General features: G+C 66.5%; 58 protein-coding genes and 1 pseudogene (1 of these 59 only partly in view). 45 read left to right on the top strand and 14 right to left on the bottom strand.

All coding sequences use genetic code 11. The annotated features are described in order from the left end of the window. Window positions 1-983, bottom strand: partial view of a glutamine--fructose-6-phosphate transaminase (isomerizing) gene (glmS, locus tag DU478_RS16415; protein ID WP_114512059.1) — the 5' portion only. 835 nt of this gene lie to the left of the window's left edge; the window shows 983 of its 1818 coding nt (coding positions 1-983); the start codon lies at window positions 981-983; the stop codon falls past the left edge of the window. Continuing rightward, the gene (gene glmU, locus DU478_RS16410) at window positions 983-2338 is read right to left on the bottom strand and encodes a bifunctional UDP-N-acetylglucosamine diphosphorylase/glucosamine-1-phosphate N-acetyltransferase GlmU (protein ID WP_114512058.1); all 1356 of its coding nucleotides are present in this window, start codon (window positions 2336-2338) and stop codon (window positions 983-985) included. Before glmU ends, glmS begins: the two co-directional genes overlap by 1 nt. Window positions 2339-2444: 106 nt before the next feature. Between glmU and DU478_RS16405 the strand changes: the two genes are divergently transcribed. Both DU478_RS16405 and DU478_RS16400 read left to right on the top strand, forming a co-directional pair. After that, window positions 2445-3107, top strand: coding sequence for an HAD-IA family hydrolase (locus DU478_RS16405; protein ID WP_114512057.1), 663 nt, complete (start codon window positions 2445-2447; stop codon window positions 3105-3107). A 77-nt stretch (window positions 3108-3184) separates the two neighbouring features. Next, window positions 3185-4384 carry a DegT/DnrJ/EryC1/StrS family aminotransferase gene (locus DU478_RS16400; RefSeq protein WP_114512056.1) on the top strand — a complete coding sequence of 400 codons (1200 nt, stop codon included), beginning with the start codon at window positions 3185-3187 and terminating at the stop codon, window positions 4382-4384. On the opposite strand, the gene DU478_RS16395 is transcribed toward DU478_RS16400, so the two are convergent. Together DU478_RS16395 and DU478_RS16390 are read right to left on the bottom strand one after the other, a co-directional pair. Then, window positions 4366-4830, bottom strand: coding sequence for a CreA family protein (locus tag DU478_RS16395; protein ID WP_114512055.1), 465 nt, complete (start codon window positions 4828-4830; stop codon window positions 4366-4368). The two genes, DU478_RS16400 and DU478_RS16395, sit on opposite strands and share 19 nt — an antisense overlap. A 66-nt stretch (window positions 4831-4896) precedes the next feature. Then, a complete protein-coding gene (locus tag DU478_RS16390; protein ID WP_114512054.1) occupies window positions 4897-5370 on the bottom strand; it encodes a pyridoxamine 5'-phosphate oxidase family protein in 474 nt (157 codons plus the stop codon). A gap of 146 nt (window positions 5371-5516) precedes the next feature. On the opposite strand from DU478_RS16390, the gene DU478_RS16385 reads away from it, so the two are divergent. From DU478_RS16385 to DU478_RS16195, 39 genes are all read left to right on the top strand, one after another. Further along, window positions 5517-6680 (top strand): isovaleryl-CoA dehydrogenase, encoded by a 1164-nt coding sequence (locus tag DU478_RS16385; RefSeq protein ID WP_114512053.1) that lies wholly within the window; start codon window positions 5517-5519, stop codon window positions 6678-6680. A gap of 19 nt (window positions 6681-6699) precedes the next feature. Then, entirely contained in the window at window positions 6700-7032 is a 333-nt protein-coding gene (locus tag DU478_RS16380) for a hypothetical protein (protein WP_114512052.1), read from the top strand. Between the two features lie 22 nt (window positions 7033-7054). Beyond that, window positions 7055-7531, top strand: a complete 477-nt coding sequence (locus tag DU478_RS16375; protein ID WP_233501365.1) for a lysozyme inhibitor LprI family protein — start codon at window positions 7055-7057, stop codon at window positions 7529-7531. A gap of 3 nt (window positions 7532-7534) precedes the next feature. After that, a complete protein-coding gene (locus tag DU478_RS16370) occupies window positions 7535-9088 on the top strand; it encodes an AMP-binding protein (protein WP_114512050.1) in 1554 nt (517 codons plus the stop codon). Beyond that, entirely contained in the window at window positions 9085-9678 is a 594-nt protein-coding gene (locus DU478_RS16365; RefSeq protein ID WP_114512049.1) for a hypothetical protein, read from the top strand. The genes DU478_RS16370 and DU478_RS16365 overlap by 4 nt, the downstream gene beginning before the upstream one ends. A 23-nt stretch (window positions 9679-9701) precedes the next feature. Next, on the top strand, window positions 9702-11309 hold the full coding sequence (locus DU478_RS16360) for a carboxyl transferase domain-containing protein (protein ID WP_114512048.1): 1608 nt from the start codon (window positions 9702-9704) through the stop codon (window positions 11307-11309). A gap of 10 nt (window positions 11310-11319) precedes the next feature. After that, a complete protein-coding gene (locus DU478_RS16355) occupies window positions 11320-11730 on the top strand; it encodes an ASCH domain-containing protein (protein WP_114512047.1) in 411 nt (136 codons plus the stop codon). A gap of 84 nt (window positions 11731-11814) precedes the next feature. Continuing rightward, window positions 11815-12369 (top strand): thermonuclease family protein, encoded by a 555-nt coding sequence (locus DU478_RS16350; protein ID WP_114512046.1) that lies wholly within the window; start codon window positions 11815-11817, stop codon window positions 12367-12369. A 57-nt stretch (window positions 12370-12426) separates the two neighbouring features. Continuing rightward, window positions 12427-14376 carry an acetyl/propionyl/methylcrotonyl-CoA carboxylase subunit alpha gene (locus tag DU478_RS16345; protein ID WP_114512045.1) on the top strand — a complete coding sequence of 650 codons (1950 nt, stop codon included), beginning with the start codon at window positions 12427-12429 and terminating at the stop codon, window positions 14374-14376. After that, window positions 14373-15056 (top strand): glutathione S-transferase family protein, encoded by a 684-nt coding sequence (locus DU478_RS16340; protein ID WP_114512044.1) that lies wholly within the window; start codon window positions 14373-14375, stop codon window positions 15054-15056. Before DU478_RS16345 ends, DU478_RS16340 begins: the two co-directional genes overlap by 4 nt. Then, the gene (locus tag DU478_RS16335) at window positions 15053-15910 is read left to right on the top strand and encodes a hydroxymethylglutaryl-CoA lyase (RefSeq protein ID WP_114512043.1); all 858 of its coding nucleotides are present in this window, start codon (window positions 15053-15055) and stop codon (window positions 15908-15910) included. The genes DU478_RS16340 and DU478_RS16335 overlap by 4 nt, the downstream gene beginning before the upstream one ends. A 65-nt stretch (window positions 15911-15975) precedes the next feature. Further along, window positions 15976-16758, top strand: coding sequence for a crotonase/enoyl-CoA hydratase family protein (locus tag DU478_RS16330; protein WP_114512042.1), 783 nt, complete (start codon window positions 15976-15978; stop codon window positions 16756-16758). Window positions 16759-17022: 264 nt separating this feature from the next. After that, the gene (locus DU478_RS16325) at window positions 17023-17388 is read left to right on the top strand and encodes an NADH-quinone oxidoreductase subunit A (protein WP_114512041.1); all 366 of its coding nucleotides are present in this window, start codon (window positions 17023-17025) and stop codon (window positions 17386-17388) included. Further along, entirely contained in the window at window positions 17379-17996 is a 618-nt protein-coding gene (locus DU478_RS16320) for a NuoB/complex I 20 kDa subunit family protein (protein WP_233501362.1), read from the top strand. The genes DU478_RS16325 and DU478_RS16320 overlap by 10 nt, the downstream gene beginning before the upstream one ends. Continuing rightward, a complete protein-coding gene (locus DU478_RS16315) occupies window positions 17993-18601 on the top strand; it encodes an NADH-quinone oxidoreductase subunit C (RefSeq protein ID WP_114512040.1) in 609 nt (202 codons plus the stop codon). The genes DU478_RS16320 and DU478_RS16315 overlap by 4 nt, the downstream gene beginning before the upstream one ends. Continuing rightward, on the top strand, window positions 18601-18774 hold the full coding sequence (locus DU478_RS23165; protein WP_199488360.1) for a hypothetical protein: 174 nt from the start codon (window positions 18601-18603) through the stop codon (window positions 18772-18774). The genes DU478_RS16315 and DU478_RS23165 overlap by 1 nt, the downstream gene beginning before the upstream one ends. Before the next feature lie 183 nt (window positions 18775-18957). Continuing rightward, complete coding sequence (locus DU478_RS16305) at window positions 18958-20190, top strand: NADH-quinone oxidoreductase subunit D (protein ID WP_114512038.1); 1233 nt, start codon at window positions 18958-18960, stop codon at window positions 20188-20190. Further along, window positions 20187-20516, top strand: a complete 330-nt coding sequence (locus DU478_RS16300) for a hypothetical protein (RefSeq protein ID WP_114512037.1) — start codon at window positions 20187-20189, stop codon at window positions 20514-20516. Before DU478_RS16305 ends, DU478_RS16300 begins: the two co-directional genes overlap by 4 nt. Window positions 20517-20567: 51 nt before the next feature. Beyond that, complete coding sequence (locus DU478_RS16295) at window positions 20568-21740, top strand: NADH-quinone oxidoreductase subunit E (protein WP_114512036.1); 1173 nt, start codon at window positions 20568-20570, stop codon at window positions 21738-21740. A 32-nt stretch (window positions 21741-21772) separates the two neighbouring features. Next, entirely contained in the window at window positions 21773-22558 is a 786-nt protein-coding gene (locus DU478_RS16290; protein WP_114512035.1) for an endonuclease, read from the top strand. 10 nt (window positions 22559-22568) lie between these two features. Continuing rightward, the gene (locus tag DU478_RS16285) at window positions 22569-22790 is read left to right on the top strand and encodes a DUF5337 domain-containing protein (protein ID WP_114512034.1); all 222 of its coding nucleotides are present in this window, start codon (window positions 22569-22571) and stop codon (window positions 22788-22790) included. 3 nt (window positions 22791-22793) lie between these two features. After that, window positions 22794-24092 carry an NADH-quinone oxidoreductase subunit NuoF gene (gene nuoF, locus DU478_RS16280; RefSeq protein ID WP_114512033.1) on the top strand — a complete coding sequence of 433 codons (1299 nt, stop codon included), beginning with the start codon at window positions 22794-22796 and terminating at the stop codon, window positions 24090-24092. A gap of 5 nt (window positions 24093-24097) precedes the next feature. Beyond that, window positions 24098-24403, top strand: coding sequence for a hypothetical protein (locus DU478_RS16275; protein ID WP_114512032.1), 306 nt, complete (start codon window positions 24098-24100; stop codon window positions 24401-24403). 51 nt (window positions 24404-24454) lie between these two features. Then, window positions 24455-24691, top strand: coding sequence for a hypothetical protein (locus tag DU478_RS16270; RefSeq protein ID WP_114512031.1), 237 nt, complete (start codon window positions 24455-24457; stop codon window positions 24689-24691). A 16-nt stretch (window positions 24692-24707) separates the two neighbouring features. Further along, window positions 24708-25034, top strand: coding sequence for a hypothetical protein (locus tag DU478_RS16265; protein ID WP_114512030.1), 327 nt, complete (start codon window positions 24708-24710; stop codon window positions 25032-25034). A 121-nt stretch (window positions 25035-25155) separates the two neighbouring features. Next, window positions 25156-25557 (top strand): DUF5333 domain-containing protein, encoded by a 402-nt coding sequence (locus DU478_RS16260; protein WP_114512029.1) that lies wholly within the window; start codon window positions 25156-25158, stop codon window positions 25555-25557. Between the two features lie 4 nt (window positions 25558-25561). Continuing rightward, window positions 25562-27580 (top strand): NADH-quinone oxidoreductase subunit NuoG, encoded by a 2019-nt coding sequence (nuoG, locus tag DU478_RS16255; protein WP_114512028.1) that lies wholly within the window; start codon window positions 25562-25564, stop codon window positions 27578-27580. A gap of 4 nt (window positions 27581-27584) precedes the next feature. Continuing rightward, a complete protein-coding gene (locus tag DU478_RS16250) occupies window positions 27585-27989 on the top strand; it encodes a hypothetical protein (RefSeq protein ID WP_114512027.1) in 405 nt (134 codons plus the stop codon). Window positions 27990-27996: 7 nt separating this feature from the next. Next, the gene (gene nuoH, locus DU478_RS16245; protein ID WP_114512026.1) at window positions 27997-29034 is read left to right on the top strand and encodes an NADH-quinone oxidoreductase subunit NuoH; all 1038 of its coding nucleotides are present in this window, start codon (window positions 27997-27999) and stop codon (window positions 29032-29034) included. Window position 29035: 1 nt separating this feature from the next. Next, complete coding sequence (gene nuoI / locus DU478_RS16240; RefSeq protein ID WP_114512025.1) at window positions 29036-29530, top strand: NADH-quinone oxidoreductase subunit NuoI; 495 nt, start codon at window positions 29036-29038, stop codon at window positions 29528-29530. A 66-nt stretch (window positions 29531-29596) separates the two neighbouring features. Next, window positions 29597-30004, top strand: a complete 408-nt coding sequence (locus DU478_RS16235) for a carboxymuconolactone decarboxylase family protein (protein WP_114512024.1) — start codon at window positions 29597-29599, stop codon at window positions 30002-30004. Then, on the top strand, window positions 30001-30603 hold the full coding sequence (locus DU478_RS16230) for an NADH-quinone oxidoreductase subunit J (RefSeq protein ID WP_114512023.1): 603 nt from the start codon (window positions 30001-30003) through the stop codon (window positions 30601-30603). Before DU478_RS16235 ends, DU478_RS16230 begins: the two co-directional genes overlap by 4 nt. Before the next feature lie 162 nt (window positions 30604-30765). After that, on the top strand, window positions 30766-31071 hold the full coding sequence (gene nuoK / locus DU478_RS16225; protein ID WP_114512022.1) for an NADH-quinone oxidoreductase subunit NuoK: 306 nt from the start codon (window positions 30766-30768) through the stop codon (window positions 31069-31071). A gap of 4 nt (window positions 31072-31075) precedes the next feature. Continuing rightward, complete coding sequence (gene nuoL / locus DU478_RS16220; protein WP_114512021.1) at window positions 31076-33235, top strand: NADH-quinone oxidoreductase subunit L; 2160 nt, start codon at window positions 31076-31078, stop codon at window positions 33233-33235. Continuing rightward, window positions 33235-34785 (top strand): NADH-quinone oxidoreductase subunit M, encoded by a 1551-nt coding sequence (locus tag DU478_RS16215; protein WP_114512020.1) that lies wholly within the window; start codon window positions 33235-33237, stop codon window positions 34783-34785. Before nuoL ends, DU478_RS16215 begins: the two co-directional genes overlap by 1 nt. 12 nt (window positions 34786-34797) lie before the next feature. Beyond that, entirely contained in the window at window positions 34798-36240 is a 1443-nt protein-coding gene (gene nuoN / locus DU478_RS16210) for an NADH-quinone oxidoreductase subunit NuoN (protein ID WP_114512019.1), read from the top strand. A gap of 123 nt (window positions 36241-36363) precedes the next feature. After that, window positions 36364-37110, top strand: coding sequence for a biotin--[acetyl-CoA-carboxylase] ligase (locus tag DU478_RS16205; RefSeq protein WP_114512018.1), 747 nt, complete (start codon window positions 36364-36366; stop codon window positions 37108-37110). 15 nt (window positions 37111-37125) lie between these two features. After that, window positions 37126-37899, top strand: coding sequence for a type III pantothenate kinase (locus DU478_RS16200; protein WP_114512017.1), 774 nt, complete (start codon window positions 37126-37128; stop codon window positions 37897-37899). Between the two features lie 3 nt (window positions 37900-37902). Continuing rightward, complete coding sequence (locus DU478_RS16195; protein ID WP_114512016.1) at window positions 37903-39570, top strand: ribonuclease J; 1668 nt, start codon at window positions 37903-37905, stop codon at window positions 39568-39570. Between the two features lie 155 nt (window positions 39571-39725). On the opposite strand, the gene DU478_RS16190 is transcribed toward DU478_RS16195, so the two are convergent. The 6 genes from DU478_RS16190 to DU478_RS16165 all read right to left on the bottom strand — a co-directional run bounded on the left by DU478_RS16190 (window position 39726) and on the right by DU478_RS16165 (window position 47843). Further along, window positions 39726-39944 carry a tautomerase family protein gene (locus tag DU478_RS16190; protein WP_114512015.1) on the bottom strand — a complete coding sequence of 73 codons (219 nt, stop codon included), beginning with the start codon at window positions 39942-39944 and terminating at the stop codon, window positions 39726-39728. A gap of 123 nt (window positions 39945-40067) precedes the next feature. Continuing rightward, on the bottom strand, window positions 40068-41522 hold the full coding sequence (locus tag DU478_RS16185; protein ID WP_114512014.1) for a DEAD/DEAH box helicase: 1455 nt from the start codon (window positions 41520-41522) through the stop codon (window positions 40068-40070). A gap of 223 nt (window positions 41523-41745) precedes the next feature. Beyond that, window positions 41746-42699 (bottom strand): glycosyltransferase family 2 protein, encoded by a 954-nt coding sequence (locus tag DU478_RS16180; RefSeq protein WP_114512013.1) that lies wholly within the window; start codon window positions 42697-42699, stop codon window positions 41746-41748. Next, entirely contained in the window at window positions 42696-44435 is a 1740-nt protein-coding gene (locus DU478_RS16175) for a glycosyltransferase family 2 protein (protein WP_114512012.1), read from the bottom strand. The genes DU478_RS16180 and DU478_RS16175 overlap by 4 nt, the downstream gene beginning before the upstream one ends. 271 nt (window positions 44436-44706) lie before the next feature. After that, a complete protein-coding gene (locus tag DU478_RS16170) occupies window positions 44707-46314 on the bottom strand; it encodes a peptide chain release factor 3 (RefSeq protein WP_114512011.1) in 1608 nt (535 codons plus the stop codon). A 44-nt stretch (window positions 46315-46358) separates the two neighbouring features. After that, window positions 46359-47843, bottom strand: coding sequence for a cytochrome c (locus DU478_RS16165; RefSeq protein ID WP_158545800.1), 1485 nt, complete (start codon window positions 47841-47843; stop codon window positions 46359-46361). Window positions 47844-48097: 254 nt separating this feature from the next. Here DU478_RS16165 and DU478_RS16160 point away from each other — a divergent pair. Together DU478_RS16160 and DU478_RS16155 are read left to right on the top strand one after the other, a co-directional pair. Next, a pseudogene (locus DU478_RS16160) lies at window positions 48098-48352 on the top strand (DUF7218 family protein). A 40-nt stretch (window positions 48353-48392) separates the two neighbouring features. Continuing rightward, window positions 48393-49178, top strand: a complete 786-nt coding sequence (locus DU478_RS16155; RefSeq protein ID WP_114512009.1) for an aspartate dehydrogenase — start codon at window positions 48393-48395, stop codon at window positions 49176-49178. Window positions 49179-49290: 112 nt separating this feature from the next. Here DU478_RS16155 and DU478_RS16150 read toward each other — a convergent pair whose 3' ends face one another. Then, the gene (locus DU478_RS16150; protein WP_114512008.1) at window positions 49291-50307 is read right to left on the bottom strand and encodes a Hint domain-containing protein; all 1017 of its coding nucleotides are present in this window, start codon (window positions 50305-50307) and stop codon (window positions 49291-49293) included. A gap of 129 nt (window positions 50308-50436) precedes the next feature. Here DU478_RS16150 and DU478_RS16145 point away from each other — a divergent pair, with 129 nt between their 5' ends. Beyond that, a complete protein-coding gene (locus tag DU478_RS16145; RefSeq protein WP_114512007.1) occupies window positions 50437-51216 on the top strand; it encodes an SDR family oxidoreductase in 780 nt (259 codons plus the stop codon). 83 nt (window positions 51217-51299) lie between these two features. Then, window positions 51300-52448, top strand: coding sequence for a hypothetical protein (locus DU478_RS16140; RefSeq protein WP_114512006.1), 1149 nt, complete (start codon window positions 51300-51302; stop codon window positions 52446-52448). 49 nt (window positions 52449-52497) lie between these two features. Here DU478_RS16140 and DU478_RS16135 read toward each other — a convergent pair whose 3' ends face one another. The 3 genes from DU478_RS16135 to DU478_RS16125 all read right to left on the bottom strand — a co-directional run bounded on the left by DU478_RS16135 (window position 52498) and on the right by DU478_RS16125 (window position 55277). After that, complete coding sequence (locus DU478_RS16135; protein ID WP_114512005.1) at window positions 52498-53187, bottom strand: M48 family metalloprotease; 690 nt, start codon at window positions 53185-53187, stop codon at window positions 52498-52500. Between the two features lie 90 nt (window positions 53188-53277). Then, window positions 53278-53715 (bottom strand): OsmC family protein, encoded by a 438-nt coding sequence (locus tag DU478_RS16130; protein ID WP_114512004.1) that lies wholly within the window; start codon window positions 53713-53715, stop codon window positions 53278-53280. Between the two features lie 377 nt (window positions 53716-54092). Continuing rightward, on the bottom strand, window positions 54093-55277 hold the full coding sequence (locus DU478_RS16125; RefSeq protein ID WP_114512003.1) for a vWA domain-containing protein: 1185 nt from the start codon (window positions 55275-55277) through the stop codon (window positions 54093-54095). Window positions 55278-55571: the final 294 nt, after the last annotated feature.

Here is a 55571-nt window from a genome sequence, read left to right as displayed (position 1 = left end):
TAGCGGAATTCCGAGGCGATATCGACCTCGACCGGTAGGCGCGCGAGTTGTTCGAACCAGTATTTCGCGGTCAGGCAGGCATAGAACGCGGTGCCGCAGGCCACCAGCGTCAGACGCTGCATCTTCGAGAAATCGACGCCCTCTCCGGGCAGATGGATCGTGCCGTCCTTGACATAGCTGGCCAGGGCGCCGGCCAGAACGGTGGGCTGTTCGGCGATCTCCTTCGCCATGAAATGCTTGTATCCGGCCTTGTCGATGCGGGTGGCGTCGATCTGGATCGTCTTGATGGGACGCGACACGGCAGCGCCGCCTTCGTCCATGATATCCAGCGTCTTGCGCGTGATCACGGCGCGGTCGCCTTCGGCCAGATAGGTGATCCGGTCGGTCAGCGGCGCCAGCGCGATGGCGTCGGATCCCACGTACATCTCGCCGTCGCCGTGGCCGATGGCCAGCGGGCTGCCCTTGCGCGCGGCGATCATCAGGTCGTCCTCGCCCTCGAACAGGAACACCAGCGCAAAGGCGCCTTGCAGCCGGTCCAGCGTGGCAAAGGCCGCGGCCACGTGATCGAGGCCTTGCGCCAAGTGATGCTGGGTCAGCAGCGCCACGGTTTCGGTGTCGGTCTCCGTGGTGCAGGACAGGCCGTGTTCGCGCAATTCGGTCCGCAACTCGCGGAAATTCTCGATGATGCCGTTGTGCACGACCGCGACGGGACCGGCCTGGTGGGGATGGGCATTGCCTGTCGTGGGCGCGCCGTGGGTGGCCCACCGCGTATGGCCGATGCCGGATTTGCCGGGCAGCGGGTCGTGCACCAGAAGATCGCTCAGGTTGACCAGCTTGCCCACGGCGCGGCGGCGGTCCAGCGTGCCCTTGTTGACCGTGGCGATCCCGGCGCTGTCATAGCCTCGGTATTCCAGCCGTCGCAGCGCTTCGACCAGTGTCGGAGAAACTTCGTGGTCACCAAGGACCCCTACAATACCGCACATTATCCCACCTCTTTTTGTTGTCTTGCTTTTCTTGCCTTCAACATTTCGAACAATTTCCGCGCAAAGCCCGGTTTTGTCGCCTGGCGGGCGCGACCGATGGCCAACGCCCCGTCCGGCACGTCCTCGGTGATCACCGATCCGCTGCCTGTCAGGGCCTCGGACCCCACGGTGACTGGCGCCACGAGCATCGTGTTCGAGCCGATGAAGGCACGTTCGCCGATAGTGGTCCGGTGCTTGAAGACGCCGTCGTAATTGCAGGTGATCGTGCCCGCGCCGATGTTGGTGCCGGCGCCGATATCGGCGTCGCCGAGATAGCTCAGGTGGTTGGCCTTGACGCCCTCGGCCAGCTGCGCGTTCTTCACTTCGACGAAATTGCCGACGTGCACGTCTTCGGCCAGTTCCGCGCCGGGGCGCAGGCGGGCGAAGGGGCCGACGACCGATCCGCGGCTGACGTGGCAGCCTTCAAGATGCGAAAAGGCGCGGATGCGCGCCCCTGATTCGACCGTCACACCGGGGGCGAAGATCACGTTGGGTTCGACCTCTGTATCGCGGCCGATGGCGGTGTCCCAGCTCAGGAACACCGTGTCGGGCGCCTGCATCGTCACGCCGTCCGACAGCAACGCGGCGCGGGCACGCGCCTGGAACGCGGCTTCGGCCGCCGCGAGTTCAGGGCGCGAATTGATGCCCAGCGTCTCGGCCTCGTCGCAGGTGACGGCGGTGGCGGACAGACCGCGTTCCGCGGCGATCGCCACCACGTCAGGCAGGTAGTATTCGCCCGCGGCATTGTCGTTGCCCACGGCGTCGAGCAGGTCGAACAGCGTGGCGCTGTCGGCCGCCAGAAGGCCGGAATTGCACAGGGTGATGGCGCGCTCCTCGGCGCTCGCGTCCTTGAATTCGACGATCCGCGCCAGACGGTCGCCCGCCATCACCAACCGTCCGTAGCGCGCCGGGTCGGCGGCGTCGAACCCCAGCACGACGATGTCGTGCTGGCGCCGCGCCGCGACCATCCTTTGCAGCGTTTCGGCCGAGACGAAAGGCGTGTCGCCATAAAGCACGATGACGTCGCCATCGAACTCCGCGAGCGCCGCGCGGGCCTGCGCCACCGCGTGGCCGGTGCCCAGCTGTTGGTCCTGCACCACGACCTGCACCTCGGGGTCGAAGTCGCGCGCGGCATCGGCGACCCGTTCGGCCTGGTGGCCCGCCACGACGATCACGCGCTCCGGTTCCAGGCTCTGTCCCGAGACCAGAGCATGGACCAGCATCGGCGCGCCGCCGATCGGGTGCAGGACCTTGGGCAGGTCCGACTCCATGCGTGTGCCTTTGCCTGCCGCGAGGATGACCAGTGCGATGCTCATGCCGTTTCTCTTTGTGATTTGCCTCGGCCCGTTTTATCGGTCCTGTGGCGCAGGGCAAGGTGGCGCCTTTCACGTTGGATTGCGGGTTGTGACAAAGGAGAGTGCCATGCGCACGGTGATTTTCGACCTCGACGGCACTCTCGCGGACACCTCCGGCGATCTCATCGCCGCGGCCAACCATTGCTTCATCGGCATGGGGGCAGGCGCTCAGCTGGATCCGCAGCGCGATGCGGCAACGGCGCTGCGCGGCGGGCGGGCGATGCTGACGCTGGGGCTGGACCGGATGGGCACCCGCAGCGAGGCCGAGATCGACCGCTGGTATCCGGAGCTTCTGCGCGCCTATGGCGATGCGATCGACCATCACACGGTGGTCTATCCTGGCGCCATCGCCGCGGTCGAGGCGCTGCGCAGCGCCGGCTACGGTGTCGGCATCTGCACCAACAAGCCCGAGGGGCTGGCCGAACAGTTGCTGCAAAGCCTTGGTATCCGGTCGCTCTTCGGCTCGATGATCGGCGCCGACACGCTGCCGGTGCGCAAACCCGATCCGGAACCGCTGTTCGAGGCGATCCGCCGGGCGGGTGGAGCCCCGGACCGGGGCTGCCTCGTGGGCGACACGGTCACCGACCGCGAAACCGCCCGGGCCGCGGGCCTGCCGAGCGTTCTGGTAACCTTCGGTCCCGCGGGCGGCGACATGGCCACGCTGGAACCCGAGGCGCTGATTGGGCATTTCGACGAATTGCCCGAGGTCGTGGCGCGGCTGATCGGCTGAGAGAGCGGTCGGCCGCACAGGCGCCGGCGCGTGCGCTGCCGATTGACCTGACGCGCGCCGCACCGCAAACATACCGCATGGCCGAGATCTTTCAGGGCAGTTTCACGCAGCAGGAGCCGATTCCCGAGGACGGGATCGCCGCCGCCGTCGAGGTCATGCGCAGCGGTCGTCTGCACCGCTACAACACCGCGCCCGGAGAGCTGAGCGAAGCGTCGCTGCTCGAGCAGGAATTCGCCGCGCTGACCGGGGCGCGCTATTGCCTCGCCGTCGCCTCGGGCGGCTACGCCATGGGCGCGGCCCTGCGTGCCGTCGGCGTCGCACCGGGAGACAAGGTGTTGTCCAACGCCTTCACGCTCGCGCCCGTGCCCGGGGCCATCGCCAGCCTTGGCGCGGTGCCCGTGCTGGTCGAGGTGACCGAGGACCTGACGCTCGACCTCGACGACCTGGCGGCGAAGGTCGGGCAGGCGAAGGTCCTGCTGCTGAGCCACATGCGCGGACATATCTGCGACATGGACCGGCTGATGGCGATCTGCGACGCGGCCAAGGTCACGGTGATCGAGGACTGCGCGCATACCATGGGCGCGGCCTGGAACGGGGTGCCGTCCGGCTTGCACGGGCGCGTCGGCTGCTATTCCTGCCAGACCTACAAGCATGTGAATTCGGGCGAGGGCGGGTTCCTGGTCACCGATGATGCCGAGGTCGCGGCGCGTGCGGTGCTGCTGTCGGGCTCCTACATGCTCTATGAACGGCATTTCGCCGCGCCGCCGCCCGAGGTTTTCGAGAAGGTGAAATACGTGACCCCCAACGTGTCGGGCCGGATGGACAACCTGCGCGCCGCGATCCTGCGCCCGCAGCTGCGCACCCTGTCGGCGCAGGTCCGCAACTGGAACGACCGCTACCGCGTCGTCGAAGAGGGGCTGGCCGGCACGCCGGGGCTGCGCCTGACCCATCGCCCCGAGGCCGAAGCTTTTGTCGGGTCGTCCTTCCAGTTCCTGCTGCCCGGCTGGGACGCAGCGCGCATTCGCGACGTTCTGGCCCGCTGCGCCGCGCGCGGGGTCGATTTGAAATGGTTCGGCGCGCCCGAGCCGCTGGCCTTCACCTCGCGCTACGATTCCTGGCGCTATGCCGATCTGCCGCCGATGCCGCGGACCGACCGCATTCTGGCGGGCCTCGTCGACATGCGCCTGCCGCTGACCTTTTCGCTGGACGACTGCGCTCAGATCGCCCGGATCATCCGCGCCGAGGTCAGCACCGTCTATCAGTCGACGCCCGGCTGATAGAGCGGCACGGTCGAGATCGCGACCTTGGCCGACCCGTTCGTGAGTTCGGCGGCATGGGCCACGTAGATCAGCGTCTGGTTGTTCTCGTCGAAAATACGCTTTACCCGCAGGGACTTGAGGATGATCGAGCGGGAGGTGCGGAACACATCCTCGCCCTCCGCGTCCCGGTCGATGTCGCCGATGGTGATCGGGCCGGTCTGGCGGCAGGCGATGGAGGCGTTGGACGGATCCTCGAACCAGTTGCCGTTGGACAGCCGGTCGATCACGGACCGGTCGAAATAGGCGACATGACAGGTCACGCCCTCGACCTCAGGGTCGGCGATGGCCTCGATAATGATGTCGTTGCCGATCCAGTCGACGCCGATTTCGCCAACCTCTTCGGCAGGGGCTGCGGCGGGCAGGGCGAGGCAGAAGGCAAGGGGGGCAAGGCGGGACAGGATCATGGGAAATCTCCGGTTCGAAAAACGTCGGGCCGGACGCCGTGCGCCCGACCCGCAATGGAGCTTACATCAGATAAAGCTGACCGTCCCGTGTTCGCCCGCATCGGGCGTGTCGTCCGTCACATTCGCCTTGGCGATCTCGTACAGGAACCCGGCGGCGCCCGTGGTCGCCCAAACCTCGGCTTTCGACAGGGTCATGCGGACCAGGCGGATGTCGTCGTCCTTGCGCCCGTCCTCGAACCAGGCGGCGGCCACGGCGCTCCAGAGCTCGTCGAGCTTGGCGCTGTCGTTCACCTGGGTCACCTGGCCGTCGATGCTGGCATAGAGGTTGGCCTTGGGATCGGCGACGACGAAATTCGCCTCGGCGCTGGTTTCGGCGGCCTGGGCGATGTCGGTGTCTTTGGCGGTGATGAACCACAGCGCGGTGTTGTCCTTGTCGGCATAGGGCGACATCGGAACGTGGCGGGCGCCGCCGGCCCCCAGCATCCCGGCCTGCACGTCGCCGATCCGGTTCCAGAAAGCTGTCTTGAGGTCGTCTGTCATGGTCGCATTCCTTTGAATTTCGGTGTCGGTCATGCAACGCTCGAACGAATGGCGCAGTTCCTCTGCGCCTGCGGACGGGGCGGCATGCTTGACCGGGGCAGGGCCCGCCTCTATTAAATGAACAAGTGTTCAATAAGGGGGCGAGGATGTTCAACGCGGTGATGCGCTTCGATCTGGGCGAGGACGTGAACGCGCTGCGGGACATGGTGCATCGCTGGGCGCAGGAGCGGGTGAAGCCGTTGGCGGCTGAGGTGGACAGCTCCAACGCCTTTCCCAACGCACTCTGGCCCGAGATGGGCGAGCTGGGCCTTCTGGGCATCACCGTCCCCGAAGAATTCGGCGGCGCGGGCATGGGCTATCTCGCCCATGTCATCGCGGTGGAGGAGATCGCGCGGGCCAGTGCCTCCGTCTCGCTGTCCTACGGCGCGCATTCCAACCTTTGCGTCAACCAGATCAACCTGAATGGCTCCGGCGCGCAGAAGCAGAAATACCTGCCGGGGCTGGTTTCGGGCCAGCATGTCGGCGCGCTGGCCATGTCCGAAGCCGGTGCCGGGTCCGACGTGGTGTCGATGTCGCTGCGCGCCGACAAGCGCAACGACCGCTTCGTGCTCAACGGCAACAAGTATTGGATCACCAACGGCCCCGACGCCGACACGCTTGTGGTCTATGCCAAGACCGACCCGGACGCCGGATCCAAGGGTATCACCGCCTTCCTGATCGAGAAATCCATGACCGGGTTCAGCACGTCCCCGCATTTCGACAAGCTGGGGATGCGCGGGTCGAACACGGCAGAACTGATCTTCGAGGATGTGGAGGTGCCCTACGACAACATCCTCGGCGAAGAGGGCAAGGGCGTGCGGGTGCTGATGTCGGGCCTTGATTACGAACGGGTGGTGCTGGCGGGCATCGGCACGGGCATCATGGCGGCCTGCCTCGATGAGATCATGCCCTACATGGCCGAGCGCAAGCAGTTCGGCCAGCCCATCGGGTCGTTCCAGCTCATGCAGGGCAAGATCGCCGACATGTACACCGCGATGAATTCGGCCCGCGCCTATGTCTACGAGGTGGCGAAGGCCTGCGACCGGGGCGACGTGACCCGCCAGGACGCGGCGGCCTGCTGTCTTTACGCCTCCGAAGAGGCGATGAAACAGGCGCACCAGGCGGTGCAGGCCATGGGCGGCGCGGGGTTCCTGAACGACGCGCCGGTGGCACGGCTCTTCCGCGATGCGAAGCTCATGGAGATCGGCGCCGGCACGTCCGAGATCCGGCGTATGCTGGTGGGGCGCGAATTGATGGCGGCGATGGCATGACGGCGCATGGGCGGGGCTGATGCCGCGATGGCTGTGGTTCGTGCCGCTGGCGCTGCTGGTGGCTCTGGCGGCGCTGGTGGGCTGGCGCTGGGGCTGGATCGCGGCGAACGTGACCGAAACGCAGGTGATCGAGGCCTATGCGCAGCGCTACCTCGCGGACCGCGCGGCCGCAGGGACCAGCAACGGGGCGCAGCGATCGGATTGCCGGGCGCGCCCGTCGGAGCGGGCCTGGCTGGTGGTGATCTGCGGGCCACAGCCGCACGATGCGGCGCGGCACTATACCTACTACGTCGCCCGCGACGGGCGGCTGCAGTTTCTGGTCGGTCCGGACGGGACACCGGTGGAGGAGTGATATGATCAGGAAAGTCAGTGGCTTGTTTGGCGTTCTTTGTGTCCTCGCGGCGCCCGTGGCGGCGCAGGAGTTCAGCTTTTCCATGGCGACGACCGAGGAATGCCTGGCCTCCGAAGGCACATTCGACGAATGCGTCGGCGCCTCGGCGCAGGACTGCATGAACAGCAGCCCCGGCGGCGATACGACGGTCGGCATGGGCTACTGCCTTGAACAGGAGTGGCAGGAGTGGGACGCGCTGCTCAACATGCATTACGGCGAGGTGCGGGCAGAGGCCCGCGCCACCGATGCCGAGATGCAGGAGATCGGCGCAATCGCGCCCAGCCAGGAGGCGGCACTGCGCGACATGCAGCGCGCCTGGATCGGCTTTCGCGACGGGCTGTGCGACTACGAGCGCAGCCTCTGGGGCGGCGGCACGGGCGGTGGTCCGGCGACCCTGTCCTGCCTGATGCGCGAAACCGCGCGACAGGCGCTTTTCCTGCAATCGCAGCGGAGCGACTAGGCGATGCTGACACCGGGCCAGAGCTTTGAGGCGCTTCGTGCGGGGTTCGACTGGGCGCTGCCCGACCGGCTCAACATGGCGCACCAGGTCTGCGACGGCTGGGCGGTCAGCGATCCCGACAGGCTCGCGCTCATCGACATGTCGGACGGTGCGCGCCGCGACGTAAGCTACGGTGATCTCTGGACTTTGTCGCGTCAGGTGGAGGCGGCGCTGATCGCGCGCGGGGTGCTGCGCGGCGACCGCGTGGGGGTGCTGCTGTCGCAATCGCCGCTTTGCGCCGCCGCGCATATCGCCTGCTGGCGGATCGGCGCGATCTCGGTGCCGCTCTTCACGCTGTTCAAGGGCGACGCGCTGCGCACGCGGCTCGACGACTCGGGCGCGGCCGTGGTGGTGACGAATCCGGGCGGCGCGGAGACGCTGGCCGGCTTCGACCTTGCCGTGATCACGCAGGCGGACCTGCCGGAGGCGAACCTTGCCTCTGCGGCGGGAGCGGACACTGGGCCGGAGGATGCGGCGGTGCTGATCTACACCAGCGGAACCACCGGGGCGCCCAAGGGCGCGCTGCACGGACACCGGGTGCTGACCGGGCATCTGCCGGGGGTGGAGATGAGCCACGACCTGCTGGGCCAGCCCGGCGACGTGCTCTGGACACCCGCGGACTGGGCCTGGATCGGCGGGCTCTTCGACGTATTGATGCCGGGGCTGGCGCTCGGCGTGCCGGTGGTGGCGGCGCGAATGCCGCGGTTCGAGGTCGGGGATTGCCTGAGGATTTGCCGCGAAGGTGCGGTCCGCAATGTGTTTTTCCCGCCCACGGCGCTGCGCATGCTGAAGGCGGCGGGGGCCGAGGTGCCGGGCCTGCGGTCGGTCGCCAGCGGTGGCGAGCCGCTGGGGGCAGAGATGCTGGCCTGGGGGCGCACGGCGTTCGGACTGAGCATCAACGAGTTCTACGGCCAGACGGAATGCAACATGGTGGCGTCGAGCTGCGGCGCGCTTTTCAGCCCGGAACCGGGCTTTATCGGGAAGTCCGTGCCGGGTTTCGACGTGGCGGTGCTGGGGCCGGACGGCGAGCCGACCGACGGCGAAGGTGATATCGCCGTGAAGGCGCGCCCGGCTTCGATGTTCCTGGAATACTGGCGCAACCCCGAAGAGACAGCCGCGAAGTTCTGCGGCGACTGGATGCTGACCGGCGACCGGGGAGAGCGCAAAGGCGATTTCCTGCGCTTCATCGGTCGCGAGGACGACGTGATCACAAGCGCGGGCTACCGCATCGGCCCGGCCGAGATCGAGGACTGCCTGTTGGCGCACCCGGACGTCGCCACCTGCGGCGTGGTGGGCAAGCCCTGCGCGCTGCGCACCGAGATCGTGAAGGCCTATGTGGTGCGCAAGCCCGGCGCCACGGTGGGCGCGGATGCGCTTCGGGCATGGGTGAAGGAACGGCTTGCAAGCTATTCCTACCCAAGGGAAATCACGTTTCTGGACGTCCTGCCGATGACTGTCACCGGCAAGGTGATCCGCCGTGAGTTGAAAGCCCGCGCCGCGACGGAGGATGCGGCATGAGGGGCGTGCGTACAATCCTCGGCACGATGCTGTCGCTTGTCGCCCTGCAGGCCGAGGCGCAGAGCAATCCGGCTCTGGACTTCGACCGCTGCATGGACCGCGAGACTGCCCGCTTCGAACGCGCCCTGCGGCGCGCCCATGCGCTGCCCGACCCGGATTTCTTCGACATCAGCGGCGTCACCGGGGTAGAGTTCTGCGGCACCGTCGGCATCGTCAAATGCGACAACTCCGACGCGCCGCTGCCCTGCCAGCGGGCGCTGCGCACCGATCAGGACGTGATGACCGCGCAGGTCCTGTCCTCGGTGCCGCCCCCGAACGAGATACCGGGGCGCGGCGAGGACCTGTCGGATGCCTTCTATCGCCGGGCCTGGGAGCTGGCGCGGGGCCGTTCCGCCGGGCCGGATTGCATCGGGGCGCCCAAGGTCATGGAGGTCTGGTGCGAAGCCCGCGAGTCGAACCGGCGCCTGCAGCTTGCGGTGCTGACCTGGCAGGCGGCGCGGTTCCTGGGCGCCGCTCCCGAGGCGACGGAGGCTGGTTGGGCGGACCCGCCTTCGCCGACCCGGCCCAGGGCGCGAGAGGCAGAGAAATGACCCGTGGCAGGGAGTAACCGGACATGAGACTGACATCGCAGGCGATCCCCACCTCCGAGGCGTTCCAGGCCAACGTCAGGGGCCACCTAGACGCGCTGCGCGTGGTCGAGGAGGCCGCTGCCCTGGCCGCGGCCGGCGGCGGCGCCGCGGCGCGCGAGCGGCACGAGAGCCGCGGCAAGATGCTGCCGCGCCACCGCGTGGCGAACCTCCTCGATCCCGGCAGCCCCTTCCTCGAAGTGGGCGCAACCGCGGCGCATGACCTTTACGACGGTGCGGCCCCCTGCGCGGGCGTGATCGCCGGGGTGGGCCGGGTGCAGGGGCGCGACGTCATGGTGGTCTGCAACGACGCCACGGTGAAGGGCGGCACCTACTACCCGATGACCGTCAAGAAACACCTTCGGGCGCAAGAGATCGCCGAGGCCAACCATCTGCCCTGCGTCTATCTGGTGGATTCGGGCGGCGCGAACCTGCCCAACCAGGACGAGGTCTTTCCCGACCGGGACCATTTCGGGCGCATCTTCTACAACCAGGCGCGGATGAGCGCCAAGGGCATCGCGCAGATCGCCGTGGTCATGGGCTCCTGCACGGCGGGCGGCGCCTACGTGCCGGCGATGTCGGACGTGACGATCATCGTGAAGGAGCAGGGGACGATCTTTCTCGCCGGGCCGCCTCTGGTCAAGGCGGCGACGGGCGAGGTGGTGAGCGCCGAGGACCTGGGCGGTGGCGACGTGCACACGCGGTTGTCAGGGGTGGCGGATTACCTGGCGGAGGACGACACCCATGCGCTGGCACTGGCCCGCCGCGCGGTCGGATCGCTGGGGCCGGGGCCGGTGGGGTACACACCCACCCTGCGCGAGGGCGCGCCGCCCGCCTACGATCCCGACGAGATCCTGGGCGTCGTGCCGCCGGACCTGCGCACGCCCTACGACATCCGCGAGGTGATCGCGCGGGTGGTCGACGGATCGGAATTCGACGAGTTCAAGGCCCGCTTCGGCGAGACGCTGGTGACGGGCTTCGCCGAGATCATGGGCGCGCCGGTGGGCATCGTCGCCAACAACGGAGTGCTGTTTTCCGAGGCCGCGCAGAAGGGCGCGCATTTCATCGAACTCTGCTCGCAGCGGCGCATTCCGCTGGTCTTCCTGCAGAACATCACCGGCTTCATGGTCGGGCGCCGCTACGAGAACGAGGGCATCGCGCGGCATGGCGCCAAGATGGTGACGGCGGTGGCCACCACCGCCGTGCCCAAGATCACCATGGTCGTCGGCGGCAGTTTCGGCGCGGGGAATTACGGCATGGCGGGAAGGGCTTACGGCCCGCGCTTCATGTGGTCCTGGCCGAACTCACGGATCAGCGTCATGGGCGGCGAACAGGCGGCGGGCGTTCTGGCGACGGTCAAGCGCGACGCCATGGAGCGGCGCGGCGAGGACTGGAGCGCCGAGGACGAGGCCGCCTTCAAGCAGCCCACCATCGACATGTTCGCGCGCCAGTCGCATCCGCTTTTTGCCAGCGCGCGGCTTTGGGACGACGGCATCGTCGATCCCCGCAAGGCGCGTCAGGTGCTGGGTCTGAGCGTGCATGCGTCGTTGAACGCCCCCATAGAGGAGACGCGCTTTGGCCTCTTCCGGATGTGAGGGACGCGGGATGACGCTCGACGAGGCAATGGCGCGCTACCCGGGGGCGGAGACCTTCAGCTTTGGCGACACGCCGGACCTGATCGCCGAACTGACGGCGCGTGTGCGCTCGGGCGCCAAGCGGGCCACCTGTACGGCGGTGGCCGACATCGAAGCGGGGCGCGAGACCGCGCCGGTGCCGGGCCGCCGGGACATCGCCCTGGGGCCCGACGGACAGCCCGCGCTGGTGATCGAGACAAAGGAGCTGGTCGAGACCACCTTCGCCACCATGACCGAGGCCATGGCGCTGGCCGAGGGCGAGGACGACAGCCTTGAAAGCTGGCGCAGGGGGCACCGGCGCTACTACGAGCGGCAGGGCATCTTTGCCGAGGACATGTCCCTGATCTGGGAAAGGTTCGAAGTGGTGGAGGATTTCGCGTGAGTGCGGCGACCGGCTCGGTCTTGGGCCGCCTCGGCCTCGCGCGCCTACAGGAAGCGCAGCCGCAGGTTTACGGAAGGAGTATGTATGCAAGGCACAGGCGGCAAGGTCGTCCGCTTCCGGCGCGGGGCGCGTCGGACCCCGCGCTGGAACATGGGAATCCCGCCCGAACCCCGGCGCCGAAACGGTCGCTTTGGGCGGTCTGCGCTCTTCGGGGCGATCGCGCTGCTGGTGGCATATGCCGCCGTGCCGCCGTTTCTGACGCTGACGTTGGTGCCGAAAACGGAGTCAGGCTGTCGCATCCTGACGGTCGTCGATGGCGATACGCTGCGGCTCCGGTGTCCCGGCCGTGGTTCGGAAACGGCGCGGCTGTTGGATTTCGACACTCCCGAACTGTTCAGCCCGCGCTGCATCGGGGAGTTCTGGCAGGCCAATCGGGCGCGTTGGCAGCTGGCAGCGGCGCTCTGGTCTGCCGAGACATTGGCGGTGTCGCGAGAGGGCACGGATCGCTACGATCGCGGCCTCTACCGGCTTTGGATCGACGGGCACAACGCCGCGCAGACGTTGATCGGGGGCGGATTGGCGCGCCCTTACTCTGGCGGCGCGCGGCAGGGATGGTGCGCGGACGGGCTTTGGGGATGACGGCGGAGCAGGCTGGAGGCCGAAGCGGGTCCCAAGACAGAAAGAAGGAAACCGGCGATGTTTGACACGATCCTGATCGCCAACCGGGGCGAGATCGCCTGCCGGGTGATCGCCACGGCCAAGCGGATGGGCCTGCGCAGCGTCGCGGTGCATTCGGACGTCGATGCCGGCGCGCGGCACGTCGCGCTGGCGGACATGGCCGTGGGCATCGGTGGAACGGCGCCGGCGGACAGTTACCTTCGGGCCGAACGGATCATCGAGGCGGCACTGGCGACCGGCGCCGGGGCGATCCATCCGGGCTATGGCTTCCTGTCCGAGAACCCCGATTTCGTCGCGGCGGTGGAGGCGGCGGGGCTGGTCTTTGTCGGCCCCTCGGCGCAGGCGATCCGGGCCATGGGGCTCAAGGACGCGGCCAAACGGCTGATGGCCGAAGCCGGCGTGCCGGTGGTGCCGGGCTACATGGGCGATGATCAGGACGCCGGGCGGCTGGCGGCGGAGGCCGAAAAGATCGGCTTCCCTGTGCTGATCAAGGCGGTGGCGGGCGGCGGCGGCAAGGGCATGCGGCTGGTGGAGCGCGGGGGCGATTTCGCCGCGGCGTTGAAAAGCTGCAGGGCCGAGGCGCAGGGCGCCTTCGGCAACGATGCGGTGCTGATCGAGAAGTTCATCGAACAGCCACGCCATATCGAGATCCAGGTCTTCGGCGACGGCTCCGACGCCGTACACCTTTTCGAACGCGACTGTTCCCTGCAGCGCCGCCACCAGAAGGTGATCGAAGAAGCCCCCGCGCCCGGCATGACGCCCGAGATGCGCGCGGCTATGGGCGACGCGGCGGTGCGCGCGGCGAAGGCCATCGGCTATGCCGGGGCCGGAACGGTCGAGTTCATCGTCGACGGGGCGGGCGGGCTGCGGCCCGACGGTTTCTGGTTCATGGAGATGAACACGCGGCTGCAGGTCGAACACCCGGTGACCGAGGCCATCACCGGCGTCGATCTGGTGGAATGGCAGCTGCGCGTCGCCGCCGGAGAGCCTCTGCCCGCAAAGCAGGAGGACCTGTCGATCACTGGCCACGCCTTCGAGGCGCGGCTTTACGCCGAGGACGTGCCCGCGGGCTTCCTGCCTGCCACCGGACGGTTGGCGCATCTGGCCTTCCCGCCGGGCGTGCGCGCCGACAGCGGCGTGATCTCGGGGGACATCATCAGCCCCCATTACGACCCGATGATCGCCAAGCTGATCACCCATGGCCCGACCCGCGCCATCGCCCTGCGGCAGTTGTCGCGCGGCCTGCGCGGCACCGAGGTCGCGGGAACAGTGACCAACCTCGCGTTTCTCGGGGCGCTGGCGGATCACGCGGGTTTTGCTGCCGGAGAGGTCGATACCGGGCTGATCGCGCGGGATATCGACTTGCTCACGAAGGTGCCGGCTCCGCATCCGCGCATGGTGGCGCAGGCGGCTCTGGTGGCCGCCGGGCTGGACGTGGCGGCGGGCGAGGCTGTGGGTTTCGTGCTTTGGCAGCCGCTGGTGCGCAGCGTCGTGCTGCGGCACGGCGGCGAAGAGATCGCGGTCGAGCTGCGCGTGGCCTCGGACGACCGCTGCGAGATCGCGGTGCCGGGTGCGACGGTGCTGGCCGAGCGCCAAGGCGGGCGCTGGCGGTTCGACGGCGTGCCCGGCGCGACGGTGCATCGCGAAGCCGCGCAGGTCACGGTGTTCGACGCCTATGGCATGGCATTCGACATCGTCGATCCGCTGGCGCGGGCGGCGGGCGCAGGGGCCGGGGCTGCGCTGATCGAGGCGCCGATGCCGGGGCTGGTGCGGCAGGTGCTGGCGGTGCCGGGGCAGGCGGTCGCGGCGGGCGACACGCTCGCCGTGCTCGAGGCGATGAAGATGGAACACGCGCTCCTGGCCAGCCGCGACGGCACGGTGGCCGAGGTGCTTGTGGCGGAGGGCGCGCAGGTCGAGGCGGGGGCGGCGCTGATCCGTCTGGAAGACGAGGAAGAGGACGCGGCATGACCTTTCGCCTGCATCATGTGCAATACGGCCGGTCCTTCCGGGTGCTCTGGCTGATCGAGGAGATCGGGCTCGAGAAGCTGTTGGGTCCGCTCGATATCGTCGAGTACCGCATCGGCAGCGCCGAGATGCGCGAGGGCGCGTTGCCGCGCGTTTCTCCGGCAGTGCGCATTCCGGCGCTCGAAATCGGCGACCTCGCGATGAGCGAAAGCGGCGCCATCGTCGCATACCTCTGCGAGACCTACGCGCCGGAGCTTGGACGCGCGGTGGGCGATCCGGAGCGGCCCGCCTGGCTGCAGTGGGTGCATTACGCCGAAACCATGGCCTCGCTTATCGAGAACCTGAACCTGCAGATGGTCTTCCTGCGCCCGCCCGCAACGCCGTCTCCGGTGGTGGTCAAGCTGACCGTCGCGCGGCTGAAGGGCACGCTGGCGGGGATGGAGGCGCGGATGGGCGATCATGACTGGCTGCTGCCGGGCGGGTTTTCCGGCGCCGACGTGATGATGGGGTTCAACCTCTTCGCGGTGCCTTACTACGTGAAGCTCGATCCCTTTCCCAAGCTGCGGGCCTACAAGGCGCGCATGGAGGCACGGCCCGCCTACAAGGCCTGCGTGGCGCGGGAAGGTCCGCAGCGGTTCTACGACCGCGACTTCTACCCCGTGCCGGATGCGGGCCACGCATGACGGAGCGCGTCGAAATCTTCGAGGTCGGGCCGCGGGACGGGTTGCAGAACGAAAAGCGCCCCATCCCCGTGGCCGACAAGATCGCGCTGGTGGACTGCCTCAGCGGCGCCGGGTTCCGGCGGATCGAGGTGGCCTCTTTCGTGAGCCCCAAGTGGGTCCCGCAGATGGCCGGCAGCGCCGAGGTGCTGGCCGGGATCGCGCGCCGTCCGGGCGTTTCTTACGCGGCTTTGACCCCGAACATGCGCGGCTTCGAGGCGGCGCTGGCGGCGCGGGCGGACGAGGTGGCGATCTTCGGATCCGCCTCCGAAGGCTTCAGCCGCGCCAATATCAACGCCAGCATCGCCGACAGCCTGGAGCGGTTCGCGCCGGTGGCCGAGTCGGCGCGGGCCGCTGGTGTTCCGCTGCGCGGCTACGTCTCCTGCGTGGTGGAATGCCCCTATGACGGCGCGACCGATCCGAGAGAGGTTGCGCGGGTCGTGGCGGCGCTGCGCGACATGGGATGTTACGAGGTGTCACTGGGCGACACGATCGGGCGCGGGCGGCCCGAGGCGGTGGATGCGATGCTGGCCGCTGTGCTGGACGAGATGCCGGCGGACCGGCTGGCGGGGCATTTCCACGATACCGCGGGCCGGGCGCTGGCGAATGTCGACGTGGCGCTGGCCCGCGGGCTGCGGGTCTTCGATGCCGCGGTGGGAGGCTTGGGCGGCTGTCCCTACGCGCCCGGAGCGGCGGGCAACGTGGCGACCGAGGCGGTGATGGCGCATGTGGAACGTGCGGGCTACGCGACCGGGCTCGACCGCGACGTGCTGGCACGGGCGGCCGGGATGGCGCGGGACATGCGCAGCGAGAGGTGAAAACCTCTTTGGGAAGAGGTTTTCCAAGACCCTTCTGAAGGGTCTTGGGCGCGAGGGAGGACGCGATGAGTGACACGATCCGTGTGGATAAGGACAAACGCGGCGTTGCGACGCTGTGGCTGGCGCGGGCGGAGAAGCACAACGCGCTGTCGGCCGAGATGATGACCGCTCTCGAGGCGGCGGCCCGGGCGCTGGCAGAGGATCGGGAAGTGCGCGTCGTGGTGCTCGCCGCCGAGGGTCCGACCTTCTGCGCCGGGGGCGACCTCGCCTGGATGAAGGCGCAGCGCACCATGGATGCCGCCACCCGCAAGGCCGAGAGCGCGCGCATCGCGGCGGTGCTGGGCGCGTTGGCCGCGCTGCCGCAGCCGATGATCGGGCGGGTGCAGGGCAATGCCTTCGGCGGCGGGGTGGGGCTGGCGTCGGTCTGCGACGTGGTGATCGGGGCTGATAGCCTCAAGATGGGCCTGACCGAGACGCGGCTGGGGCTGATCCCCGCCAATATCGGCCCCTATGTCATCGCCCGCATGGGCGTGTCCCGCGCGCGGCAGGTTTTCATGTCGGCGCGCATCTTCGGCGCCGAGGAGGCGGTGCGCCTGGGCCTGCTGACCCGCGCCGTGCCGGCGGAGGACCTGGATGCCGCGGTCGAGGCCGAGGTCGCGCCCTACATGGCCTGCGCGCCGGGAGCCGTGGCCGAGGCCAAGGCGCTGCTGCGCGCGCTGGGCGGCGAGGTGAGCAAGGCCCAGGTCGACCTGGCCATCGAGGCGCTGGCCTCCCGCTGGGAGAGCGCCGAGGCCGAAGAGGGGATCGACGCCTTCTTCGAAAAGCGCGCGCCCGGCTGGGCGGTCTGAACCCGGCCCGCCGTCCTCCGCGACTCGCTCCCGGGCGCGGCGGATCGAAGCGCCCTCTGAGGTGCCATTTCAGCGCCTTTTACACAATGGCGCGGAATCGTTGCATAATCGCGCGTCGATGCGCCCGGCGGGGCGGTCTTTTCTGGCCTTGCAGCCGCCCGGCGTCGGTTGACCCCACCGGTGTGCGGGGATAAGTCAGAGAAAACAGCCTTCCCAGCGATTGTGGCCGGTTCCCGGACCGGACACCTGAAAAGGAGCCTCCTCGTGGAAGAGATGCTGAGGGAATACCTCCCCATACTCGTGTTCCTCGCCATCGCCATCGGCCTTGGCCTGGTGCTGATCCTCGCCGCGGTGGTGCTTGCCGTGCGCAATCCCGACCCCGAGAAGGTCAGCGCCTACGAATGCGGCTTCAACGCCTTCGACGATGCGCGGATGAAGTTTGATGTGCGGTTCTACCTCGTATCGATCCTGTTCATCATCTTCGACCTCGAGATCGCGTTCCTGTTTCCCTGGGCGGTGGCGTTCAAGGATGTCAGCATGGTCGGCTTCTGGTCGATGATGGTCTTCCTTGCGGTGCTCACCATCGGCTTTGCCTATGAATGGAAGAAGGGAGCTCTCGAATGGGAGTGAGCGACGACAAGACCCTGGTGACAGAGGTGCAGGGCGACGGAACCCAGTCGCCCCGGATCAAGTCGCGCCCGTCGGTCGCGGCGCCCTATGGTGCGAATACCGCCGGTCCCGACCGCGAAGTGGCGACGCAGAACCTGAATGCGGAGCTTTCGGACAAGGGGTTCCTGCTGACCTCGACCGAGGACATCATCAACTGGGCGCGCACCGGGTCGCTGCACTGGATGACCTTCGGCCTCGCATGTTGCGCGGTCGAGATGATGCACACTTCGATGCCGCGCTATGACGCCGAACGCTTCGGCGTGGCGCCGCGCGCCTCTCCGCGCCAGTCGGACCTGATGATCGTGGCCGGCACGCTGACCAACAAGATGGCCCCGGCGCTGCGAAAGGTCTACGACCAGATGCCGGAACCGCGCTACGTGATCTCGATGGGGTCCTGCGCCAACGGCGGCGGGTATTACCACTACAGCTACAGCGTCGTGCGCGGCTGCGACCGGATCGTGCCGGTGGACGTCTACGTGCCCGGCTGCCCGCCGACGGCCGAGGCGCTGCTCTATGGCATCCTTGCGCTGCAGCGCAAGATCAGACGCACGGGGACCCTGACGCGATGACCCAGGCACTCAAGGAACTTGGCGGCCACATCGAGCTCAAGCGCACCGATTGCGTGCTGGGCTGGGACGTGACCCATGACGAGCTCAACATTAATGTCGCGCCGTCGAACCTGCGCGGCTTTGTCGACTTCCTCAAGACCGACTCCACCTGCCGCTTCTCATCCCTGGTGGACATCACCGCCGTGGATTATCCGCAGCGGCCCAAGCGGTTCGACGTGGTCTATCACTTCCTGTCGATGTACCAGAACCACCGCATCCGTTTGCGGGTGGGCGTGCGCGAGGACGAGATGGTGCCGTCGATCACCTCGGTGCATCCGTCCGCCAACTGGTTCGAGCGCGAGGTGTTCGACATGTTCGGTATCCTCTTCTCGGGCCATCCGGACCTGCGCCGCATCCTCACCGACTACGGCTTTCGCGGCCACCCGCTGCGCAAGGATTTCCCGACCACGGGCTATACCGAGGTGCGCTACGACGAAGAGCAGAAGCGCGTCGTCTACGAACCGGTGAGCCTCGTGCAGGAATACCGCCAGTTCGACTTCATGTCTCCTTGGGAAGGTGCGGAATACGTGCTGCCCGGAGATGAGAAGAAGCAAGGGGCCAAGTAATGGGCGGCCTCTGGTGGGTGATCCTGTCGGCCCTGACGGCCATCCCGATGCTGAAGCTGCTGCCCTTCTTCGGCATCAACAAGTACTGGGCGATCGCCTGCCTCGTGCCCTTCGGCACCATCGCGCTGCTGTGGTGGATGGGCGTCAAGCTGCAGGAATTGGAGAAACTGTGATGGGTTTCGATACCTTAGGCTCTTTCTGGGCGCTCCTTGTCGGTTTCACGGCCCTGGGCGGGACGTTCGCCCTTTGGCTGAAGGCAGCCGCAGGCCGGACAGCGGCGGTCGCAACTGTACGGACGGACACCCGACCTTTCACGAACGGCCCGCTGGGCCATCCTCATTCGGGAGACTTCTAAGATGGACGGCTCCAAACCGCTGACCAAGGGCTTTGCCGACGCCGAGACCGGCGAGCAGAAGATCCGCAACTTCAACATCAACTTCGGCCCGCAGCATCCTGCGGCGCACGGGGTGCTGCGGCTGGTGCTGGAGCTTGACGGCGAGATCGTGGACCGTTGCGATCCGCATATCGGCCTGCTGCACCGCGGCACCGAAAAGCTGATGGAAAGCCGGACCTACCTGCAGAACCTGCCGTATTTCGACCGGCTCGACTACGTGGCGCCGATGAACCAGGAACACGCCTGGTGCCTTGCCATCGAAAAGCTGACCGGCGTCGAGGTGCCGCGCCGCGCCTCGCTGATCCGGGTGCTGTATTCCGAGATCGGGCGCATCCTGAACCACCTGCTGAACGTGACCACGCAGGCCATGGACGTGGGCGCGCTGACGCCCCCGCTCTGGGGCTTCGAGGAACGCGAGAAGCTGATGATCTTCTACGAAAGGGCCTGTGGCGCGCGCCTGCACGCGGCCTATTTCCGGCCCGGCGGCGTGCATCAGGACCTGCCGGCGGACCTGATCGACGATATCGACGCCTGGGCGGATGAATTCCCGGCCGTGATGGACGACATCGACGGACTGCTGACCGAGAACCGCATCTTCAAGCAGCGCAACGCCGATATCGGCGTGGTGACCGAGCAGGAGGCGCTCGACTGGGGCTTTTCCGGCGTGATGGTGCGCGGGTCGGGCATGGCCTGGGACCTGCGCCGCGCGCAGCCTTATGAATGCTACGACGAATTCGACTTCCAGATCCCCGTGGGCAAGAACGGCGATTGCTACGACCGCTATCTTGTCCGGATGGAAGAGATGCGGCAGAGCCTGCGCATCATCAAGCAGGCCATTGTAAAGCTCAAGGAACCCGAAGGGCAGGGCGACGTGCTGGCCCGGGGCAAGATCACCCCGCCGCCGCGCGGTGAGATGAAGACCTCGATGGAGGCGCTCATCCACCACTTCAAGCTGTACACCGAAGGCTTTCACGTGCCCGAAGGCGAGGTCTATGCCGCCGTCGAAGCGCCGAAGGGCGAGTTTGGCGTCTACCTCGTCGCCGATGGCAGCAACCGGCCCTACCGCGCCAAACTGCGCGCGCCGGGATACCTGCACCTGCAGGCGATGGATCACGTCGCCAGCGGACACCAACTGGCGGATGTGGCCGCCATCATCGGCACGATGGATGTCGTTTTTGGAGAGATCGACAGATGACCCGTTTTCTGACTGCGCCGCTGGCCCTTGCCGCCCTGACGTATCTGGGTGCCTGCGCCCTGCCGCCCGAGGGTGTCGAGGCGCCGCAACTGGCCGGGTTCGATGCCGCCGTGGCGTCGATCGGCTGCGACCTCGTGTCGGAATCCGATTACATCCCCGTGGAGTTGCAGACCGGCCTGACCCGCGCGCAGGTCCAGGAAACCGCCGCGTACAAGCTGGCGCAGGGCCAGGGCGTGTCGCTGTCGAACGGCGGCTTCCGCTCGACCGTCGGCGCCTGCGCCCCGGCAGAGCCGGCACCGGCGGCCGAAGCGGCCACCGCCGCCTGACCCCGCGCCGCCAAGACCTTTTACCGTCGAGACCTTGAAGGACCCGAGACGATGTTGCGCAGATTGCATCACGACCAGCCGGAAAGCTTTGCCTTCACCCCCGCCAACCAGGCCTGGGCCGAGGCGCAGATCACCAAGTACCCCGCCGGGCGACAGGCCAGCGCCATCATCCCGCTTCTGTGGCGCGCGCAGGAGCAGGAGGGCTGGCTGACCCGACCGGCGATCGAGTCGGTCGCCGACATGCTGGACATGGCCTATATGCGGGCGCTCGAAGTGGCGTCCTTCTACTTCATGTTCCAGCTGCAACCGGTTGGCAGCGTGGCGAATATCCAGATTTGCGGTACCACGTCCTGCATGATCTGCGGCGCCGAGGATCTGGTCGCCGTCTGCAAGGACAAGATCGCCGCCAAGCCCCACACGCTCAGCGCCGACGGCAAGTTCTCGTGGGAAGAGGTCGAATGCCTCGGCTCCTGCGCCAACGCGCCGATGGCACAGATCGGCAAGGATTACTACGAGGACCTGACAACCGAGCGTCTGGCCGAGATCATCGACGAACTGGCTGCCGGCAAGGTGCCCACGCCCGGACCGCAGAACGGCCGTTATGCGTCGGAGCCGAAATCGGGGCTCACCAGCCTGACCGAGTATTCCGACGACCGTCTGCCGCAGAACGCCAGCGTCGCGCTGGCCACCGAGATCGGCGATACGGTCAAACGCATCGACGGCAACGAGGTGCCGCTGGTGACGCCATGGCAGGATCGGTCGGACAAGAAGGGCGATGCCAAGCCCGGCCGCGGGCCCGAGGTGGCTGCGGATCATCCCGTCGACGACACGGGCATCGACAAGCGCGAGGCGCCGGTCAAGAACAAGGCCCGCCCCGACACCGGAGCACCCGCCGCCGATGCCGAAGCCGCCAGCGGCACCGGGAATTCGGGCGAAAAGCCCGAGACGCTGGACGCCCCGCGCGACGGCGGCGCGGACGACCTCAAGATGATCAAGGGCGTCGGTCCGAAGCTGGAAAAGCTGTTGCACAAGCTGGGGTTCTTCCACTTCGACCAGATCGCCGGCTGGAGCGCTGCGGAACTGGCCTGGGTCGACGACAACCTCGAAGGCTTCAAGGGCCGCGCGACCCGCGACGACTGGGTCGGGCAGGCGAAAGTTCTGGCATCCGGGGGCGAGACGGAGTTTGCTGGACGTGTTAAAAAGGGTGACGTCTACGATATGTGACCCAGAAAGAGACACGGACAGGGAGTGAAGAGATGAGTGACGCCAAGAACGGTATGAGCTGCGCGATGGGCTGTTGGGCCCTCGCGGCAGGGGTCGGTTTGCTGACGGTGATCCTGCTGCTGGTTTTGGGGGACCATCGCTTTATCGCGGCGCTGTTCCTGGGCGGGGTGGCCTTTGCCGTGATCGGCGGCCTGTCCAGCTGGATCTTCTGCCGCGAGTTGCCCGGACCGGTGACCGGTCCGAATGCCGAAGGCGCCACGAAGCTGACCGGCGCGCCCGATACGACCGCGAAACCGGCGGCGGCTGCACCGTCTCCGTCGTCGAGCGCGGCCCCGGCGAGCAAGGCCTCCGACGCAAAACCTGCCGTTGCCACGGCCTCCGCGTCGACGGATGCCGAAGCCGGCGCGGCGGTCAAGCCGTCGAAAGCGCTGCCGGGCGAACAGGACCTCGATGCGCGCAAGGGCAGCTGGAAATACGAGAGCGGCGCGAAGGCGGCGGCCCCGGCGGCGTCGGCGGCAGACGGTCCCGGCACCAAGCCGATGACCTACGATGCCCCGCCCGCATCCGGCGCCGACGACCTGAAAAAGATCAAGGGCATCGGCCCGAAACTTGAAAACCTGTGCAACAGCCTAGGGTTCTACACGTTCGATCAGATCGCGAGCTGGAGCGCCGAAGAGGTCGCCTGGGTCGACCAGAACCTCGAAGGTTTCAAGGGCCGGGTCAGCCGTGACGAATGGGTGAGCCAGGCCAAGCAGCTTGCGTCGGGGCAGGAGACGGAGTTCTCCAAGCGCGTCGACAAGGGCGGCGTCTACGACTGAGGAGGGCCGCGTGCCGGATCGCAAGGACCACATCGCACGGCAGGGGCGCACCATCGCCCTGCTGATCGCCGGGGTCGGTGTCTTGTGGATCGCGGCCACGGCCCTTGGCGGGGCGCTGGACTGGACCCAGCGCACCCGCGCCCTGTTCGACCTGGCGGCGCTTGCCGGGTTCGGGCTGGCGATATGGATGATTTATGGGCTCTGGCGCGACAGCCAGAAGGACAAGGACTGACAGATGCTGAAGGATCAGGACCGGATCTTTACCAACCTCTACGGGATGCACGACCGCACGCTCAAGGGCGCGCAGGCGCGCGGCCACTGGGACGGCACCAAGGGCATCCTGGCCAAGGGGCGCGACTGGATCGTCGACCAGATGAAACAGTCCGGCCTGCGCGGGCGCGGCGGAGCGGGCTTCCCCACCGGGCTCAAGTGGTCCTTCATGCCCAAGGAAAGCGATGGCCGTCCGGCCTACCTGGTGGTGAATGCGGATGAATCCGAGCCGGGCACCTGCAAGGACCGCGAGATCATGCGCCACGATCCGCACACGCTGATCGAAGGCTGCCTGATCGCCAGTTTCGCCATGCAGGCCAACGCCTGCTACATCTACATCCGCGGCGAATACATCCGCGAGAAAGAGGCGCTGCAGATCGCCATCGACGAGGCCTATGACGCGGGCCTGATCGGCAAGGACGCCTGCGGGTCGGGTTATGACTTCGACCTCTACCTGGCGCACGGCGCCGGCGCCTACATCTGCGGCGAGGAAACCGCGCTGCTCGAGTCGCTCGAGGGCAAGAAGGGCATGCCGCGGATGAAACCGCCGTTCCCGGCGGGCGCGGGGCTTTACGGTTGCCCGACCACCGTGAACAACGTGGAATCCATCGCCGTGGTGCCGACCATCCTGCGGCGCGGGCCGGAATGGTTCTCGAGCTTCGGGCGCCAGAACAACGCCGGCACGAAGCTGTTCGCCGTCTCGGGCCACGTGAATAACCCCTGTGTCGTCGAAGAGGCCATGTCGATCACCTTCGAAGAGCTGATCGAGACCCATTGCGGCGGCATTCGGGGCGGCTGGGACAACCTCAAGGCGGTGATCCCCGGCGGGTCTTCGGTGCCCTGCATCCGCGGCGAGAACATGCGCGAGGCGATCATGGATTTCGATTACCTGCGCGAGCAGCGCAGTGGTCTGGGCACCGCTGCGGTGATCGTGATGGACAAGGACACCGACATCATCAAGGCGATCTGGCGGCTGTCGAAGTTCTACAAGCATGAAAGCTGCGGCCAGTGTACGCCCTGCCGCGAAGGCACCGGCTGGATGATGCGGGTCATGGACCGCCTGGTGAAGGGCGATGCCGAGGTCGAGGAGATCGACATGCTGCTCGACGTCACCAAGCAGGTCGAGGGCCACACCATCTGCGCGCTCGGCGACGCGGCGGCCTGGCCGATCCAGGGCCTGATCCGCAACTTCCGCGACGAGATCGAGGACCGGATCAAGCACAAGCGCACCGGCCGCGTCTCGGCGGCCGTGGCGGCGGAGTAGGGACCATGGCGCGCTGCCCGGCGGGGCTGCTGGCGCTGGTGGTCATGGGGTCGGTGCTGTCACTGCCCGCGGCGGCCCAGGACCTGACGATGAAGGTGGACCGGGACGAGGCGCAGAACGGCGCCTACGCGGTCCGCATCGAAGTGCGCCGCATCGCGGGCCGCGACATGCGTGAGGCCGATCTGCCGCGGGCGGAACGCGAGGCGCAGGGCTTTGCCTGCCGGCGCGGAGACGCTTTCGACGCGCTGGCGGGGTCCGAGATCCGCGACGGCGCGGCGGTGGTCACTGTGAATTGCCGTGTTGGCGGCTGAAGAGGATCGACACGCGGCCTCGGGGCCGCGGTTTGGGAATGCGGGACAGAGATGGACGCTTACACCTCGATCGGCGATGCGGGCCTCCGGCCCGACAGCTGCCCGGCCTGCGGAGAGACGCCCTATCCGGACCGCGCGGCCTGCAAGCAATGCGGATACGAGGGCCTGCCCTCGGCCCGCAGCAGGGTTGATACCTTCTTCGCCCGGCCGGTGGTGTTCTGGGGCACGCTTGTTATTCTGGCCGCGATCCCGGTCGTGGCCACTCTGGTTTACGCCTTGTCTTTGTAGTCGCGGAGGAAATGCGATGCGTCTTGTGATCCTGATGACCTGTCTCGGCCTGGCTGCCGCGGGATGTTCGCGCGACGCGACCCGCGTGGCCTTCGACGGCGTCTATTACCGGGCCAATGCCAAGGCGGCGCGGTCCGACCGCAAGAATTTCGTCGCGACGGTGCGCGGGGTGTCCAGGGGCATCGAGGGCGCGAAATCGGCGGCGGAATACGAGGGCATCAAGCATTGCATCCGCTTTTACGGCACCAGCGACATCGCTTGGGCGGTGGGGCCCGAGACGCCCAACACCGCGCTGCCGCTGAACGGCGACACGCTGAGCTTTTCAGGCACCTGCGTCGAGTGACGGAATTTCGCCGCATATCAGGGGCTTGGCCGGTCGGATATTGCATATCCGTGCCCCCGGTCCCCATCTTTGCCGAAAGGGCTGGCGGCGCCAGCCCGTTTCGCGTGCAAGGAGACATGATATGCGCCTGATCCTCACCGCCGTGACGGCCCTGGCCTTGACCTCGGGCGTTGCCGGGGCCAAACCCGCGCTCAGAGACGTGGCCGAGATCGACAACGGGCTGATGGCCGTCGCCATCGCCGACGAGATCCGCAAGAGCTGCGACGACATCGGCGCCCGGATGATCCGCGCCTACAGCTACATCACGTCGCTGGAGAGCCGGGCCAAAGCCCTGGGCTACAGCGACGAGGAAATCGAGGTTTACGTCACCTCGAAGGACGAAAAGGCGCGGATGCGCGCCAAGGGCGAGGCCTACATCAAGGCCCGGGGTGTCGATCCGAAGGACCGCTCGGGCCTGTGCAGGCTTGGCAAAGAGGAAATCGCGAAGGGCAGCCAGATCGGCGCGCTTCTCAGAGCAAGGTGAGACGATGTCAGACCTCCGCAAGATCAGCATTGATGGCAAGGAAATCGAAGTCGACGGCGCGATGACGCTGATCCAGGCCTGCGAAGAGGCCGGGATCGAGATTCCGCGATTCTGTTACCACGAGCGCCTGTCCATCGCCGGCAATTGCCGGATGTGTCTTGTCGAGGTCGTGGGCGGCCCGCCCAAGCCCGCCGCGTCCTGCGCGATGCAGGTGCGCGACCTGCGCCCCGGCAAGGACGGCGAGCCGCCGGTGGTCAAGACCAACTCGCCCATGGTCAAGAAGGCCCGCGAGGGGGTGATGGAGTTCCTGCTCATCAACCACCCGCTCGACTGCCCGATCTGCGACCAGGGCGGCGAATGCGATCTGCAGGACCAGGCCATGGCCTATGGCGTCGATTTCTCGCGCTACCGCGAGCCCAAGCGCGCGGCTACCGACCTCGACCTCGGTCCGCTGGTCGAGACACACATGACGCGCTGCATTTCCTGCACCCGCTGCGTGCGCTTCACCACCGAAGTGGCGGGCATCAGCCAGATGGGTCAGACCGGCCGCGGCGAGGACAGCGAGATCACCTCGTACCTTGGCGAGACGCTCGATTCGAACCTGCAGGGCAACATCATCGACCTTTGCCCGGTGGGCGCGCTGGTCAGCAAACCCTATGCCTTCACCGCGCGGCCTTGGGAGCTGACCAAGACCGAAAGCATCGACGTGATGGATGCGCTCTGCTCGAACATCCGGGTCGATACGAAGGGCCGCGAGGTCATGCGCTTCCTGCCGCGTAACAATGACGGCGTGAACGAGGAATGGATTTCCGACAAGACCCGGTTCGTCTGGGACGGTCTGCGCCGCCAGCGGCTGGACAAGCCCTATATCCGCCGCGACGGCAAGCTCAAGCCCGCCACCTGGCCCGAGGCGCTGGCGGCCGCCGCTGCCGCGATGAAGGGCAAGAAGGTCGCTGGCCTCGTCGGTGACCTGGTGTCGGTCGAGGCCGCCTATGCGCTGAAACAACTGGTCGAAGGGCAGGGCGGATCGGTCGAGTGCCGCACCGACGGTGCGAAACTGCCTGCGGGCAATCGCTCGGCCTATGTGGGCAGCGCCACGATCGAGGACATCGACGACGCCAAGGCGATCCTCCTGATCGGCACCAATCCGGCCGTCGAGGCGCCGGTGCTCAACGCCCGCATCCGCAAGGCCTGGCTCAAGGGGGCCAGCGTCGGCGTGATCGGAGAGGCGGCCGAGCTGACCTATGATTACCACCATGTCGGAACCGGGCCTGCCGCTTTTGCGGACATGGACAAGAACGGCTTCGATCCCGACACGGACGGCCCGTCGATCGTCATCGTCGGCCAGGGCGCGCTGGCGCGCGAGGATGGCGCGGCCGTTCTGGGCCGGGCGATGTCGCTGGCCGAGTCGACGAAATCGGGCTTCTTGGTGCTGCACAACGCCGCGGGCCGCGTCGGCGCGATGGACGTGGGTGCGGTGACCGAGGGCGGCATCACCGCTGCGCTGGACGGGGCCGATGTGGTCTACAACCTGGGCGCCGACGAGGGTGACATTCCCGACGGTCCCTTCGTGATCTACCAGGGCAGCCACGGCGACCGCGGCGCGCACCGCGCCGACATCATCTTGCCGGGCGCCGCCTATACCGAGGAGCAGGGGCTTTTCGTCAACACCGAAGGCCGTCCGCAGCTCGCGCTGCGTGCCGGTTTCGCCCCGGGCGAGGCGAAGGAAAACTGGGCGATCCTGCGGGCGCTCAGCGCCGAGATGGACGCGACGCTGCCCTTCGACAGCCTCGCGCAACTGCGCAAGGCGCTGCTTGAAGAAGTGCCGCACCTGGGCGAACTCGACACGGTGCCGGAAAACGACTGGCAGCCGATCGAGACGGGCAAGCTGGGCGATGGCGCGTTCAAGAATGCGGTGGCGGATTTCTACCTCAGCAATCCGATCGCGCGCGCGAGCCAGCTGATGGCCGAACTCAGCCGCAACGCCAAGGCGCGCCGGGACACCCAGATCGCGGCGGAGTAAGGTCATGCGGCCCGAACCGGTTTTCGGGGCGCTGGCGCTGGCGGCGCTGCTTGCGGGATGCACGCCGCAAGAGAGCGCGCCTGCGCCCGAATTACCCTTTGCGCCGGTCTACGAGGGAATCGATACCAGGCTGCTGGACGGCGATCTGGTGAACTTTCTGGTGGAAATGCGCGGTGCGCGCGGACCTCAGGACGTTGCGGACTATGCAGAATGTGCTGCAGCGCAGTATGCTTTGATCCGAGGCTACGGTTTCGCGCGGCATTTACGCACAAATGTCGAGGAAGAGGGTGGTCTCTGGCGCGCAGATGCGGTTTACACGATATCGCCAGCATTGCCCGCCGGGCTGAAGACGATCGACGCCGAAGTCACCGTGTTCAACTGCGCGGAAAACGGAATACCGATGGTGTGAGGACCTGATGGCTGATTTCTTTACCACAACCGCCGGGATCGCCCTGATCATCGTGGCGCAGTGTCTCGCGGTTCTGGGCTTCGTCATGGTGAGCCTGCTGTTCCTGGTCTACGGCGACCGCAAGATCTGGGCCGCCGTGCAGATGCGGCGCGGTCCCAACGTGGTGGGTGTCTTCGGCCTGCTGCAAACCGTGGCGGATGCGCTGAAATATGTGGTCAAGGAAGTGGTGATTCCCGCCGGGGCCGACCGGACGGTGTTCATCCTCGCGCCGCTCACCAGTTTTGTCCTCGCGATGGTGGCCTGGGCGGTGATCCCGTTCAACGACACCTGGGTGCTGTCGGACATCAACGTGGCGATCCTCTTCGTCTTCGCCGTCTCCTCGCTCGAGGTGTACGGCGTGATCATGGGCGGCTGGGCTTCGAACTCCAAGTACCCCTTCCTCGGCTCCCTGCGTTCGGCGGCGCAGATGATTTCCTACGAGGTGTCGCTGGGGCTCATCATCATCGGCATCATCATTTCCACCGGGTCGCTGAACTTCGGCGACATCGTGCGCGCGCAGGACGGCAGCTTCGGCTTCTTCAACTGGTACTGGCTGCCGCATTTCCCGATGGTTTTCCTGTTCTTCATCTCGTGCCTCGCCGAGACCAACCGCCCGCCCTTCGACCTGCCCGAGGCGGAATCGGAACTGGTGGCGGGCTACCAGGTGGAATATTCCTCGACGCCCTTCCTGCTGTTCATGGCCGGCGAATACATCGCCATCTTCCTGATGTGCGCGTTGACCTCGCTGCTGTTCTTCGGGGGCTGGCTGTCGCCGATCCCGGGCCTGCCCGACGGCGCGCTGTGGATGGTGGCGAAGATGGCGTTCTTCTTCTTCCTCTTCGCCATGGTGAAGGCGATCACCCCGCGTTACCGCTACGACCAGCTGATGCGGCTGGGCTGGAAGGTCTTCCTGCCGTTCAGCCTCGTCTGGGTGGTCTTCGTGGCGTTTGCCGCAAAATTCGACTGGTTCTGGGGCGTCTATGCGCGCTGGAGCGTAGGAGGCTGACATGACGCAAATGGACTATACCCGCGCGGCCAAGTACTTCCTGCTACAGGATGTCTGGGTCGGTATGAAACTGGGGCTGAAGTATTTCTTCGGCAAGAAGGCGACGCTGAACTACCCGCATGAAAAGGGTCCGCTGTCGCCGCGGTTCCGCGGCGAACACGCCCTGCGCCGCTATCCCAACGGCGAGGAACGCTGCATCGCCTGCAAGCTCTGCGAGGCGATCTGCCCGGCGCAGGCGATCACCATCGACGCGGAACCCCGCGACGACGGCAGCCGGCGCACCACGCGATACGACATCGACATGACCAAGTGCATCTACTGCGGCTTCTGCCAGGAAGCCTGCCCGGTCGATGCCATCGTCGAGGGGCCGAACTTCGAATTCTCCACCGAGACTCGCGAAGAGCTCTACTACGACAAGGCCAAGCTCCTGGAGAACGGCGAGCGCTGGGAAGCCGAAATCGCGCGCAACCTGGAAATGGATGCGCCCTACAGATGACCCATGCGCCCAAAAGTTTTCGGAAACTTTTGCCAGGAATTTTCGGAAATTCCTGGGGAGGCGGATATGTCTGATCCGAAGACCCCGTTCGAGCTGATGATGGCCCAGGCGCAGGAGATGGCCAAGGCCTTCAACCCGGCGATGGAGACCTTCAATCCCAAGGGTTTCGAAAAGCTCTGGCCGACCATGCCCAAGGAAGCCATGGAGATGTGGTTCGGCAAGGGGCTGAGCAAAGACGGGCTGGATGCCAAGACCCGGCTGCTATTGACACTTGCGGGTCTGACCATGCAAGGCGCGCAGGCGGACACCCAGCTGCGCATGACCGTGCGCCATGCGCTCGAAGCGGGGGCCACACGCGACGAGATCGCCGAGACCATCGCACAAATGTCGATGTTCGCCGGCATCCCGGCCATGACCCGCGCCATGGACCTCGCGCGCGAGGTGATGGAAGACAACAAGGATGAGGAACCATGAGCGTCTTTGCCTTCTACCTTTTCGCCATCAGCACCATCGCGGGGGGCCTTTTCACGGTCATCAGCCGCCACCCGGTGCATTCGGTGCTCTGGCTGATCCTCGCCTTCCTCAGTTCCGCGGGGCTTTTCGTGCTGCTGGGGGCGGAATTCGTGGCGATGCTGCTGATCATCGTCTACGTGGGCGCCGTGGCGGTGCTGTTTCTGTTCGTCGTGATGATGCTCGACGTCGATTTCGCAGAGCTGAAGGCGGAAATGGCGAAATACATGCCGCTGGCGCTGCTGATCGGGCTGGTCCTGCTGATGCAGATGACCATCGCCTTCGGCGCCTGGCAGAGTGCCGAGGGCGCAGAGGGCCTGCGCGCGCAGGTCATCAACCCCGAGGTGCAGAACACCGCCGCACTGGGGCTGGTGCTCTATGACCAGTATTTCCTGCTCTTCCAGCTGGCGGGTCTGATCCTGCTGGTTGCGATGATCGGGGCGATCGTGCTGACGCTGCGCCACCGTTCGGACGTCAAGCGCCAGAACGTGCTGGCGCAGATGTACCGCGATCCGGCCAAGGCGATGGAGCTGCGGGACGTGAAACCGGGGCAGGGGCTCTGAGGCCATGAACCGGGGCACCCTGATCGCCGTCGTCGTGGCCATTGTCGTGGGCGTCGCGGTGGCGAACGGATATTTCGGTGGCTGACCACCGGTGACCAAAGGCCAAAGGCGGGCAACGCCGGGCCGACAGACAATCGGACGGGCGCGGCCCGGAGGGACAAGATGATCGGAATTGAACACTATCTGACGGTTGCGGCGACGCTGTTCGTCATCGGCATCTTCGGGCTGTTTCTGAACCGCAAGAACATCATCATCCTCCTGATGAGCATCGAGCTGATGCTGCTGGCGGTGAACATCAACCTCGTCGCCTTCTCGTCCTTCCTGGGGGATCTCGTGGGGCAGGTCTTCACGCTCTTCGTGCTGACCGTTGCCGCCGCCGAGGCCGCCATCGGCCTGGCCATCCTGGTCTGCTTCTTCCGCAACCGCGGCACCATCGCCGTGGAAGACGTCAACGTGATGAAAGGCTGATCCCATGGAATCGCTCATCCTGTTTTCCCCGCTCGTGGGGGCGATCATCGGCGGGTTCGGCTGGAAGCTGATCGGCGAACGCGGCGCCATGTGGATCACCACGGGCCTGCTGTTCTTTGCCTGCGCGCTGTCGTGGATCGTCTTTTTCACCCATGACGGCACCACCGACCACATCCAGATCATGCGCTGGATCGAGAGCGGCACGCTGTCGACCGACTGGTCGATCCGGTTGGACCGTCTGACCGCGATCATGCTGATCGTCGTGACCACCGTGTCGGCGCTCGTGCATCTCTATTCCTTCGGCTACATGGATCACGATCCGCAGTGGAAAGAGGGCGAGGTCTACAAGCCGCGCTTCTTCGCCTACCTGTCCTTCTTCACCTTCGCCATGCTGATGCTGGTGACCAGCGACAACCTCGTGCAGATGTTCTTCGGCTGGGAAGGCGTGGGCGTCGCGTCCTACCTGCTGATCGGGTTCTACTACCGCAAGCCCACCGCCAACGCGGCTGCGATCAAGGCGTTCGTGGTCAACCGCGTGGGCGACTTCGGTTTCGCCCTGGGCATCTTCGCGCTGTTCTTCCTGGTGGATTCGATCCGCTTCGACGACATCTTTGCCGCTGCGCCCGAACTGGCCGAGACGCAGCTGACGTTCCTCTGGACAGAGTGGAACGCGGCGAACCTCATCGCCTTCCTGCTCTTTATCGGCGCCATGGGCAAATCCGCCCAGCTTTTCCTGCACACCTGGCTGCCGGACGCGATGGAAGGCCCGACGCCTGTGTCGGCGCTCATTCACGCGGCGACTATGGTGACAGCGGGCGTGTTCCTGGTCTGCCGCATGTCGCCGCTGATGGAATTTGCGCCCGAGGCGATGGCCTTCGTCACCTTCCTTGGCGCCACCACCGCGTTCTTCGCCGCGACCGTCGGCCTTGTTCAGAACGACATCAAGCGCGTGATCGCCTATTCGACCTGTTCGCAGCTGGGCTACATGTTCGTCGCCGCCGGTGTCGGCGTCTACTCGGTGGCGATGTTCCACCTCTTCACGCACGCCTTCTTCAAGGCGATGCTGTTCCTCGGTGCCGGGTCGGTGATCCACGCGATGCATCACGAACAGGACATGCGCAACTACGGCGCGCTGCGGAAGAAGATCCCCTACACCTTCTGGGCGATGATGATCGGCACGTTGGCCATCACCGGCGTCGGCATTCCGCTCACCCACATCGGGTTCGCCGGTTTCCTGTCGAAGGACGCGGTGATCGAAAGCGCCTGGGCCGGGACGCAAGGAGGTTATGCCTTCTGGATGCTGGTGATCGCGGCGCTCTTCACCAGCTTCTACAGCTGGCGGCTGATCTTCCTGACCTTCTTCGGCGAGGCGCGGGGCGACAAGCACACCCATGCCCATGCGCATGAAAGCCCGATGGTCATGCTGGTGCCGCTGGGCGTGCTGGCGCTCGGCGCGATCTTCTCGGGCATGATCTGGTACGGCAGCTTCTTCGGCGACCATGCGCAGGTGAACCGCTTCTTCGGGATCCCCACGCACCACGCCGAGGCATCCGAGGACGGCCACGGCACCGAGGCCGCCGCCGACGATCACGGCGAAGGCGCTGTAGAGGCCGTCGAGGAACTGGCCGAGGGCGATACCGAAGCCGCCGTGGCGGATGCCACCGAACCGACCGAGGATCACGGCACCGACACCGCCAGCGCCGCGGCACCGGGCGAGGGCGCCATCTACATGGCGCCGGACAATCATGTCATGGACGAGGCCCACCACGCGCCGACCTGGGTCAAGATCAGCCCCTTCATCGCGATGCTGATCGGCCTTGCCACGGCGATCCTGTTCTACATCGTCAACCCGTCGCTGCCCAAGCGGCTGGCCGAAAGCCAACGCCCGCTGTACCTCTTCCTGCTCAACAAGTGGTACTTCGACGAAGCCTATGACTTCCTCTTCGTGCAGCCCTCCAAGGCGCTTGGCCGGTTGCTGTGGAAGCGGGGCGACGGCGATGTCATCGACGGGTCGATCAACGGCGTGGCCATGGGCTTTGTGCCCTTCGTCACCCGCCTCGCGGGCCGCGCGCAGTCCGGTTACATCTTCACCTATGCCTTCGCCATGGTGATCGGGCTTGCGCTGCTCATCACCTGGATGACGCTGAGCGGAGGAGCGCAGTAATGGACAACCTGCTTTCCATCGTCACCTTCCTGCCGGCCCTGGCGGCGGCGATCCTGGCGCTGTTCCTGCGCGGCGGCGACGCGGCGGCGGACCGCAACGCCAAGTGGCTGGCGCTGATCGCGACCGGTGCCACCTTCCTGATCTCGCTCTTCATCCTGGCGCAGTTCGACCGGAACGACACCGGGTTCCAGATGGTCGAAGAGGGCGCCTGGCTGCTGGGCCTGCAATACAAGATGGGCGTCGACGGCATTTCGGTGCTCTTCGTCATGCTCACCACCTTCATGATGCCGCTGGTGATCGCAGCCTCCTGGGATGTGACCACCCGGGTCAAGGAGTACATGATCGCCTTCCTGCTGCTGGAAACGCTGATGCTCGGCGTCTTCATGGCGCTGGACCTGGTGCTCTTCTACCTCTTCTTCGAGGCGGGGCTCATCCCGATGTTCCTGATCATCGGCATCTGGGGCGGCAAGAACCGCATCTACGCGAGCTTCAAGTTTTTCCTCTACACCTTCCTCGGGTCGGTGCTGATGCTGGTCGCGATGGTGGCGATGTTTGCCGATGCGGGAACCACCGACATCCCGACGCTGATGGTGCATGACTTCGACTCCGCGCCCCTGTCGATCCTCGGCATGCCGATCATCGGCGGCATGCAGACGCTGATGTTCCTGGCGTTCTTCGCCAGCTTCGCGGTCAAGATGCCGATGTGGCCGGTGCACACCTGGCTGCCGGATGCGCACGTGCAGGCGCCGACCGCGGGGTCGGTGGTGCTGGCGGCGATCCTTCTGAAGATGGGCGGCTACGGCTTCCTGCGCTTTTCTCTACCGATGTTCCCGGTCGGCGCCGAGGTGCTGACGCCGCTCGTTCTGTGGATGAGCGCCATCGCGATCGTCTACACCTCGCTGGTCGCGCTGGTCCAGGAGGACATGAAGAAGCTCATTGCCTATTCGTCCGTGGCGCACATGGGCTATGTCACCATGGGCATCTTCGCCGCCAACCAGCAGGGCATCGACGGGGCGATCTTCCAGATGATCAGCCACGGCTTCATCTCGGGCGCGCTTTTTCTCTGCGTCGGCGTGATCTACGACCGGATGCACACCCGCGACATCGACGCCTACGGCGGCCTCGTGAACCGGATGCCGGCCTATGCGCTGATCTTCATGCTTTTCACCATGGCCAACGTGGGCCTGCCGGGCACCAGCGGCTTCATCGGGGAATTCCTGACGCTGATGGGCATTTTCCAGGTCAACACATGGGTGGCGCTGGTCGCGACCTCGGGGGTGATCCTGTCGGCGGCCTATGCGCTCTGGCTCTATCGCCGGGTGGTGATGGGGGACCTCATCAAGGAGAGCCTGCGCACGATCAAGGACATGAGCCGCCGCGAAAAGGCGATCTTTGCGCCGCTGGTGGTCATGACGATCTGGATGGGGGTCTATCCCGCGCCGATCCTCGATCGCATCGGACCGAGCGTCGAGGCGCTGGTTTCCAACTACGACACGGCCCTGGCCGAGGCGCGCGCCTCGACCCAGGTGGCCGCGCAAGCAGAACACTGAGGGGCTGAGACAATGATTGAGGCTGATCTGACCGTCATCCTGCCAGAGATCGTGCTGTCGGTCTTTGCCATGCTGGCGCTGATAGGCGCGGTCTATACCGAAAAGGACAAGCTGGCCCCGGCGCTGGTATGGGTCACCTCGGCCCTGTTCCTGGGCCTCGGCATCTGGATCGGGATGAGCGGCGACGGCAGCAACGCGGCCTTTGGCGGAATGTTCGTCGACGACGCCTTCGCCCGCTTCGCCAAGGTCACGATCCTGGTCTCGGCGGCCTGCGTGCTGCTGATGAGCCAAGAGTACATGAGCCGCCGCGACCTGCTGCGCTTCGAATACCCGCTGCTGGTCTGCCTGAGTGTCGTCGGCATGATGATGATGGTCTCGGCCGGCGACCTCATGGCGCTTTACATGGGGCTGGAGCTGCAGTCGCTGGCGCTTTACGTCGTGGCCTCCCTGCGCCGCGACAGCGTGAAGTCGACCGAGGCGGGGCTCAAGTATTTCGTGCTGGGCGCGCTCAGCTCGGGCCTGCTGCTCTATGGTGCATCGCTGACTTACGGCTTTGCCGGGACGACGCTGTTCTCGGGCATCATCCAGACCGCGCAGTCGGGCGACCTGTCCATCGGTCTGCTTTTCGGCCTGGTGCTTCTGGCTTCGGGCCTTGCCTTCAAGGTCTCGGCGGTGCCGTTCCACATGTGGACACCCGACGTCTACGAAGGCGCGCCGACCCCGGTTACGGCCTTCTTTGCAACGGCCCCCAAGGTCGCGGCCATGGCGCTTTTCGCGCGGCTTCTGCACGATGCCTTCGGCAATGCGGTGGGCGATTGGCAGCAGGTGATCGCCTTCCTGTCGCTGCTGTCGATGTTCCTGGGTGCCTTCGCCGCCATCGGCCAAACCAACATCAAGCGGCTGATGGCCTATTCCTCGATCGCACATATGGGCTATGCGCTGATGGGGCTGGCCGCGGGTACCGCCTTCGGCGTGCAGGCGCTGCTGATCTACATGGCGATCTACGTCACCATGAACGTCGGCACCTTCGCCTTCATCCTCAGCATGGAACGGGACGGCGCGCCGGTCACCGACATCGCGTCGCTCAACATGTACTCGAAAAAGGAACCGGGCAAGGCGCTGGCGATGCTGGTACTGCTCTTCAGCCTCGCCGGCGTGCCGCCGCTGGTGGGCTTCTTCGGCAAGCTCTACGTGTTGCGCGCCGCCTACGAGGGCGGGTTGGCCTGGCTTGCGGTGGCCGGTGTGGTGGCGTCGGTCATCGGTGCCTTCTACTACCTGCGCATCGTCTACTTCATGTATTTCGGCGAAGAGCAGGACGAGGGGCTCGACAAGGGCCGGTCGCCGGTGCTTTGGGGCTTTCTCATGGCCTCTGCCGCGATCATGGTGCTGGGGGTGGTCAACCTGTTCGGCATCGAGGGCGCGGCCGCCGCCGCTGCGGCGACGCTTGTCAACTGACCGCACAACGGCAGGTGGATCCAATTGTGACGCGCCAGAGGCGCGTCGCTTTTGGTTTGTGCGCAGGCAGGCCTGCGCGGCCTCCGGCGGGAGTTTAACCGGCAAGATGAAGCGGGTGGGCGGATGAGCTGGCCCGAGGGCTACGACCTGCGGGTGCTCGACGAGGTCGACAGCACCAATGCCGAAGCCGCGCGGCTGGCCATCTCGCTGGCCGGTCCGACCTGGATCCTCGCCAGGCGGCAGACCGCGGCGCGCGGGCGGCGCGGGCGGGCATGGATCAACCCCGAGGGCAACCTTGCCGCGACCCTGCTGATGCGTCCCACCGAAACGCCGGACATCGTGGCCCTGCGATCCTTCGTGGCGGCGCTGGCGCTGCACGAGGCCTTGGTCATGGCGACCGGGCGCACGGCGGGGCTCACGCTGAAATGGCCCAACGACGTGCTGCTCAACGGCGGCAAGGTGGCAGGCATCCTGCTCGAAAGCCTCGGGGTCCGGCAGGGCGTGCAGCACCTGGCCATCGGCATCGGTGTGAACCTCCTGCACCCGCCGGAATGTGCCGCGCTTGAGCCGGGCGCCGTGTCGCCGGTGGCGCTGATGTCCGCCACGGGCGTGGCCGTGACGCCGGAAGAGTTCCTGACGTTGCTGGCGGCGGCCTATGCCAAGGTCGAGACGCTGTTCGTGACGCAGGGCTTCGCCCCGGTGCGGCAGGCCTGGCTGTTGCGGGCGGCGCGGCTGGGCGAGACGATCACCGCGCGGGCGGGCGGGACGGAAACCGTGGGCACGTTCGAGACGGTGGATGCGGCGGGCAACCTGGTGCTGGCCACCGGTGCGGGGCGCGCGCATATTCCCGCCGCCGACGTGTTTTTCTGACGAAGGGGGCGGGTCATGCTTCTGGCCATCGACTGCGGCAACACCAACACCGTGTTCTCGATCTGGGACGGCACGCGGTTCATCGCGACCTGGCGGACCTCGACCGAGCATCAGCGCACGGCGGACCAGTATTACGTCTGGCTGTCCACTTTGATGGCCTTCCAGAAGATCGAGGCCGAGATCACCGACATGATCGTGTCCTCGACCGTGCCGCGGGTGGTCTTCAACCTGCGGGTTCTCGCCGACCGGTATTTCAACACGCGGCCCATCGTCGTGGGCAAACCCGAATGCGCACTGCCCGTCGATGTACGGGTCGATGCGGGCACGGCGGTGGGGCCGGACCGGCTGGTCAACACGGTGGCGGGCCACGACCTCTATGGCGGCGACCTGATCGTGGTGGATTTCGGCACCGCCACGACCTTCGACGTGGTCGACCACGACGGCGCCTACGTGGGCGGGGTGATCGCGCCGGGTGTGAACCTCAGCCTCTCGGCCCTGCACCAGGCGGCGGCGGCGCTGCCGCATGTGGACATTTCGAAACCGCAGAGCGTGGTGGGCACGAACACCGTCGCCTGCATGCAATCGGGGATCTTCTGGGGCTATATCGGCCTCATCAAGGAGATCTGCGCCCGGATCAAGGCCGAACGGGAACGGCCGATGAAAATCATCTCGACGGGCGGGCTGGCGCCCCTGTTCCAGCAGACGGAAGACCTCTTCGACGTTTTCCGGGACGATCTGACGATGCACGGGCTGACCGTGATTCATAAGCATAACAAAGCGATAGGATAATCAATGAGCAGCGAACGGCTGATCTACATGCCCCTCGGCGGGGCCGGCGAAATCGGCATGAACGCCTATGTCTACGGCTACGGCAAACCAGACCAGGAACGCCTGATCCTGGTCGATCTTGGCGTGACCTTTCCCGACATGGACACCACCCCGGGCGTGGACCTGATCCTGCCCGACATCACCTGGCTGAAGGAACGGCGTGACCGGCTCGAGGCCATCTTCATCACCCACGCCCATGAGGACCATGTCGGCGCGGTGGGGCATTTCTGGGAAAGCCTCGGCGCGCCGATCCATGCCCGCGCCTTCACCGCCAATATCGCCCGGCGCAAGATGGAAGAGCACGGCCATTCCGAACAGACGGTCAAGACCGCCTCGGCCTGGCCCGAGCAGATTGCCGCGGGTCCTTTCAAGGTCGGCTTCCTGCCGGTGTCGCATTCGATCCCCGAAAGCTCCGCGCTCGTGATCGACTGCCCCGAGGGGCGGCTCATCCACACCGGCGATTTCAAGCTCGACGAGACGCCGGTGGTGGGCGAAGCCTTTGATCGGGCGCTTTGGGAAGAAGTGGCGAAGGACGGGGTGAAGGCGCTGGTCTGCGATTCCACCAACGTCTTTTCGCGCCATCCGGGACGGTCCGAATCCACCGTCGGCCCCGAGATCGAAAAGCTGGTGGCGGGCGCCCGCGGCATGGTGGTGGCGACGACCTTTGCCAGCAACGTGGCCCGGGTCAAGACCCTGGCCGAGGCCGGCGAACGCGCGGGGCGGTCCATCGTCCTTCTGGGCCGCGCCATGCGCCGGATGATCGAGGCGGCGGTCGAGACCGGAGTGCTCAAGGGGTTCCCGTCGGTGATCTCGCCCGAGGATGCCGGCTCGGTGCCGCGCGAGAACCTGATGCTTCTGGTCACCGGCAGCCAGGGGGAACGCCGGGCGGCCAGCGCGCAGCTGGCGCGCGGCAAGTACCAGGGACTGACGATGAAGGAGGGCGACCTCTTTCTCTTCAGCTCCAAGACCATTCCGGGCAACGAGAAGGGCGTCATCCGCATCATCAACCAGTTTTCCGAGATGGGCGTCGATGTGGTCGACGACAGCGACGGGCTCTATCACGTCTCGGGCCATGCCAACCGGCCGGACCTCGAGATGATGCACGCGGTGACGCGGCCGCAGATCGTCGTGCCCATGCACGGCGAGCACCGGCACCTGCGCGAGCATGTGAAGCTGGCCGAGGCGTCGGGGCGCAAGGGTGTGCTGGCGGTCAACGGGATGATGATCGACCTTTCCGGCAACAGCCCGACGGTGGCGGAATACGTGGAGACGGGGCGGACCTACGTGGACGGAACGGTGCAGATCGGCGCGCTGGATGGCGTGGTGCGCGACCGCATCCGCATGGCGCTGAACGGGCACGTGATCGTCACGGTGATCCTCGACGAGAACGACGACCCGCTGGGCGATCCCTGGTGCGAGATCATGGGCCTGCCCGAGGAAGGCCGAAGCCGTGTGCCGCTGGTCGACGTGCTGGAAGAGGAGCTGGGACAGTTCCTGGGCCGCGCCGGGGACAAGACCCTGACCGACGACGACAAGCTCGAGGAGGGGCTGCGCCGGGTGGCGCGGCAGGCGGCGCAGAACGAGATCGGCAAGAAGCCCGAGGTCACGGTGGTGGTCAGCCGGCTGAGCTGAGCGGCCGTTTCTTGAATTGGGGGGCTCTGCCCCACAGTTTTGTTTTAGGGGGCTCTGTCCCGCAGTTTTGATTTTGGGGGGCTCTGCCCCCCGGAGCGAAGCAGGCTTCGCTCCGTCCCCCGAGGGTTATTGAAAACCGGAGAAGGGCAGAAGCGTCAGCCCCGGGCCTTCATCGCCAGCGCGTCTTCGGTGCTGAGGACCGTGCCGCCGTAGCCCCAGGCGCCGCTTCGGATTTCCTGGATCCGGACCGACAGGCCGCCGGCGATGGTCTGTCCCGCGACGGAGGCGAATGCCTCGGTCACGCGGGTGATGATCTGCGCTTTTTCCTCTGCATCGAATACGCCTTCGAGCACCTGGATTTCCATGGACGGCATCTGCGAACCCTTTTCCGATAATCGCGAAAGGGTAGGGCAGAGCGGCGATTCGGTGAACGGCTGACGCAAAAACGCCGGCCCGTGGTGCGGGCCGGCGGCGTATTCGAGCGGAGTGCTTCGAGATCAGCTTGCCCGGCGATCCTCGAAGCTGAGCGCGATGAAGCTGGGCAAGTGGTCGCCCATGCCGACGACCTTTGTGTCGCGGCCGCGGTTCGATCCGCCGCGCCCACGGTCCTGGGAGCCGCCCTGGTCGGATTTTTCAGATTTTTTCGGGGCCTCGGCGGAAACGGTCTCGGGCGCCGCCTGCTCTTTCGCGGCGGGGGCCGCGTCGGACTTGGGCGTGCTCTTGCGCGACCGTGACCGGCTGCGCTTGGGCTTTTCTGCGGCGGTGGAACCGTCGTCTTCGGGCTCTCCGGTGGGCGCGCCGGATTGCAGCGGGTTCTCAAGACGCGGGATCGGCTTCTGGATCAGCTTCTCGATATCGTCGAAGTTCTTTTCGTCCTTCGGCACGCAGATCATCAGCGCCTTGCCGTCGCGGCCGGCGCGGCCCGTGCGGCCGATGCGGTGCACGTAATCCTCGGCATGGCTGGGCACGTCGAAGTTGAACACGTGGCTGACCGCGGGCACGTCGAGCCCGCGCGCCGCGACGTCCGAGGCCACGAGGAACCGCAGGTCGCCGGCGCGGAAGCCGTCGAGCGTGCGGGTGCGCTGCGACTGGTCCAGATCGCCGTGGATCGGGGCCGCGTCATAGCCATATTTCTTGAGCGATTTCGCGACGATATCCACATCCACCTTGCGGTTGCAGAAGATGATCGCGTTTGTGCATGTGTCGCCTTCGTTGTCGATCAGCATGCGCAGCACCTTGCGCTTTTCGCTGGCCTCGCGGTCGCGGCGCGAGCCCTTGAACATGACCACGCCCTGCTGGATGGTCTCCGAGGCGGTGGCCTGGCGGGCGACCTCGATCCGGGCGGGATTGCTGAGGAAGGTGTTGGTGATGCGCTCGATCTCGGATGCCATGGTGGCGGAGAAGAACAGCGTCTGGCGGGTGAATGGCGTCAGGCCGAAGATCTTCTCGATATCCGGGATGAAGCCCATGTCGAGCATCCGGTCGGCTTCGTCCACCACCATGACCTTGACGTCCGACAGGATCAGCTTGCCGCGCTCGAAATGGTCGAGCAGGCGGCCCGGCGTCGCGATCAGCACGTCGACGCCCTTGTCGATGAGCTGGTCCTGCTCCTTGAAGCTGACGCCTCCGATGAGCAGCGCCTTGGTCAGCTTCACGTGCTTGGCATAGGTGTCGAAGTTTTCCGCCACCTGCGCGGCCAGTTCGCGCGTCGGGCAGAGCACCAGGCTGCGCGGCATCCGTGCGCGGGCGCGGCCGCGGGCCAGCATGGTGATCATCGGCAGGGTAAAGCTTGCCGTCTTGCCGGTGCCGGTCTGCGCGATGCCCAGCACGTCCCGTCCTTCGAGAGCAGGCGGAATCGCACCGGCCTGGATCGGGGTCGGAGACTCGTATCCGGCTTCTTCGATGGCTTTGAGAACCTTGGGGTTCAAGTTCAGGTCAGAGAATTTTGTCATCTGTATCCGATACTTACGGACACGATCTGGCCCGTACGTCTGGTTGGAGGGTCAGGCCCGGACGGCCCTGTGGTTATCCACATCTGTGACCCGTGCGCGGCTTGTATAGAAAACCCGGGAAAGCGTCAACGTAACCGGACATTCGGTTGCAAAACTGATACGATACATGGCTGGACATAGGCCGCAATCGGTGAAAATCACCTCGATTGTCGCGTGTCCGAGGTCACGCGGTCGCGATGTCCGGAAAATGCCGCGCGCGCCGTTCAGGAAGCTTCAGGTCCAACCGGCGCAACAGCCCTTCTCTTTCGAGGCGCGCACACAAGGCGGGTGTCGCGGTACCGACTTCGTCGTAGAAGGCGCGCAGGGCCGGCTCGCCGCCTTCCGCCTCGATCCCGCGCAAGAGATCGTGCAGGTTTTGCGACCCCGTGCCGCGCACCTGCGGCTTGAGCTCGGCCCGGTAGGACCCGCGGGCCAGCCGGAACCGGTAGGCGGCGATGAACCGGTCCCAGCTTGCTGCATGCATATGCGCCAGCGCGACCTGCGGCAGTTCGACCTGGCCGGGGTTCTGCGCATCATCGAGGGTGATGTTGTGAATCCTGATCTGCAATCCCTTGAGCCCGGTTCGAAAGAAGAGCTTGCCGGCCACGTGGCTCAGGAACCCGCCCGAGAGATGTGCGCTCCAGGTGGGAAAGCAGGTTTCGGCGGCGCGCTGGCGGGCCGCCTGGGGCAGGTGAAAGGCCTTGAACACATGCGCTGGTCCGTCGCTTTGCAGGGCCTCCATCGGGCGCACCCGGGCGCAGAGCGTTTCGGGCGCGAGGCTTGCAAGATGCTCTGCGATGGGGATGTCGGAGATCAGGAATTCATCGACGTCGATATGGGCGAGCCAGTCGAGCCCCGGGCTGTCCTTGTTCACGAACCGGTTGTTGGCGTGGCGGGCATTGACGGACTGGCGCACCTGGTGCTTTTCCGGCCGGCCGCCGCGCTTGTCCCACCAGGCGGCATCGGTGTGCAGGGCGGTGATCGCGGGATGGGCATTCAGCGCGGCCTGCGTGTCGGGCACGTCCTCGTCGAGGTAGATGTAGAGATGCGCCGCCCCGGCATCGAGGTGCCAGGCGGCGAAATCGACGATCTCGGCCAGCGGTGCCTTGATGGTCGAGACGATCCCCCAGCGGGTCACGGCAGCGCCCCGAAGACGCGGGCCACGGCGGCGTCGCGGTCCATCTCGCGCGTGAGCAGCATGCCATGCGCCGCCAGCCGCGCGCGCAAATCCGGCGTGTCGGCGCAAACCTCGTCGAAGAACATTCTGAGCCCTTCGTCGCCCTCTTCTTCGGCGAGGAAGGCCAGGATGTCCGAGAGCTCGGTCTTGTCGCGTTCGGCCCGGTCGCGGTAGGACCCCTTGCTGCGGCGGAAGTCGAAATGGCTGCGGAAATGGTCCCAGCTGGGCGCGTGGAAATGGCCCAGGTAGAGGCCCCGCAGCAGCGTCGCATTGGTGGCTTCCTCGCCGCGGTATTTGAGCGCGTGGATGCCGAGCCGCGTCTCGGGAATGCCGGGGCGGGCGAAGATCTTGCCCGAGTGATGGCTGAGAAACCCGCCGTAGAGGTGCATCCCGAAGGTGGGATAGATGTCCTGCACCACCGCCTTGCGCTGGTCGGCGGCCTTGTGCGTGAGCTTGAAATGCTGCCCGCCGCCATCGGCGAGGGCCTCGGCCGGCTGGACACGGGCGGCGGCGTGGGACGGGTCGATGGCGGCCAGCAACCGCGGCAGGGGCGTGTCGGGCAGCAGGTATTCATCGACATCGATGTGCCCCAGCCAGTCGAGTGTCCCGGCCGTGTCGCGCAAGGCGCGTGTGGCGTTATGGGCCTGGCGCAGCTGGTGCGCCTCGGGCCGCGGCTTGCCGATCTCGCGCCACCAGCCATCGGTGCACTGGGTGATATGGATGCGCGGGTGACGGTCGAGGAAGGCGACGGTCTCGGGTTCTGGCGCATCGAGATAGAGATGCAGCGCATGTGCGCCCAGTTCCAGGTGATGCGCGGCGAAGCGCGCCGCCTCGCGCAGCGGCGCCTTGAGCGTGGTGACAAGGCCCCAGCGCAGCGCCTCGGGGTCACGCGCCTGCGCCCGCGCGGCGACGGGCGCAATGTTGCGCGGCTTGGCCTTTTTCGGCGGCTCGCGGCGGGTCTTGCGCTGGCGCATGGTGGCGAGGCGGCGAAACAGGGTGCGGTCGTCGCGGATCAGCATGTCGAGCAGGTGCCGCGCCAGCGGCGCGACGGCGGCATCCTCGCCGGCCTCGATCCAGAGCCGCCCCAGAAGGTTGACGTCGAGCCCGCCATTGGTGATCGAATAGGCATCCATCTCCATCGGCAGCCGCGCCTTGACCTTGCCGTCGAGCGGGAAGGCACGGTCGGGTGTGAGGCCGGAGAACACCCGCTCGGATTCGTAGAGCTTCATCATCCCGAAGAGCACGGTCAGCGACAGGCCGACCGAGCGCTGCACCGCATTGGCCGGGTGATCGCCGAAGGTGGTGATCGAGGACACCAGCCAGCGCGGGTTGAGCTGGCCCAGCAGGTGCGCCGACTGCTCGGTCCAGAGACGGCGGAAGAGCGGCGCGGTCTGCGGCGGCTGCTCGCGCTTGCGCAGATGCGCGATGAGCAACCCGTTGAGACAGGCCAGCTCCGACAGCCCGGTGAATTCCGCGCGCAGCGCCCGGCGCTTGCGGGCATAGCCGGTGCGCGACTCCGTGGCCTCGGCGGGATCGGTTTCGGGGTCCTGCACGATCCGGGTGCAGAGCGGGGCAAGGTCGAGGTCCAGCGGCGGCAGACCTTCGCCGGGGCCGTGATCGACAGCGCCGCGCCGCCCCTCCATCTGGGTCAGGATGGCGGAAAACCCGCCGGGATAGGTGGACGCGTCGCTGTTCATGGGCGCAGAGTAGCCGTCTTTCACGCCAAGGCAATTGATCCGGCGGAGCGCGCGTGCCGCGCGCGCCTTATGCGCCACAGCCCGAGGCTGTGGCACGCCCTTTGCAGAGGTGACGAGCCGGTCCGGCGGTCGCATTACCGGCAATCGCCGGAAGCCTCCGGCGGGAGTTTTTTGGCAAGATGAAGATGGAGCGCCGCGCCCCTGCTTCATCTTGCCGATAAACCTCCGGGGGGTTTGGGGGGGCTGGCCCCCCAATGCCGGATGGCCCGTCTCAGACCATCATTTCCTTGGTGTTCGAGAGGGTGACGTCCGGATAGTCCCGTGCCACGCGGTCGATGTCCCATTGCAGCCGCGTGAGGTAGACAATGTCGCCGTCGTTGTCGTGGCCGATGTGCTGCTTGTTGGCGGTCATGAAGGCGTCGACCTTGTCCTTGGGGCCGTGGACCCAGCGGGCAGAGGTGAATTGCGACGGCTCGAACCGCACCGGCAGGCCGTATTCCATCTCGATCCGGCTGCCCAGCACCTCGAATTGCAGGGCGCCCACGACGCCGACGATGAAGCCCGAGCCGAAGGCGGGTTTGAAGACCTTGGCGGCGCCTTCCTCGGCGAACTGCATCAGCGCCTTTTCCAGGTGCTTGGCCTTCATCGGATCGCCCGCGCGCACCGACTGCAGCAGTTCCGGCGCGAAGCTGGGGATGCCAGACACCCGCAGCGCCTCGCCTTCTGTCAGCGTGTCGCCGATGCGCAGTTGGCCATGGTTCGGTATGCCGATGATGTCGCCGGCCCAGGCCTCTTCGGCCAGTTCGCGGTCGGCGGCGAGGAACAGCACCGGGCTGGTCACCGCCATCTGCTTCTTCGAGCGCACATGCGTGAGCTTCATGCCCCGCTCGAAATGCCCCGAGGCGAGGCGCACGAAGGCCACCCGGTCTCGATGCTTGGGGTCCATGTTGGCCTGCACCTTGAAGACGAAGCCGGAAACCTTGGTTTCCTCGGGCGCGATGGCGCGGGGTGTCGCGGATTGCACCTGCGGTTGCGGCCCATAGGTGCCGATGCCGTTCATCAGTTCCTTGACTCCGAAGGAGTTGATCGCCGAGCCGAACCAGATCGGCGTCATGTGCCCTTCGAGCACCGCCTGCGGGTCGAGCGCGGGCAGCAGTTCGCGCGCCATTTCGACCTCTTCGCGCAGCTTGGCCAGTTGTTCCGCCGGAACGTGCTTGTCGAGCAGCGGATCGTCCAGCCCGTTGATCTCGATGCTTTCCGCGACCTTGTTGCGGTCGGCGCGGTCCATCAGTTCCAGCCTGTCGCGCAGGATGTCGTAGCAGCCGAGGAAGTCGCGGCCCATGCCGATGGGCCAGCTTGCCGGGGTCACGTCGATGGCGAGGTTTTCCTGGATCTCGTCGATGATCTCGAAGGTGTCGCGGCTTTCGCGGTCCATCTTGTTGCAGAAGGTCAGGATCGGCAGGTCGCGCAGGCGGCAGACCTCGAAGAGCTTTTGCGTCTGGCTTTCCACGCCCTTGGCGCCGTCGATGACCATCACCGCCGCATCGACCGCCGTCAGCGTGCGGTAGGTGTCCTCGGAAAAGTCCGAGTGGCCGGGCGTGTCGACGAGGTTGAACCGGAAGTTCTTGAAATCGAAAGACATGGCCGAGGCCGAAACCGAAATGCCCCGGTCCTTTTCCATCTGCATGAAATCCGAGCGGGTGCGCCGTGCTTCGCCCTTGGCGCGCACCTGCCCCGCCATCTGGATCGCGCCGCCGTAGAGCAGGAATTTCTCCGTCAGCGTGGTCTTGCCCGCATCGGGATGCGAGATGATCGCAAAGGTGCGGCGCCGGGCGATTTCCGGCGGCAGGGCGGGGCGGTTGGTGGGCGTGTCCAGCATGAGCGCGCGTATAGGCCCGCGCTCATGCCTTTGCAAGAATGCCGCTAGTCCCGCGGGCCGTCGCTCAGCGCCGCGGAGGCGTCTTCCATGAAGCTGAGATTGGCTGACAGGAAGTCGTCTTCGGCCATACCTGGATTGGCGATGGCCAGTTCGCGGCAGTAGAGCGCCCCCAACGACAGCAGCCGTTCGTCGCGCGTCATCTCGGGGCGGGCCGCGACGAAGGCGGCGGCGGTCTCGGACAGGCTCGCAGCGTCGTCCGACGGATCCTGCGCGCGCTCCGACAGGGCGGTTTTGAGGTCGTCGGTCAGCGCCTCGTCCGACACCGAGCGGCAGTTGACGGCGAGGTCCACCGCGCCCTCGGGTTCGGGGTTCTGGGCGCGCAGCCTGTCGACCAGCGACGGCGTGGCCAGTTCCGGGCCTTCGTTGCCCCAGCTGCGGCGCACGTGGTTGGCGACCGCGGCCAGTTCTTCGTCGCTCAGGGTGTCGGCAAAGCTCGGCATGACGCCGTAGTCGTCATTGGGGGCGATGCCCTGCAACAGGACCGAGATGACGTTGTTAGGAGACTGCGCGACCACACCGCCGTTGTTCACGAGATTGGCGGCGACGCCGGGTTTGCCTTCGCCGGTCTCGCTGTGACAACTCTGGCAATTGGAGGCGAAGACGCTGGCGCCGAGGCTTGCGACATCGGCGGGAAGCGGTTCGATGTCCACCGTCACTGTGTCTTCCGGCTCGGGCTGGGCGTTCAGCATGTAATGCGCGATGGCCGCCACATCCTCGGGCGTGGCCTTGGACAGGCTGTTGGTCATCTGGCTCATCGGCCCGAAGGCGGGGATGTTGCGCGAGTGCTCGTCCGACAGGAAGCCGATCAGGTCTTCCTCGTTCCACTTCGTCAGCACGGAATTCGGGCCCTTGCTGATATCGGGGGCGTACCATTGCTCGGCCGATGCGCCCTGGAAACGCCGCGACTCGATCTTCGCGCCCATGGCGTTGCGCGGCGTGTGGCAGGTGCCGCAATGGGCCAGTGCCTCCACAAGGTAGGCGCCGCGCTGCGTCTGTGCGTCGTGATCGGGGTCGGGCTCGAACCGGCCCGGTTCGAAATACATCGACTGCCAGACTTCGACAGCAGAGCGGACGTTGTAGGGAAACGGCAACTGCACCGTCTCGACCTCGTTGTCGACCGGTTCGACGGTGGAGACATAGGACCAGATCGCCGCGACATCCTCATCGCTCATCTTGGTATAGGATTCGTAGGGCATGCCGGGATAGAGCGGTTTGCCCTCTTCGTTGAGACCTTCGCGCAGGGCGCGCGTAAACTGTTCCTGCGTCCAGCCGCCGATGCCGGTTTCATGCGGGGTGATATTCGGCGTGATCAGGTTTCCAAACGGCGTCACCAGGGTCTGGCCGCCGGCGAAGGGCTGGCCGTCGCGGGCGGTGTGGCAATGGGTGCAGCCGGCGATGTTGGTGAGATAAGCGCCGCGATCGTCCGGCGAGATCCTGTCCTCCGATCCCCCCGAGCTCCGGTCTCCCATGTCCTGCGCTTCCGTACTCTGATCCCCGGTATCTCCGACCTGCGTACTCTGCGCCGACGCGGCGGTCCCCAGTGCAATGGCAAGACTAAACGAGACGGGACCGAGACCGGCGAGGACAGCGCGCATGAGGAAACCTTTCACTTTGGCATGCATTTTGAACGCGACCGGCGCCGGAACGGTTCCCGATTTCGGAACGCAAGCATGCGGTCGGGGGTTGTCAGCGCAGCTACCCAACAGCCGAAATGGAGCACGACATGCCGAATCCGTCGATCAAGGATGAAGACACCTACCAGGCGCTGCGCGATCAGGGCGCCAGCAAGGAATAGGCGGCGCGCATCGCCAATGCGCAGGCCAACGACCGGATGAAACCCTCCAGGAAGGGCGGCAAGGCGCCACCCTATGAGGAGTGGACCAAGGACGAACTCTATGAGCGGGCGCAGGAACTGGAGATCGAGGGCCGGTCGGACATGGACAAGGACGCGTTGATCGCCGCATTGCGCAACCACTGATGCCGGCCGATACTGCAGGTCTGTGCCGCGGGGGAGAGTCATGCAGGTCGCGATCATCGGATACGGCGCGATTGCCGCTTACGTCGGGCGGGCGCTGGAGTCCGAGGGGGCGCAGCTGTCGATGATCCTCGCGCGGGCCGGGCGCGAAGACGCGGCGGCATCGGTTTTCGGTGACGTCCCGGTCGCGACCGGGATCGGGGACGCGAGGCCGGACGTGGTGGTCGATTGCGCCGGGCACGGCGGTCTGTCTGCACATGGCCTGGCGATCCTCGGCAACGGGCTGCCCTTGGTGACCTTGTCGCTGGGGGCGCTGGCTGATGCCGACCTGCACGCGCGGCTCACGCAGGCCGCACGGGAAGGCGGGGGCGTTCTGCATCTTTGCAGCGGCGCCATCGGCGGTCTGGATGCCCTGCGCGCGGCGGCGATTGGCGGGCTCGACAGCGTCACCTATGTCGGTCGCAAGCCGCCGCAGGGGTGGGTCGGATCGCCTGCCGAAAAGGTTCTGGACCTCGGGGCGCTGGACGGCAGGGCGGCGGTGCATTTCGACGGCTCCGCCCGTGATGCGGCGCGGCTTTATCCAAAGAATGCCAATGTCGCGGCGGCTGTCGCGCTTGCGGGCATCGGGTTCGATGCCACGGCGGTCACGCTGATCGCCGACCCGGAGGCCACCGCGAATATCCATGAAATCCACGCCAAGGGCGCCTTTGGCGAGTTGTCGTTTCGCATCGAGGGGCAGGCGCTGGAGGGCAATCCGCGATCTTCGGCTCTGGCTGCGATGAGTGCCGTGCGCGCGGTGCTGGACCGTCGGGACGTGATGCGGTTCTAGGGCGATTTGCGTTTGCCCTGAAGCGAGATGCATCTCTTGTCGCTGTGAAATACTTGATTTCACGCAGCGCTTATTGCTTCAGACCTAACGCGAGCAGCGTCAGGCTGTGGCCTCAACCGCCGGAGGATTTGCGCAGAAGATCGGCGGCGTCGGGCCGGCGCAAGAGCGATTCCTGCACCTCGATCTCGCGGTGTCCGCTGGCGCGGTGGCCGGGGATCAGCGTCTCGAGCCGGGCGTTCACCTCTTCCGGCAGCGCGGCGCGGGTGCGGGTGTCGACCAGCATCGATTCCGCCGCGATGCCCTCGGCGTAGATGATCTGGTGGTGATCGAAGAGCATCTGGAAATAATCGACGAAGCCGCCCGATTGCCGCACCACGGTGTCGCCGTTGATCAGATGCCGCGCCTTGACCAGCAGCTCGGGCCGGCCCGCGCCCAGCCGGTCGGTGCGCTGGTAGATGAAGAGCCGGTGGTCGGGGCTGACCACGAGGTCGTTGACGTTGTGCAGCGTGCCGGCGCGGATGCGGATCGGGGCGAAGGCGCCGACCGCGCGGGTGGTGGTATGGCCGATCCAGCGGATCGGCTGCGGGCCGTCGTCGCGGGTCAGCACGCGGTCGCCGACCGTCAGATCCTCGACCCGGCGCTGTTCGCCCGAGGCCAGGGTGATGGCGGTCCCGCGGGTGAAGGACACGCAGGCCACCTGAGCGAATTTCTGCAGCGCCGTGTCGGGGCTGATGCCCACCAGCGCGTAATCCGTCTGCGCGTCCAGCGGCGCCAGCGGCAGAAGGAAGGTGCCGCTGATGCCGCCCTCGGCATCGGTTTCCACGATCACCAGCGCTTCGGTGGTCTGGCCGGCGCCGGTCATCAACGTGATGCAGCAGTCGAGATAGAGATTGGCACCGGGTGTGCCCGCCTCGGTGTCGCTTGCCACCCTGAAGGGCGGTTCGGCGCGGGCAATCAGGCTCAGCCGTATCTGCGATGCGACCGGGGACAGACGATAGATGTCGTCGAGCATCATCTCCTCGGCAATGCTCACCGGGTCGCCCAGGTTGGCGCCGCTGATCACGCGCAGATGTTCGGCGCGGTAGACGCCGATGCTCTGGGCCGGGCGATGGGATTGGAATGCGGACATGACACCACTTTTCGAGTGGCCCGAGGATGGGCCATATTCACGGTCTTGCCTAGTCTATGCGGCGCGATTGTGTCATCAACTGGCCGTCAGCCGGGTGTTTTTCCGGCACGCCGGAACAAGGGGATGGCAATGGATCTGGGCATCAAGGGCAAGCGCGCACTGGTCTGCGCATCGAGCAAGGGGCTGGGCCGCGGCTGCGCCGAGGCATTGGCCGAAGCGGGGGTGTCGCTGGTGCTGAACGCCCGCGGGGCCGAGGCCCTGAAGGCCACGGCAGAGGCGATTCGGTCGCGATACGGCGTCGAGGCGACGGCGGTGGCCGCCGACATCACCTCCGAGTCGGGCCGGGCCGAGGTACTGGCCGCGGCGGGTGACGTGGACATCCTCGTGACCAACGCGGGCGGACCGCCGCCGGGGTTGTGGTCGGACTGGGACCGCGACGATTTCATCGCCGCACTGGATGCCAACATGCTCACGCCCATCGCGCTGATGACCGCGCTGATGCCCGGCATGGCCGAGCGTGGCTGGGGCCGGGTGGTCAACATCACCTCGCAATCGGTGAAGGCGCCGATCGCACAGCTGGGCCTGTCCAATGCCGCGCGCACCGGTCTCACCGGCTATGTCGCGGGCACCGCGCGGCAGGTGGCGCCGATGGGGGTGATCGTCAACAACCTGCTGCCCGGCATCCACGCCACCGACCGCGCCGATGCCCTGGACGGGGGCGTGTCCAAGTCCGAGGGCATCTCTCTCGAAGAGGCGCGGGCGCGGCGGGCGGCAACGATCCCGGCGCGGCGCTACGGCACGGCAGAGGAATTCGGCGCCATGTGTGCCTATCTCTGTTCGCAGCATGCGGGGTTCATCGTCGGTCAGAACATCCTGCTGGACGGCGGCGGCATCAACGCCACGCTCTGAGGCGGGCGGTGCGGGGGGCTCTGCCCCCGTCCGCCGCAGGCGGACTCCCCCGAGGGGTATTGAAAACCGGAGAAGGGCAAGGCGTGGCGCGAGGACCGGACGGAGCGGGCGGGGGCGCGGGGGTTTCCCTGGCGGATCAGCTTTTCAATGCGGAGACTCTGGGCGACCTGGCGGGCGAGTACGGCCGTCTGCCGGGGTTCGACGCGGCGCGCTTTCATGCCGAGGCGGTAGCGGGTCTCGAGGGCCGCGGGTTGCTCGAGCGGCTGGACTGGATCGCCAGCTGTGTCGAGGCGCAGTTGCCGCGGGACTTTCCCGCCATGGCCGAGGCGCTGGAGGCGGCGATGCCCGCGCCGCTGGACCCGGTGCGGAGCGACGGGGATTTCGGGCGGTTCATTCATGCGGTGCCGGGCATCCTGGCGGTGCGGCACGGGCTGGAGGCGCATCGCGAGCGCGCGCTCGATCTGCTGCATGCGGCGACGCGTCGGTTTTCCATGGAGTTCTACATCCGTCCCTTTCTCAACCGCTGGCCCGAGGAGACGCTGGCGCGGCTCGATCTCTGGGCGGAGGACGAGAATTATCACGTGCGGCGGCTGGTGAGCGAGGGTACGCGGCCACGGCTGCCCTGGGCGGCGAACATCACGCTGGATCCGATGGTGGCGTTGCGGTTCCTCGACCGGCTGCATTCGGATCCGACGCGCTATGTGACGCGGTCGGTGGCGAACCACTTGAACGATCTGTCCAAGGTGGCGCCGGACACCGTGGTGGCGCGGCTGCGTGCCTGGGCCGCTTCGGGTCGTCAGCAGCCGGGCGAGATGGGCTGGATCACCCGGCACGCCTTGCGCACGGCGGTGAAGCGCGGCGAGGCGGGAGCGCTCGCGCTTCTGGGGTATCGGCCCGAGGCGGAGGTCAGTGTGGCGCTGAATCTGGCGGCGGCTCGGGTCGCGATCGGCGACGCGTTGGTGTTCGACGTGATGCTCGAGGCGGCGGAGGACTGCCGCGCGCTTGTCGATTACCGCCTGCGGTTTGCACGGCCCGGTGGCAAGACGGCGGAGAAGGTGTTCAAGCTCAAGGCCGTGGCGTTGCGGGCCGGGGAGCGCGCGGCGTTGCGCAAGCGGCATGTTCTTCGGGGCAATGCCACGACCTTCACCCTGCATCCCGGGCCGCATGCGGTCGTGGTGCAGGTCAACGGGGTGGATCGCGCGGAGGCGGCGTTCGATCTTCTGCCGGGATGAAGGTGCGGTGGGTTGAAAACCCACCCTACGCCCGGCCGAGGCCGCCGCGCTATTCCGCCGGGGTCCAGCGCGATTCGAGCTTGTCGAGTGCTGCGATGCGCTCTTCGGTCTTTGGATGGCTCATCAACCAGGCCGGCACCGCGCCGCCGCGCCCCTGGGTCAGCGCCTCGAGCTTGCGGAAGAGCGACTTCTGCGCCTCGACCCCGATGCCGGACTTGTGCAGGAGGGCAGCGGCATAGGCATCCGCCTCGTATTCGTCGCCGCGTGACAACCGGGCGGCGAGCAGGGACATGAGCGCATTGGCGATGAACGGCCCGATGCCGGGCAGAAACCGCGACAGCACCATGGCAAGCGCCGTGCGCAGGGCGTTCTGCCCGGAAAAGTCGATCATGCGGCGGCGCGAATGGCCCAGGGCGACGTGGCCCAGTTCGTGGGCGATGACGCTGGCCAGCTCCTCGCCAGTGACCTCGCCCTGCTGGTACTTTCGGTAGAAGCCGCGGGTGATGAAGATCCGGCCGTCGGGGGCCGCGAGGCCGTTCACCGGGTCGATCTCGTAGATGTTGACGCGGATGCGGTCGAGGTCGAGCGCCTTGGCCATGCGGTCGGTGAGTTTCTTCAGGCCGGGATCGGCGAGTTCGGTCGAGCGGGCATCGAGTTCCCTGGCCGTGCGGCGGGCCGAGAAATGATACATCGCAACCGCGTAGAGGATCGCCAGCAGGATCGGGGTGAACTTCAGCATGGTCCAGATATGGGGGTGGCGTGACGCGCTGGCAAGCGAAACGCCCGCGTCACGGGAACGCGGGCGTTGGCAGTAGGTTCAAAGACCGGATCAGGAGACGAATTTGGCGTCCATGGTGATTTCGGCCGAGCCGCCGGTCAGCAGCTTGGAGATCGGGCAGCCTTCCTTTGCGGCATTCGCGGCCTCCATGAACGTGGCCTCGTCGATGCCGGGCACCTTGCCGGTGACGTCGAGGTGGATCTTCTTGATCGCGAAGCCGTCGCCGTCCTTGTCCATCGACACGGTGGCGGTGGTGGCGATTTCGTCCGGGGTGGCGTCGTGCTGGCCCAGGATCATCGACAGCGCCATGGAAAAGCAACTGGCATGGGCAGCGCCGATCATCTCTTCGGGGTTGGTCCCGGCGCCGTCCTCGAAGCGGGTGTTGAAGCCGTAGGGCTGGTCCTTGAAGGCGCCCGATTCCATGCTGACGTGGCCGGTGCCGGACTTGAGGTCACCAGACCATTTGGCGGAGCCTTTTTTGTTGATCATGTCGTGTCTCCTGTGTTGTTGCGTCATGTCTCGGAAGGCCAACGTGCGGTGCGTGCGGATGTTCCGAAGGTTGGGGGCGCTGCCCCCGTCGCAGCGGGGCTGCGACTCCCCTGAGGGTTATTGGAAACCGGAGAAGAGCAGGGCATGGGGCGAGGCGCGCGGCGTGGCGCGCGGGGGCAATGTCGTGCCGGGGGCGGTCCCTGCCGTTGGGCCAAGAGCACCTGTGGGGGGGCGCCATCGGTCACGCGACAACGGTTGTGTGCCAGGGGCCAGCGGGGACCGAGGCGAGGTGTGCTGCCGGGGCGCGGGCCGGCGTGATCGGACGTTCGATGGTGACCGGGATGCAGACCGCGGCCTGCGCGCTCTTCGTCAGCCGGTCAGCGCACCAGGTCGCGCATGCCGCGGTCGATGCCGTCGAGGGTCATCGGCACCATGCGGTCCTCGAAGATCTCGCGGATCATGGCGATGCTCTGGGTATACTGCCAGTGCTTTTCCGGCACCGGATTGATCCACAGGTGGTCGGGCCATTGCTGACGCGCGCGCTGCAGCCAGACCTGGCCGGCTTCGGCGTTCCAGTGTTCGTTGGCGCCGCCCGGATAGGCGATCTCGTAGGGCGACATCGAGGCGTCGCCGACCAAGATGCATTTGTAATCCTTGCCGTAGGTGCGCAGCACCTCGTGGGTGGGGGTCTGCGCGCCCCAGCGGCGGCGGTTGTCGCGCCAGACGCCTTCGTAGAGGCAGTTGTGGAAGTAGTAGTATTCCAGGTGCTTGAACTCGGCGCGGGCGGCGCTGAAGAGCTCTTCGACCACCTTGATATGGTCGTCCATCGACCCGCCCACATCGAGAAAGAGCAGCACCTTCACGGCGTTTCGGCGTTCGGGCCGGGTCTTGACGTCTAGGTAGCCGTTACTTGCGGTGGAGCGGATCGTACCGTCGAGGTCGAGCTCTTCGGCGGCCCCGTCGCGGGCCCATTGGCGCAGCCGTTTCAGCGCCACCTTGATGTTGCGGGTGCCCAGCTCGACCGAGGAATCGAGGTTGCGGAATTCGCGCTTGTCCCAGACCTTGACCGCGCGCCGGTGGCGGCTTTCGTGCTGGCCGATGCGCACGCCCTCGGGGTTGTAGCCGTAAGCGCCGAAGGGCGAGGTGCCGCCGGTGCCGATCCACTTGCTGCCGCCCTCGTGGCGGCCCTGCTGGTCCTTGAGCCGCTCTTTCAGCGTTTCCATCAGCTTGTCGAAGCCGCCCATCGCCTCGATCTCGGCCTTCTGGTCCTCGGTCAGGTGCTTTTCGGACATCTTGCGCAGCCAGTCCTCGGGGAGGTCCACCGCCTCGAGCACATCGGCCGCGCTGATCTGCTCCAGCCCCTTGAAGCTGTGGGCGAAGGCGCGGTCGAAGCGGTCGATGTGGCGTTCGTCCTTCACCATCGCGGCGCGGGCGAGGTAGTAGAACGCCTCCACGTCGTAGGTGGCGAGGCCCCGCGACATGCCTTCGAGGAAGGTCAGGTATTCGCGCAGGGAGACCGGGACGGAAGCGGCGCGCAGGTTTTCGAAGAACGGGATGAACATGGGCCTGATGTAGCGCGGATCGGGCGTGAGGGGAACGGGGCGCAGGGCGCGTTTTTGGTGCTTTTCCGAAGGCCGCTTCCCGTTTTGACGCGTTTTTCATTTAAACTGAAACGAGACGCATCATTTGACGCGTAACGCTTTGGCGCGGGAGGTCTGGCCTTGGGTCGCGGGTCATTCGGGGCGGGAAGCGGCGCGGTGTCCGGCCTGTCCAACGGCGGCCGCGTCGCGTTCGGGCGGGCGGGCGCGGCAAGGGCCGAGCAGGGCGACAGAACAGGAGAGCGCCGCGCCACAGCG

It is taken from the genome of Thalassococcus profundi, from assembly GCF_003344785.1.
Taxonomy (GTDB): domain Bacteria; phylum Pseudomonadota; class Alphaproteobacteria; order Rhodobacterales; family Rhodobacteraceae; genus Puniceibacterium; species Puniceibacterium profundi.
Note: the sequence above shows the minus strand (reverse complement) of the source record. Positions and strands in the feature narration are given on the sequence as shown.

Coding starts and splice junctions, on each gene's coding strand:
- nuoL (WP_114512021.1), top strand. CDS start 31,076: ATGGAATCGCTCATCCTGTTTTCCCCGCTCGTGGGGGCGATCATCGGC.
- nuoF (WP_114512033.1), top strand. CDS start 22,794: ATGCTGAAGGATCAGGACCGGATCTTTACCAACCTCTACGGGATGCAC.
- DU478_RS16405 (WP_114512057.1), top strand. CDS start 2,445: ATGCGCACGGTGATTTTCGACCTCGACGGCACTCTCGCGGACACCTCC.
- DU478_RS16395 (WP_114512055.1), bottom strand. CDS start 4,830: ATGATCCTGTCCCGCCTTGCCCCCCTTGCCTTCTGCCTCGCCCTGCCC.
- DU478_RS16270 (WP_114512031.1), top strand. CDS start 24,455: ATGGACGCTTACACCTCGATCGGCGATGCGGGCCTCCGGCCCGACAGC.
- DU478_RS23165 (WP_199488360.1), top strand. CDS start 18,601: ATGGGCGGCCTCTGGTGGGTGATCCTGTCGGCCCTGACGGCCATCCCG.
- DU478_RS16330 (WP_114512042.1), top strand. CDS start 15,976: ATGAGTGACACGATCCGTGTGGATAAGGACAAACGCGGCGTTGCGACG.
- DU478_RS16365 (WP_114512049.1), top strand. CDS start 9,085: ATGAGGGGCGTGCGTACAATCCTCGGCACGATGCTGTCGCTTGTCGCC.
- DU478_RS16170 (WP_114512011.1), bottom strand. CDS start 46,314: ATGCTGGACACGCCCACCAACCGCCCCGCCCTGCCGCCGGAAATCGCC.
- DU478_RS16235 (WP_114512024.1), top strand. CDS start 29,597: ATGTCTGATCCGAAGACCCCGTTCGAGCTGATGATGGCCCAGGCGCAG.
- DU478_RS16215 (WP_114512020.1), top strand. CDS start 33,235: ATGGACAACCTGCTTTCCATCGTCACCTTCCTGCCGGCCCTGGCGGCG.
- DU478_RS16175 (WP_114512012.1), bottom strand. CDS start 44,435: ATGAACAGCGACGCGTCCACCTATCCCGGCGGGTTTTCCGCCATCCTG.
- DU478_RS16185 (WP_114512014.1), bottom strand. CDS start 41,522: ATGACAAAATTCTCTGACCTGAACTTGAACCCCAAGGTTCTCAAAGCC.
- DU478_RS16260 (WP_114512029.1), top strand. CDS start 25,156: ATGCGCCTGATCCTCACCGCCGTGACGGCCCTGGCCTTGACCTCGGGC.
- nuoG (WP_114512028.1), top strand. CDS start 25,562: ATGTCAGACCTCCGCAAGATCAGCATTGATGGCAAGGAAATCGAAGTC.
- DU478_RS16320 (WP_233501362.1), top strand. CDS start 17,379: ATGGGAGTGAGCGACGACAAGACCCTGGTGACAGAGGTGCAGGGCGAC.
- DU478_RS16350 (WP_114512046.1), top strand. CDS start 11,815: ATGCAAGGCACAGGCGGCAAGGTCGTCCGCTTCCGGCGCGGGGCGCGT.
- DU478_RS16125 (WP_114512003.1), bottom strand. CDS start 55,277: ATGTTCATCCCGTTCTTCGAAAACCTGCGCGCCGCTTCCGTCCCGGTC.
- glmU (WP_114512058.1), bottom strand. CDS start 2,338: ATGAGCATCGCACTGGTCATCCTCGCGGCAGGCAAAGGCACACGCATG.
- DU478_RS16380 (WP_114512052.1), top strand. CDS start 6,700: ATGCCGCGATGGCTGTGGTTCGTGCCGCTGGCGCTGCTGGTGGCTCTG.
- DU478_RS16345 (WP_114512045.1), top strand. CDS start 12,427: ATGTTTGACACGATCCTGATCGCCAACCGGGGCGAGATCGCCTGCCGG.
- DU478_RS16200 (WP_114512017.1), top strand. CDS start 37,126: ATGCTTCTGGCCATCGACTGCGGCAACACCAACACCGTGTTCTCGATC.
- nuoI (WP_114512025.1), top strand. CDS start 29,036: ATGACGCAAATGGACTATACCCGCGCGGCCAAGTACTTCCTGCTACAG.
- DU478_RS16250 (WP_114512027.1), top strand. CDS start 27,585: ATGCGGCCCGAACCGGTTTTCGGGGCGCTGGCGCTGGCGGCGCTGCTT.
- DU478_RS16360 (WP_114512048.1), top strand. CDS start 9,702: ATGAGACTGACATCGCAGGCGATCCCCACCTCCGAGGCGTTCCAGGCC.
- DU478_RS16195 (WP_114512016.1), top strand. CDS start 37,903: ATGAGCAGCGAACGGCTGATCTACATGCCCCTCGGCGGGGCCGGCGAA.
- DU478_RS16230 (WP_114512023.1), top strand. CDS start 30,001: ATGAGCGTCTTTGCCTTCTACCTTTTCGCCATCAGCACCATCGCGGGG.
- DU478_RS16295 (WP_114512036.1), top strand. CDS start 20,568: ATGTTGCGCAGATTGCATCACGACCAGCCGGAAAGCTTTGCCTTCACC.
- DU478_RS16155 (WP_114512009.1), top strand. CDS start 48,393: ATGCAGGTCGCGATCATCGGATACGGCGCGATTGCCGCTTACGTCGGG.
- DU478_RS16370 (WP_114512050.1), top strand. CDS start 7,535: ATGCTGACACCGGGCCAGAGCTTTGAGGCGCTTCGTGCGGGGTTCGAC.
- DU478_RS16165 (WP_158545800.1), bottom strand. CDS start 47,843: ATGGGAGACCGGAGCTCGGGGGGATCGGAGGACAGGATCTCGCCGGAC.
- DU478_RS16290 (WP_114512035.1), top strand. CDS start 21,773: ATGAGTGACGCCAAGAACGGTATGAGCTGCGCGATGGGCTGTTGGGCC.
- nuoN (WP_114512019.1), top strand. CDS start 34,798: ATGATTGAGGCTGATCTGACCGTCATCCTGCCAGAGATCGTGCTGTCG.
- DU478_RS16305 (WP_114512038.1), top strand. CDS start 18,958: ATGGACGGCTCCAAACCGCTGACCAAGGGCTTTGCCGACGCCGAGACC.
- DU478_RS16265 (WP_114512030.1), top strand. CDS start 24,708: ATGCGTCTTGTGATCCTGATGACCTGTCTCGGCCTGGCTGCCGCGGGA.
- DU478_RS16340 (WP_114512044.1), top strand. CDS start 14,373: ATGACCTTTCGCCTGCATCATGTGCAATACGGCCGGTCCTTCCGGGTG.
- DU478_RS16190 (WP_114512015.1), bottom strand. CDS start 39,944: ATGCCGTCCATGGAAATCCAGGTGCTCGAAGGCGTATTCGATGCAGAG.
- DU478_RS16205 (WP_114512018.1), top strand. CDS start 36,364: ATGAGCTGGCCCGAGGGCTACGACCTGCGGGTGCTCGACGAGGTCGAC.
- DU478_RS16145 (WP_114512007.1), top strand. CDS start 50,437: ATGGATCTGGGCATCAAGGGCAAGCGCGCACTGGTCTGCGCATCGAGC.
- nuoK (WP_114512022.1), top strand. CDS start 30,766: ATGATCGGAATTGAACACTATCTGACGGTTGCGGCGACGCTGTTCGTC.
- DU478_RS16315 (WP_114512040.1), top strand. CDS start 17,993: ATGACCCAGGCACTCAAGGAACTTGGCGGCCACATCGAGCTCAAGCGC.
- nuoH (WP_114512026.1), top strand. CDS start 27,997: ATGGCTGATTTCTTTACCACAACCGCCGGGATCGCCCTGATCATCGTG.
- DU478_RS16130 (WP_114512004.1), bottom strand. CDS start 53,715: ATGATCAACAAAAAAGGCTCCGCCAAATGGTCTGGTGACCTCAAGTCC.
- DU478_RS16385 (WP_114512053.1), top strand. CDS start 5,517: ATGTTCAACGCGGTGATGCGCTTCGATCTGGGCGAGGACGTGAACGCG.
- DU478_RS16400 (WP_114512056.1), top strand. CDS start 3,185: ATGGCCGAGATCTTTCAGGGCAGTTTCACGCAGCAGGAGCCGATTCCC.
- DU478_RS16390 (WP_114512054.1), bottom strand. CDS start 5,370: ATGACAGACGACCTCAAGACAGCTTTCTGGAACCGGATCGGCGACGTG.
- DU478_RS16355 (WP_114512047.1), top strand. CDS start 11,320: ATGACGCTCGACGAGGCAATGGCGCGCTACCCGGGGGCGGAGACCTTC.
- DU478_RS16275 (WP_114512032.1), top strand. CDS start 24,098: ATGGCGCGCTGCCCGGCGGGGCTGCTGGCGCTGGTGGTCATGGGGTCG.
- DU478_RS16335 (WP_114512043.1), top strand. CDS start 15,053: ATGACGGAGCGCGTCGAAATCTTCGAGGTCGGGCCGCGGGACGGGTTG.
- DU478_RS16150 (WP_114512008.1), bottom strand. CDS start 50,307: ATGTCCGCATTCCAATCCCATCGCCCGGCCCAGAGCATCGGCGTCTAC.
- DU478_RS16135 (WP_114512005.1), bottom strand. CDS start 53,187: ATGCTGAAGTTCACCCCGATCCTGCTGGCGATCCTCTACGCGGTTGCG.
- DU478_RS16300 (WP_114512037.1), top strand. CDS start 20,187: ATGACCCGTTTTCTGACTGCGCCGCTGGCCCTTGCCGCCCTGACGTAT.